General features: G+C 63.5%; 30 protein-coding genes and 1 riboswitch (1 of these 31 running past the window's edge). Of the genes, 14 read left to right on the forward strand and 16 right to left on the reverse strand.

Features of this window, described 5'->3' with window-relative positions; genetic code table 11:
• Positions 1-516: 516 nt before the first annotated feature.
• The gene (gene proA / locus CR254_RS13435) at positions 517-6,327 is read right to left on the reverse strand and encodes an anti-phage protein ProA (protein ID WP_097930845.1); all 5,811 of its coding nucleotides are present in this window, start codon (positions 6,325-6,327) and stop codon (positions 517-519) included.
• Between the two features lie 1,123 nt (positions 6,328-7,450).
• Here proA and CR254_RS13440 point away from each other — a divergent pair.
• From CR254_RS13440 to CR254_RS13450, 3 genes are read left to right on the forward strand one after another with little or no spacing between them, the layout of a single operon-like run.
• Complete coding sequence (locus CR254_RS13440; RefSeq protein ID WP_180955995.1) at positions 7,451-29,056, forward strand: leukotoxin LktA family filamentous adhesin; 21,606 nt, start codon at positions 7,451-7,453, stop codon at positions 29,054-29,056.
• Positions 29,057-29,071: 15 nt separating this feature from the next.
• Positions 29,072-30,613: a ShlB/FhaC/HecB family hemolysin secretion/activation protein gene (locus CR254_RS13445; RefSeq protein ID WP_097930849.1), complete on the forward strand. Its 1,542-nt coding sequence runs from the start codon at positions 29,072-29,074 to the stop codon at positions 30,611-30,613.
• On the forward strand, positions 30,610-31,074 hold the full coding sequence (locus CR254_RS13450) for an invasion associated locus B family protein (RefSeq protein WP_180955996.1): 465 nt from the start codon (positions 30,610-30,612) through the stop codon (positions 31,072-31,074). The genes CR254_RS13445 and CR254_RS13450 overlap by 4 nt, the downstream gene beginning before the upstream one ends.
• Here CR254_RS13450 and CR254_RS13455 read toward each other — a convergent pair.
• The 8 genes from CR254_RS13455 to CR254_RS13490 all read right to left on the reverse strand — a co-directional run bounded on the left by CR254_RS13455 (position 31,071) and on the right by CR254_RS13490 (position 37,436).
• Positions 31,071-32,108 (reverse strand): FecCD family ABC transporter permease, encoded by a 1,038-nt coding sequence (locus tag CR254_RS13455; RefSeq protein WP_097930852.1) that lies wholly within the window; start codon positions 32,106-32,108, stop codon positions 31,071-31,073. The genes CR254_RS13450 and CR254_RS13455 overlap by 4 nt on opposite strands.
• Positions 32,105-33,043, reverse strand: a complete 939-nt coding sequence (locus CR254_RS13460) for an ABC transporter substrate-binding protein (RefSeq protein WP_097930854.1) — start codon at positions 33,041-33,043, stop codon at positions 32,105-32,107. The genes CR254_RS13455 and CR254_RS13460 overlap by 4 nt, the downstream gene beginning before the upstream one ends.
• A gap of 16 nt (positions 33,044-33,059) precedes the next feature.
• A complete protein-coding gene (locus tag CR254_RS13465) occupies positions 33,060-33,833 on the reverse strand; it encodes an ABC transporter ATP-binding protein (protein ID WP_180955997.1) in 774 nt (257 codons plus the stop codon).
• Positions 33,830-34,072 (reverse strand): hypothetical protein, encoded by a 243-nt coding sequence (locus CR254_RS17935; protein ID WP_145996748.1) that lies wholly within the window; start codon positions 34,070-34,072, stop codon positions 33,830-33,832. The genes CR254_RS13465 and CR254_RS17935 overlap by 4 nt, the downstream gene beginning before the upstream one ends.
• Positions 34,073-34,177: 105 nt before the next feature.
• A riboswitch (cobalamin riboswitch) is annotated at positions 34,178-34,391 on the reverse strand.
• A gap of 101 nt (positions 34,392-34,492) precedes the next feature.
• Complete coding sequence (locus tag CR254_RS13475) at positions 34,493-35,230, reverse strand: amino acid ABC transporter ATP-binding protein (RefSeq protein ID WP_097930860.1); 738 nt, start codon at positions 35,228-35,230, stop codon at positions 34,493-34,495.
• A complete protein-coding gene (locus CR254_RS13480; RefSeq protein ID WP_245851644.1) occupies positions 35,196-35,894 on the reverse strand; it encodes an amino acid ABC transporter permease in 699 nt (232 codons plus the stop codon). Before CR254_RS13480 ends, CR254_RS13475 begins: the two co-directional genes overlap by 35 nt.
• A complete protein-coding gene (locus CR254_RS13485; RefSeq protein ID WP_097930862.1) occupies positions 35,894-36,571 on the reverse strand; it encodes an amino acid ABC transporter permease in 678 nt (225 codons plus the stop codon). Before CR254_RS13485 ends, CR254_RS13480 begins: the two co-directional genes overlap by 1 nt.
• Before the next feature lie 58 nt (positions 36,572-36,629).
• Positions 36,630-37,436, reverse strand: coding sequence for a transporter substrate-binding domain-containing protein (locus CR254_RS13490; RefSeq protein WP_097930864.1), 807 nt, complete (start codon positions 37,434-37,436; stop codon positions 36,630-36,632).
• A gap of 242 nt (positions 37,437-37,678) precedes the next feature.
• Between CR254_RS13490 and CR254_RS13495 the strand changes: the two genes are divergently transcribed.
• From CR254_RS13495 to gcvPB, 11 genes are all read left to right on the forward strand, one after another.
• On the forward strand, positions 37,679-39,145 hold the full coding sequence (locus tag CR254_RS13495; protein WP_097930866.1) for an aldo/keto reductase: 1,467 nt from the start codon (positions 37,679-37,681) through the stop codon (positions 39,143-39,145).
• A gap of 88 nt (positions 39,146-39,233) precedes the next feature.
• Positions 39,234-40,640, forward strand: coding sequence for a M20 family metallopeptidase (locus CR254_RS13500; protein WP_097931062.1), 1,407 nt, complete (start codon positions 39,234-39,236; stop codon positions 40,638-40,640).
• Between the two features lie 23 nt (positions 40,641-40,663).
• On the forward strand, positions 40,664-41,761 hold the full coding sequence (locus tag CR254_RS13505) for a M24 family metallopeptidase (protein ID WP_097930868.1): 1,098 nt from the start codon (positions 40,664-40,666) through the stop codon (positions 41,759-41,761).
• 49 nt (positions 41,762-41,810) lie between these two features.
• On the forward strand, positions 41,811-43,385 hold the full coding sequence (locus CR254_RS13510) for an ABC transporter substrate-binding protein (RefSeq protein ID WP_219618013.1): 1,575 nt from the start codon (positions 41,811-41,813) through the stop codon (positions 43,383-43,385).
• Between the two features lie 88 nt (positions 43,386-43,473).
• Positions 43,474-44,457 (forward strand): ABC transporter permease, encoded by a 984-nt coding sequence (locus CR254_RS13515; protein ID WP_097930872.1) that lies wholly within the window; start codon positions 43,474-43,476, stop codon positions 44,455-44,457.
• A gap of 49 nt (positions 44,458-44,506) precedes the next feature.
• Positions 44,507-45,412 (forward strand): ABC transporter permease, encoded by a 906-nt coding sequence (locus CR254_RS13520; RefSeq protein WP_425440284.1) that lies wholly within the window; start codon positions 44,507-44,509, stop codon positions 45,410-45,412.
• A gap of 9 nt (positions 45,413-45,421) precedes the next feature.
• Positions 45,422-46,408, forward strand: coding sequence for an ABC transporter ATP-binding protein (locus tag CR254_RS13525; RefSeq protein ID WP_097930876.1), 987 nt, complete (start codon positions 45,422-45,424; stop codon positions 46,406-46,408).
• Positions 46,405-47,361, forward strand: coding sequence for an ABC transporter ATP-binding protein (locus CR254_RS13530; RefSeq protein WP_097930878.1), 957 nt, complete (start codon positions 46,405-46,407; stop codon positions 47,359-47,361). Before CR254_RS13525 ends, CR254_RS13530 begins: the two co-directional genes overlap by 4 nt.
• A gap of 115 nt (positions 47,362-47,476) precedes the next feature.
• Positions 47,477-48,556, forward strand: coding sequence for an ATP-NAD kinase family protein (locus tag CR254_RS13535; protein ID WP_097930879.1), 1,080 nt, complete (start codon positions 47,477-47,479; stop codon positions 48,554-48,556).
• Between the two features lie 28 nt (positions 48,557-48,584).
• A complete protein-coding gene (gcvPA, locus tag CR254_RS13540; protein ID WP_219618014.1) occupies positions 48,585-49,973 on the forward strand; it encodes an aminomethyl-transferring glycine dehydrogenase subunit GcvPA in 1,389 nt (462 codons plus the stop codon).
• A complete protein-coding gene (gcvPB, locus tag CR254_RS13545) occupies positions 49,970-51,499 on the forward strand; it encodes an aminomethyl-transferring glycine dehydrogenase subunit GcvPB (RefSeq protein WP_097930881.1) in 1,530 nt (509 codons plus the stop codon). The genes gcvPA and gcvPB overlap by 4 nt, the downstream gene beginning before the upstream one ends.
• Before the next feature lie 98 nt (positions 51,500-51,597).
• Here the strand turns inward: gcvPB and CR254_RS13550 are convergent, their stop codons facing one another.
• The 7 genes in view from CR254_RS13550 to CR254_RS13580 are tightly spaced (at most 50 nt apart) and all read right to left on the reverse strand, a layout consistent with a single transcriptional unit that may run on beyond the window.
• A complete protein-coding gene (locus CR254_RS13550; RefSeq protein WP_097930883.1) occupies positions 51,598-52,311 on the reverse strand; it encodes an SDR family NAD(P)-dependent oxidoreductase in 714 nt (237 codons plus the stop codon).
• On the reverse strand, positions 52,311-53,093 hold the full coding sequence (locus CR254_RS13555) for an SDR family oxidoreductase (RefSeq protein WP_097930885.1): 783 nt from the start codon (positions 53,091-53,093) through the stop codon (positions 52,311-52,313). Before CR254_RS13555 ends, CR254_RS13550 begins: the two co-directional genes overlap by 1 nt.
• A 50-nt stretch (positions 53,094-53,143) precedes the next feature.
• On the reverse strand, positions 53,144-54,061 hold the full coding sequence (locus CR254_RS13560) for a dihydrodipicolinate synthase family protein (RefSeq protein ID WP_097930887.1): 918 nt from the start codon (positions 54,059-54,061) through the stop codon (positions 53,144-53,146).
• A 28-nt stretch (positions 54,062-54,089) separates the two neighbouring features.
• Positions 54,090-55,484 carry an aminotransferase gene (locus CR254_RS13565; RefSeq protein ID WP_097930889.1) on the reverse strand — a complete coding sequence of 465 codons (1,395 nt, stop codon included), beginning with the start codon at positions 55,482-55,484 and terminating at the stop codon, positions 54,090-54,092.
• 23 nt (positions 55,485-55,507) lie between these two features.
• Positions 55,508-56,617: an ABC transporter ATP-binding protein gene (locus CR254_RS13570; RefSeq protein WP_097930891.1), complete on the reverse strand. Its 1,110-nt coding sequence runs from the start codon at positions 56,615-56,617 to the stop codon at positions 55,508-55,510.
• 19 nt (positions 56,618-56,636) lie between these two features.
• Positions 56,637-57,470, reverse strand: coding sequence for a carbohydrate ABC transporter permease (locus tag CR254_RS13575; RefSeq protein ID WP_097930893.1), 834 nt, complete (start codon positions 57,468-57,470; stop codon positions 56,637-56,639).
• A 1-nt stretch (position 57,471) separates the two neighbouring features.
• Positions 57,472-57,671: the 3' end of a carbohydrate ABC transporter permease gene (locus tag CR254_RS13580; RefSeq protein WP_180955998.1), read on the reverse strand. It continues 715 nt past the right edge of the window; 200 of the gene's 915 nt are visible here — the last part of the coding sequence; its start codon lies beyond the right edge, outside the window; the stop codon is at positions 57,472-57,474.

Raw genomic sequence — 57,671 nt, forward strand, 5'->3', positions numbered from 1 at the left:
CGCCATTCAGCATTGGGCTGGAAAAGCCCAGTCGCTTTCGAGCGGAAGGTGGCCTAAACGAGCACCGGGGGCGGCACAAAAACGGGTCAGGTCCAGCCATTATAAGCAGCGAAAGTGAGGCGTTGCTTTTGTTGAGTTCCAGTCGACGATCCGTCGTTCGTTCGGCTGACTCAAGATACATCCGAAATTCTTCAAAATGAACACGAGGGAGCGGCGGTTGAGGCCTTGTTTCAGAATTTTGTTCCGTAACCATTGGCTATCTCCTGAGCCGTTGTCTCACCCCACACTAGAGGCGGCTTGAGGTGCCCCTAGATTTTAGACGGTTTTCTAGGTAATTTTGGAACCAAGGAGTGGATATGTCGCGAAGGTCAGGTTTCCGCGAGATGGTAATATCGATAATCCGGCTGAGGACGCAGCGCGAGGCGAAGGCGCGCGCCCAGATTCGGTTCGCGCTGCGTAATGCTACGCAAGTGCGAATCTAGGTGCAGGTCTGCGGCGTGGCTGAAACGGACGATGCTAAACGTCCAACCTAGACTGGGCCGCTGAGAGGACAACCTCCAGCTCGATCCGGCGCCTTTCTGCCAGACGAGACAGGCCGAGCCTGCGCGCAAGTGCGAGGACAGAGTCCTCGGCTTGTAGCAGTTCGGGCTCTGCTTGCAGCAGCCCGGCGATCTCGGCTACGGAGATTTCTGCGGGATCGCGGCCAGGTATGTCCCGCCAACGGATCATCGCTTCTGGTGTCGATGTCCACAGAAAGACCCCGCATGGTTCGACCATCCGCTCCAGTCCTGCGCTCGCCGCCTCGACGCGCGCGCGGATCCGGCCGCCGACGCGCTTCCAGCCATGGCGATCCGCGATCTGACGGGCGACAGCGTTGAGATGGACTGGCCCCTGCTTATTGACGATGCCCCGGATCATATCGCGCAAAGTCGTGTCGTAGGACGAGTCGTGGAAGGCCTCCGAATTTGGCTCGGGTCCGTCAGAGGGGGCTGGTTCGTCCCGTCGGTCCACTGTCAGCGGGGATTGCGAGGCCACTAGGTCGAACTTCGAGGTTGGTTCCTGCACGGCGTCTGGTGGAGTTTCGTCTCGTGCGTTTCCAGGCACTGGCGCTGTCGGCGGCGACAGCGGGGCAGGTTCGGACGGGACATCTTTCACGTCTTCGAGATCGACCTGCTCCATCTCGTCGTTGGCCTGCTCGCGGTCGAGCTTAAGTTGTGCCCTGAGGTCGGCGTCGATACGCTCAAGTACGTCACGGCGATGTAAGAACCACTCCGTCGACCAGATCCGCTCGATCCGCCAACCGAGCCCTTCGAGCACTGCTTGGCGCATCCGGTCGCGATCGCGCGCAGTGGGTGAGGAATGATAGGTGGCCCCATCGCACTCCACTCCAGCCAAGTACCTGCCCGCGCGGTCGGGATGCACGATGCCGAGGTCGATTCGGTAGCCCGACACGCCGATCTGCGTCCGGACCTCCCAACCGAGTGCCTCCAGCGCAGTTTTCACCTCAACCTCGAAGGGACTGTCCGCACCGCCAAGCGAGCCTGTGTCGGTCGCCGCCAGCGCATCAGGCCCACGCGCCGCGTAATCGAGAAAGTCGCGCAGGTCCCGCACGCCTTCGGCCTTGGTCCGCGTCACGTCGATGTCGTTCGCGTCGATGGAAGTGAAGACGTGCATCTCGCGCCGTGCGCGCGTCACTGCCACGTTCAGCCGTTTCTGGCCACCATTCTGGTTCATAGGTCCGAAGTTCATCGACAGCTTGCCGGCCGCGTCGCGTCCGAAAGTGGTCGAGAATACCATGACGTCGCGCTCGTCGCCCTGGATGTTTTCCAGGTTCTTCACAATGACCGGCTCCTCCCGCTCGTCAGAGAAGAACCATTCCAGTGAATCGTCCTGAGATCGGGCGCGGTCGAGATGATCGAGGATGCGCTGCTGCTGCTGGATATTGAATGTGACAACGCCGATCGTCTCGCGGTTCTCCTCGGGCTTTGCCAATTCCGCGCGCAGGCGATCCGTCACGAAATCTGCTACTTTATCTGCCTCCACCGGATTGGTGCGCGAGCCGCCGCGGTCGTAGACGCCCTCCACGCGGTGCAGCCGTACTGCCTCGCCCCAGGCCCGGGGTGCCGGGAAGGTGACGAGTCCACCGTCGTAGTAGCGCTGGTTCGAGAAGGCGATCAGCCCCTCGTCGCGGGACCTGTAATGGACGCGCAACACGTTCTGGGGCACGCCCGCCGCCACGGCCTCGTCCAGGATCGAGGCTTGGTCGCGTTCATAAAAGGCCAGTTCCTCATCATCTTCCTGCACGCGGTCGAAGCCACGGGAGGGCGGCATTTGTTTGGGATCACCAACGATGACCGATTGCCGCGCGCGGGCGATTGCACCGATCGCGTCCCAAGTCGTGATCTGCGAGGCCTCGTCGAAGAGCACGATGTCGAAACTCGCCTGTCCGGCAGGCAGATACTGCGCGACTGAGAGCGGCGACATCAGCACGCAGGGCGTGAGCTTCGTCGTGGTCGGGCCAAGCCGATCAAGCAGGCCGCGGATCGACTCCCGAGGGCGCTGCTGGCCCATCAGATCGCGAAGACGGCCTAGGGCGGAATTGCGCGCGACGTTTTCGGTTCCGGGCAGGCCGTGAGCAATGCGGCGACGGATGCTATCGGCGGCGAGATCGGCATGGCGCGCATCGAGTTCGCGGAAGACCTCGATGCGCTTCTGGTGCTTCCAGCCGATGAAGGTTCGAAGCGGATCCGCTGCGTCGATGGCGAGCGGTGTCCACCACACGGCATAGGCACAGTCGAAGGCGTCTTCGGCATCTTCGACGTCTCCCGCTTCCAACGCTTTACAGAGCGATGCGAGACCCCGCGATTCCGCTTGCGCCACGAGGCCGCGCCAATGCAGCCAGTCCTGAAGTCGGCGCGTATCGTGGCGTAGCTTGGGCAGCGCGTCGCGCAGGTCCACGAGATCAATGTCCACTGTGCGACCCGCGAGCCGCTCGAACCGGGCGCGGGCAGGGGCCATCGCGTCGAACGCCTCCACGAGCGCCTTCGCTTCCGCCCGTCCAGCTCCGGCAGCGGCCTCGACCGAAGCTGCGCGCGCCGCGACATTCGTTGCCGCCACCCGTCTGGCCACCGCATCGAGCGCGTCGGCATCCGTGTCACGCCCGCGCCAGTCGGGTAGCCCGGCCAGCCGGTGCTGGTGGAGGGTAGCGAGCCCGTCCTGCACCTCCTCGATATGCGTCAGGTCATGTGCCGGGTTCGCCTTTCCTTGCGCATAGGCCGAAAGCATACGGCGCACTGCGCCCTTGCGGAATACGGAGAGGGGCCAGATGCTCGCCTCTGCGCGGCGCCAGTCGGCGTCGATCTGCGCGACCGGAACGCGGGCCAGATCGCGGGCGGCATAGGGAACCGACAGACGGCCTTCGGCAGTATCGAGTTCGCGCAGCACCTCGCGCAGCGTCTCGGCCTGCACCTGTATCTCAGCAGGGTCGCGCCCGCTTAACGCCGCGCGATCCTCCTCCGCCTCTGAGAGGACCGCCCGCGCCAACGGCTCCAACATCGAGGGATCGGCACCTGCCATCTGCCCCACGGCTCTGGCCATTCTGGTCCGCGCGTCGATCGCCTTGCGCAGCAGATCCTCCAGCGCCGCGGCTGCCTCTGTAAGCTCGCGCGTCCAGGCGTTGGACCAGCCGCCTTCCGGCTCCTCGACCAGGCACAGGGCACCAGGGTCACGGACCCGCGGGGCGACTTCGCCTAACTCGCGAGTAAGGCGGCGGAGGCTCTCTCGGGTCTCCGCATCATGCGCGTCCATCCGATCCCAGGACAGTTGGATAGGGGCCTGGCGCGAGGCGAGCCCGATCGCTTCAAACACCGTCAGCCCGTTGCCGTGCCGATGGTGCAGCGCCTCGACATAATCGTTGAGGCGGTTGCGCTCCAATCCGAGCTCTTCGGAGACGCGTGCCCATTCCGCTTTGGCCTTTCCGTCCGAAGGGCGCTCCCACGCGCGGCCGAGCTGTCCGATGACATTCTTGCGCTCCGCCTTCGAGCTGTGGATTTCCAGCACCGCATCGCCCAGCCCGTAGGCTGTAAGCCGACGATGCACGACATCCAGCGCGGCGGCCTTCTCGGCGACGAAAAGGATCGTCTTTCCATGCGCGAGGCAATGCGCGATCAGGTTGGCGATGGTTTGGCTCTTGCCGGTGCCGGGCGGGCCGATCACGACCATATCGTGCCCTTCGACGGCCCCTGCGACAGCGGCCAGTTGCGAAGCGTCGGCCGGTAGCGGCGTGAACGTCTCGGCGGGCGGTAGCTTGGCCTCGACCTCCCGCGGGGTGGGCAGGCCCGAGGCGCCCTCGGGGACGAATGGATCGTCGGGTGTATCGATCAGGTGGGCGACGAGACGGTTTTCGCGTAACTGGTCGGTCCGCTCGACGAGGTCCTTCCACATCAGGTATTTCGCGAAGGAGAAGGTCGAGAGCGCCAAGTCCTCGACCACTTCGAAGCCAGGAACGTTGCGCACCACCTCTCGCATACGCCTGAAGATGCGTGGCACGTCCAGCCCAGCCTCGTCACGCGGCAGTTCGCCCTTGAGGTCGGGCGCTTCTATCCCCTGCTCCGCCAGTTTTTCGAGCAGGGTCAGGTTGAACCGGACCTCGTCGCCCTGATGGACCAGGGTGAAGGGCGACGAGGCGGAGGCCCGGCGCAGCGTAACCGGCACCAAAAGGAGTGGCGCGCGGTGATACTTGGTCGCAGTCTCGGACTGCTTCCAGCGCAAGAACCCGATTGCGAGGAAAAGCGTGTTGGTCCCACCCTCGGCAAGGTCGCTACGCGCCTTTCGATAAAGCGCGGTAAGGCGCTTGCGCATCAACTCGTTCGGCAGCGGGCTGCACAACTCGCCCCGGTCGAGCGCGTCGCGGATCACGCGCGCATCGATATCTTCTCCGGTTTCACGCCGGTACTGGTCAGGATCACGTCCTAAACGTGGGTTCTCGTCGGGTAAGCTAATCATCTTAAAGGCTTGCCCGTCGGTCAGCTCGTCCTCTAACCGTGGCACGTCGTGACAAGCGAGCATCAATGCGCCCTGCGTGTCGCGAAAATTCAGCAACCGATTGCGCAGCGACAGGTCGAGCAACTTTCGCTGCCACCGGTCGATGCGGCCCTGCGGAGTCGCAGGTGCGGTTTCCTCGATGGGATCGGGCGGCTCGAACCCCTCCGGCGGCAACAAATTATCGGATATGGCATGTGGATCGGCGGAAGCCGGAGCATCGTGTGTCTCGACTGCGCGACCGGTGCGGGCAAGCGGTCGGATCCCGGAAGAGCGGCAGCGGGCGATATCGACGGCCACACCAAAGAGATGTTCCCGCGCCTCGGCCAGTTGCGCCTGGCCTTCAGAAACGGCGGTGCGGAAAGTGCCGCGATTTCCGCCAGTAAGCAGAGTCGTCTCGAAGGGCAGGAACTCCCGCGCGACGATCGCCTTGCGCAGATCCGTAACATCCCAGGTTTCGGTCGTGCCGAACGTGCGCTTTACCAGCCATACGCCCGTGAAGGCATGTCCTTCGGTAAAGACGACGACCGGGTTGAGGCCCGATGCCTCAAGCGCGGCCGCGATCAGAAGCGCGGTATCGAGGCAGGTTGCCAGGCCTTCTTCTGCCAGCCGGGCGGGCGTGCGAACCTTCTGGCCGCGACGCTCAAAGGAGGCGGGCGGGACCGCATAGCGCAGGTCCATTCCCTCGACAGCCGACCAGATCGCAGCCGCGATGGCCCAGGCCCTGGCAGGATCTCCACTCTGGTAGCCGTCGAGGCCGGATGAAAGCCCCTGGCCCTTCATCGCGTCCGAAGCGGCACGCAAAATAGCGGCCACGCGCAGATCATTTGGTTGTACGAAAGCAGCGAGCAATTGACCCATCTCTCCGACGCCCCCCCACTCGTCCCGCGCCAACAGCTCGACCGGGGATTCGTAGATGAGGGGGGCGCGGCCATCCTCAAACTCGGCCGTGATCCGGAGCCTGCCATTCTCCGCTTCGTTTAAGGCATCGAAAAATGCACCATCCAACTTTGTCTCGAGGTCACGCGGGTTGATCGACGAGTTGGGAGCAATCGCTCTAAAGGACCATTCTCGCTCAACGGCGAAGGTAGGATGCAAGCCAAGGCGCAGCGTTCCAGCGGAAAGGCCTTCATCGCCTGAGTATAAAACGATATTTTGGAGCAGCGGGACGGCATTCTGTAAGGAGGCGTAGGTCAACCGCTTTGCATGGTCGACTGTCAGTCGAGGTTGAACAAGCTTGGGCGCATCTTCTTCGCTTTCGAGTGGGGCGGGTACATCAAGCGTCACGGGTAGATCCTTCTGTGCGCCGCTTTCACCGTTGCGACTTTTGGTGAAATTCTGCCTACTGAGGCTCGCAATGTGAAGCCCCTAAAAAATCGTACTGTATTAATGATTATTTGAATTTTTTGAGTATCCACAGCTACATTGGATGGTTTCCTTCAAGCAAGCTAAGAATTTGCGTAAGAAAAACGTGCATAGCGCCCCAAGGCTGAAAATAATGGAGTGCCGACAAAGGGTTGAAGCCACCACGCGAAATCATGGGAAAGGTTTTGGCGGATCCAGGAGATGTATAAAGGCCCAGAACATCGCAGTCGGCAAGACGGAGCGGAAGGTCGAGCAGCCCGGAAAGTTATCCCAGCAGATGAGGGAACATCGGCAATCGGCACCAACGGCAAGATGTTCGGCGTCCGCCGGACTGCCAGACGCGATGCGAAGGCCTTTCTCAACAACACCATTAAGCGGGCGGGCCTGCAATGTCCGGTGACAGTCATTACAAGATATCAGGCGTCAAAGGGGGCATCGACTACATCCGCAGGCTGTTCGACAGCGCGTAACCCACCGCGCGTCCCAGAGTGGATCCGTTGTAGCAGAATTAACGCAACGGTCCCCCAACAAGATACTTTGGAATAGTATAGGAAGCTCAATCGTGCCAAGCCGCGCCTTGACCTGCGGCTAGGGTTGTTCCGTGCGCGCGGCGTCTGGCGTAAATGCGGCCCAGCGGCGGGGGCCCAATCTGCATGAGGGGATTGGGCCGGCTAATCCCCTCAGCCTGCCGTGCGGGTTCAGGCGGTATTTTGCAGTATAGTATGGTTAAAACTGCCATTTGACGCGCACGTAACAGGTGAAAATCTGGAATTCTCGGTGATAGCGGCAGTGGGCTGGAATCCATCTGCCACAGATCACTGTGCCTGTAACATTGAGTGCGGACTGTAGTGCTTTGTACAGTTTTCAAGGGAAAATCTGTTAAACTATTCAATATGTAGCGAAATCGTGACCGCGTTATGCTAAGGCATTGCGGAAATATATAGTCTGCGCGGTCACGCAGGCATCAGCTTTGGGGGAAGTTATGAACGCATATTGTGGAACTTTGCGCGCGCGGTTGCGGGCGGGAACGGCGCAGCGGTGCGTTATGCTTGTTTCTATCGTGTCGGCGGGCGGGGCCGCGGCGCAGGATGTGGTGCCGGACGGGCTGACCAATACAGCCGTTACGGTGAACGGGTTGATCAGCGATGTGCGCACCGGCACCCTGTCGGGCGGGATCGGGATAAACTCGCTGCGGACGCTGAATGCCAGCGCGGGGCGGACGGTGAATGTGCATGTGCCCACCGGCGCGGATACCACCCTCAATATCGTGCGCGATCGGGCCAGCCGGATTGACGGGACGCTGAACTCCGTCATGGACGGGCAGATCGGCGGCACCATGATTATTGCCAACCCCAATGGCGTGATCGTTGGTGCGGGCGGGCGTGTGAATGCGGGCAGCTTGTCTGTGACGACGCCGACCGAGGCCTTTGTTGACGGGATCATCGGGCCGGATGGCGTGGTGGATGCGGCATCGCGGGATGCGCTGATCGCGGGCACGGCGCCGCTGGCGGATGCGGATATTGCGATTGACGGGCAGGTCAGCGTGGCGGCGCAGGCGCGGCTGCAAGCGGGGCGTGATGTGCTGATCGGGGGCACCACCGCCGTTGATGCGCGGGCGGCGCTGGTCGGGGCCTTTGCCAATACCGGGGGCAGCAATGTCTTGATCGAGGCTGGCCGCGACGTGGTGATCGGCGGGCAGGTGACGGCGCGGTCCGGCGATGCGGGCGGTGCGATCACCGTGCGGGCCGGTCGGGATGTCAGCGTTTCGGGCGCAGTGTATGCGCGCGGCGATAGCGGCGCGGATGCCGGCCAGATTGATGTTCTGGCACAGCGCGATGCGACCATTGCGGCGGGCGGTTCGGTTCTGGCCACGGCGACCGGTGCGGGTGCAGGCGGGGATGTGCATTTCTCGGGCTTGCACGCGGTGACGGTGGTTGGACAGGTCAGCGCGGCGGCGCAGGGCAGTGGCGCGCTGGGGTCGCTGCATATTGATCCGGTGGAACTGATCCTGAGCGAGGACCAGAACTTTGCCGGTCAGGATACGGTGTTGGAGGCGTCGGGCGCGATCTATGTGCGTGATGTCACGATCTCGACCCAGAACCTGTATGATGTGGCGGAGATCGACAATTATTCCGCCATTCTGTCTGGCGATTCCGGCGATCTGACCCTGCGCGCACCGATCATTGATTTCGCCGAGGGCGCGCGGATACGGGCCGAGGGCGGGCGGGGCTTTGGCTTTGCCACCTTCTATAATGGCGGCGCGGTGTTGATCGAGGCCGTGGCCGATCAGGTGCTGGACAGTGCCGGTATCGCGCAGGCCCATGCCGGAATTACCATCGGCAATCAGGTGCAGATCACCGGTGGCAGCGTGACGATCCGGGCGCAGGCAACAGCCGGTTTCGATATTACCAGCGTGCCGCAGGTCGATGCCTTCGCCAATCTGTCCGATGCCGATAGCGTGACGGATATTATCAACGATGCCGCCGCCTATCTGACCGGAGAGCTGGCCGCCGTGGGGGCGACGGTTCTGCCCGCTGTGGCAACTGCTTCGGCCAATATCACGTCCAACGCGGCGGAAATCCGTGCCGATCTGGGCGATGTCACGATCGAGGCGCTGGCCACCACCGATATCAACATCACGCCGGACGCGAATATGCTGTCGGTAATCGGCGTGCGCAGCGATACCGAGGCGACCGTTTCGCTGGGCAGTTCGGTGAACAATTACTACGATTTCGGTTTCTCGAATCCGCTGCCGCAACGCATCGGCGCGACCGGTGATGTGACCATTCGCGCCATCACGCAGGAGACGCAAAACCTGACCGCGCGGGCCGAGGGCATGATTGCCACGGCGGCGATTGTGTCGGACCGGCGTTCGGCGGCGCGGGTGACGCTGGACCCTGCATTCGGTCTGAGCGGCGAAATGGAGCCGTGGGTCGAGTTTGACAACGGCGCGCAGGTTCTGGCGCAGGCGCGGCATGATCTGGATTTCGACGCGGTGGCGGCAAATGGCGATGCGGCGGGGGTTGCCTTGGCCGGGATCGTTTCATTGAGCGACAGCGAGGCGATTGCGGCGGGCGCGTTCCGCACCGCTGCCCGTCTGGATGTCACGGCGGAAAACCTGTGGAGCCGCTACCACGCCGATGCGCAGGCCCATAGCGGCGATGCGGCGGACCTGACCGGCGCGGCACAGGCCGAGGATGCCAGCGCCGACGCGCAGGATGATTTGCGCAGCGGTGCCGCGGCGAGCGAGGAACTGTCCGAGCAGAACGGTGACAGCGCGGGTGATGTGGCATCGGGCGCGAATGTCACGGCGGGCTTTGTCCTGACGCTGCATGACGACACCACCGCCGCAGGTCTGGGCGGGGTGCAGCTGGGCGGGCCTGACTTTGCCAGCTATGGCACCTCGGGCGGCGGGATTTCCAACGTTTATGATTTCAGCGGGCAGGGTTCGCCGATCACGCTGACGGCGCGCACCTTGCTGGACGATGTGAACGTGACCGCGCTGGCCGATGCGCAATCGGCGGTGGGCGTCATGGTTGCGGGCACCCTGACCGAGTGGGGCATCGAGACGCTGGCGCAGGTCAGTGACCAGTCGGTCGAGACGGAGGGTACCATCACCGTCACCGCAGAAACGCTGTTTGGCGGCGCGGATCAGGACAGCCGGTTGGATGCGGCGCTGGATGCGATTGCGGCGGATGCGGATGGGGTCGATGCGGGCAGTGTCTTGCCCGATGTGGAAACTCTGCTGACCGATGGGCGCACCCGCTTTGCCGCCAATACCAGCGGCAGCGGCACGGCGGTTAGCGCCACGGTCGCGGCGGCGGTCACGCGGCTGGATCTGAACACGCAGGCCAATGTTGCGCGGGATGCCTATCTGAACGGGCCGTTCGGCTATGGCGACGGTGGTTATGACGGGGGCTACGATGGTGGCTATGACGGCGATTACGGTGGGGATTTCGAGGGCGGTTTAGGCGACGGCTTCGAGGGCGGTTTAGGCGATGGCTTCGGGGATGGTTTTGGTGACAGCACCGGTGGTGATTACGGCTATGGTACTGCCGCGATCCAGCAGCTCTCGGTCACTGCGCGCACTGCTGGCACCGTGGTTACGCAGGCAAATGACCCGACGGCCCTGACCGACGGCGCGGCGGTCGGCATTGGCGCGGGCGTTGCGGTCAGCGACGTGCACAGCGTGGTTTCTGCGGTGAACGAGGGGTCGGTTACCTCATTCGGAACAACAGTTGACGCGACCCAAGCGATGGAGATCGCAACGCTGGCCGGTGCTGGCGCGGGGGGCGGAGTGCTGGATCTGGCGGGGGCCTTTGCGTTGAGCCGCTATAGCGCGCAAACCTATGCGTGGCTGCTGCCCAATATCGGCGAGACGCGGTTTGATCCTGACATGCCGGTTGCGGATCGGCCCGATGCGGCGCTGCGGATCAACGCGCAGGATGGCACCGATCTGGTCACCGTTGCGGGCACGCTGAACGCGGCGGCGACGGTGGGGGTTGGGGCCTCGGCGGCGATCAACATTCTGGATCGGGATACGCGGGCGGCGCTTGGTAGCGTCTATGACCTCGATTACCGGCAGTACCCCTATTATGCGACCAGCTCGCCCTTGTTCGAGGTCGGCTTTGCGGAATCGCTCTATGCGGATGGATTGCAGATTTCGGCGCGGACCACTGGCGGTGTGATCGTGGCGGCTTCGGCCGGTCAGCGGCCCGAGGGGGCCAGCGATGGCGATACCCGCACGGCACCGGCGGCAGTGGGCGGCGTGGCGCTGGACGATCTGGAGGAGGAATCCGTTCAGACCGCCGAGGAGGATAACCCGACCGAGGGCGCGCGCGGTGGTTTCACCCTGTCCGGTGCCTATGCAACGACGCGCGGCAGCAGCAGAACCACGGCGACGCTGGGCCATAACGGGTTCTCGCAACTGGATGGTGTGCTGTCTGTCACGGCGCAGGACGCGGCGCAGGTATTGACCCTGACCGGTGCGGTTGTGCCGGGGGATGTGACGGTGGGCTTGGCCGGAGGCTTCGCGCAATCGGCGCTGAACCGGCAGGTGCAGACGGATTTGACGGGCGGGCAGTGGAACGCCGAGGGGGTCACGGCGCGGGCCCTGATCACCGGTCGCGATGTCACGATTGGCGGTGGTGCGGCGGGGGCCGGTGGCGGTGCGCTGAATCTGGCCGGAGCGTTCGCGCTGGGGTCCGGATCACGGGATGCGTTGCTGAGCATGGGCGCGATTACCCTGAATGCAGGTGCCGAAGCCGTGTTGCTGGAGGCCGCAGATCGCGGCACGGTCAACACGATTGCCGGCGCGGCCGAGGGCGCAGCGGCGAGCGACGGCGCGGTTGGCATTGGCGCGGCGGTTGCGCTGGACCGGTCCACGGCTGTGGCGCGGGTGGAAACCCATGATTACCTGCCGCTGCCGGTGGAATATGCTGTCGTGCCCTTTACGGCGGTTGCACTGGACGGGTCGGGCGTTTCGATTCTGGCCGATCAGGCGGTGACGCGGAATGTCACGGCACGCTCCACCGGCTATGCCAGCGGTGTGGCGGTGTCGGGTTCTGCGGCGATCCGCACGGGGGCCACGGCGGCGGAAATGGCGCTGGACGCGGATATGACCCTGCCCGCCGGTGCTACGATTCTGGCCAGTGCAACGGGTGACAGCATCGCGCAGGCGGGCAGTGTTTCGGGCGATGGGGCGGTCGGGCTGGGCGTGTCCTTTGCCCTGCAAGCCGAGGCCCGCAGCAGCGAAATCACCCTTGGCGCGATGGAAATCGGAACCTCGGCGCAGGCGGCAGGGGCGTTGGGGATCAGCGCGCTGACCTCCGGTGATCTGAGCGCGAAGGCCACGGCGGGGGTTCTGTCCCCCGAGCAGCAGCAGGAGCAGGAGGACGCGGCGCAGGCCGAGGAAGGTCTGTTCGCCTTTAACGGCGCTGTTGCGCTGGTCACGGCCAGCGATGATGCGCGGATTGTGGCGGCGCAGGATGGATTCGCCCAAACGCGGATCACGGCGGCTGCGGCGGTGCTGAACGCGGTGCAGGGGTCCAACCTGATTGCCAGCGGTGGCGGTGTTACCCAAGCAGGCGGCGGCATCGGTGCGGGGCTGGGTGTGGCGCTGGTCACGGGATCGGTCAGTGCGGAAATCGCGCTGCAATCGCTGCGCCTCGATACGACCGGAATGCTGACGCTGAACGCGCGCACGGCGGGTCAGGTTCGGGCGGATGCGGTGAACGGGGTCTCGCAGGGATTTGTGAATGTCGGGGTCAACGTGGCCGGTGGCACAACGCAGGCCAACGCCCGGATTCTGTTTGGCGACCAGTCCGCACAGCCCGATGATGGAGATCGGCTGAGCGGCGGCAATGTGGCCCTGTTGGCCGAGGTCGCGACGGGTCATCACGCCGATGCGAAATCCCTGCAACCCACCGGTGAGGATGGCACGGCGGCGGTTGTTGTCGGGCTGGCCGGTTATGCGGTGGATGCGGATAGCGAAATTACGCTAGGCGGCGGTGATATTCAGAGCACGGGCGCGGCCAGCATCATCGCCCGCACGCAGCCCACGGTTGCGGCGACATCGCTAGGCGCGGATAACCTGCGCCTCGATTTCGCAACGAATGAGGGCGAGGACGAGAGCGGCTTTAATCTGGGTCTGGCGGCGGCCCTGTCCGATCTGGATCTGGGCGCGACGGTCACGGTGAACACCACCGATATTGTGGCGACAGGGGCGCTGACCGGATTGGCGCAGGCGGATATTACCAGCTCCACCGCCGGTCGTGTCACGACGCGGGCGGATATGGTTGTGGGCGCGGGGTCGCGCGTGCTGGGTGGCTCGCTGAATCTGGACGCGACGGCTCGGTCAGGGGTCAAGGTGGACGGCACCACCGGTCAGACCAATTACGGCACCGAGGCCCGCAGCGATGCGCAGGGCAATGCCGATATGGTGGGCGATGCCGGTGATGCCGCGCGCGGGGATGAGGCAGAGCAGACGGCGTTTTCAGCTTCGATTTCGCCTGAATCCGCGCAATCGGGGGCTGCCCTGCGGGTGGACGGCGCGATTGTCGGTGCGGGAACGGGCAATGCGGCGCTGAATTCCGGTGCGACCACCGATATTATTCTGGGCGCAACCGATGCGCCGCTATCGGCGACCATCGCGATCAGTGAGGTCACGGCGGACACGATCATCACCGACAGCGCCATCGGGGCCAGCGGTGATTTGACCATCGGGGCGGATGCGGTGGAATCCCATCGCTTGACCGCGCGTGTCGGGGCGGGGGATGCCTCGGCCATTGATGCGGCTGCGGTGATCAGCGTGCGCCGCTCGCGGGCGGTGGTTCTGGTGGACAATGCCGCCGCGAATACCGGCCTGTTCGGCGATGATATCGACGTGGATGCCCGCACCACGCGCACCCTGCAATTCGACGCGGATGCGGTGGCGGGGGATGATACGTTTCTGGCCATGGCGGGCAATGTCGGCTTTGGCGAGGGGGTGACCTCTGCCGCGATTGGCGGGCTGGTGGCGAATAGCGACGGCTCGGCGGCGGGAATGCTGGATGTGGATGCGACGGCGACGACTTCGCTCAGCGTGCTGACCCGCGCCGCAGGGGGCCGCACCACGGCGGCGGCCGAGGATGGCGATGACGGCACAGGCGATGCGGGCGTTGGCGCGGAGCTGGTCGATCTGGGCGATGATGTGAACGAGGATGCCGATACCACCGGCGACGGGCAGGAGGGCAAGATCGCGGATGCCGCACGCTTGGCCGGTGCGGTCACGGTGCTGCGCCAGCGCGATGTCACCACGGCCACGTTGGGCGGGCAGGGCTATGATGCCACCGGCGCGCTGTCCACGATTGCGGCGGCGGATATCACGGCGGGGACGGTAAACCTGACGGCGCGCAATGCTGTGTCGGGGATGCAGGTGCGCACCAATGCGTTTCTGGGTGAGCGTGAGGCAGGCGACCCGAACGGTGTCGGGATTTCGGCGGCGGTCGGCTATCTGGCGCTGGATTTCGACACGCAGGCGGTGCTGGCCGAGGGCTCGCAGATTGTCGGTAACGCGGATATCGCCGCGATTGTGGAACTGGACCCGCAGGCAAATGCGGATCGCGCTGCGGCCCTGCGCGCGGTGGGTGCCGATGCGCAGGTCGAGGATAGTTTCGAGGTCACGCCGGGGAATGCGGCGCCCACGCTGAACACCGATATTGCGGCGGGCGATTGGTCCGTTTCGCAGGGCGCGGCGGCGGCGGGTGAGGATGTCAGCATCGGCATTGATGCGGGTATCCTGAACGTGGACCTGACCACCGTGGCGCGGATTGACGGCGCGGTGACGGGCGATGCGTCTGCTGCGGCGCAGGCCCTGCGCGGGTTGAGCCATGAGGTTGGCCGCGCGACCTATCTGGCCGGTCAGGACGGCGCGGGCGTTGGCATTGGCGGCGCGGTTGCGATCACCGCGTGGGACGAATTGACGCGGGCCGAAATTTCGCAGACCGCCAGCATCACCGGCACGGCCACGGCGCAGGCGGAGAGTGCTGTGCGGCGGGCAACCTTGGCCACGTCCAAGGGGGCGGCGACCTCGGTTGGCGTGAATGGCGCGCTGGCGATCCTGACCTCGGATCGCGCGGTGCAGGCGGTGGTGGACCCCCGCGCCGATCTGACCGGCGATGTGGTGGTGCGCGCAACGGATAGCAGCCAGACCGTGACCTCGGCCCTTGCGCAAAGCATCGGGGACGGTGTGACGATCGGGGCAAGCGCGGCGTTGGCGTTTGAGGATAGCGCGGTGCAGGCGGTCTTTGGCACGCTGACCCGCGACGGGATTGCGGGCACGGCCAGCTTTGACGCGATGATTACCGGTCTGGACATTCAGGCCAGCGATGCGGCGATCCGCATGACCTCCGCCGCGTCGGGCACGGGGCGTGAGGGTGATGACGGCAGCGCGGACGAGGATGACAAGTGGAAGGTCGGCAGCGTTCTGGGCACCGATCTGGAGGCCGAGGACGAGGAGGCCCTGTCCGGCCAGACCGAGGATGTCGGCGGTGCAGGGGAATCCGATTACGGGCTGGGCATTTCCGGTGCCTTCGCGCTGGATCTGGGCGACAGTCAGGTGCAGGCGCTGTCGCTGGCCACGGGTGGCGCGGCGGCGGGAACGGTGTCGATCAATGCGCTGGCCAGAGGGTTGGCGACAACGGCAACCGGTGCGCTGGTTCAGGGGGCCGATACGAACGGAATCGCGGGGGCTGCCTCGATCAACCTGCGCGATATGGAAGTGCGCGCCGATCTGACCGCCATGAATGGCAGCGGCTCCGATGCGATTACCGTGGCCAGCGATGCGCGCGGCACGGTTCGGGCGCTGGCGGCGGGGCAACAGGGGGAGTCCGACGCGACATTCCGCGTGGCGGGCAGTGTTGCGCTGAACCTTGGGCAGACGGACGCGGTAACCTCGCTGCATCAGGGCGACATTACGGGGGCGCGGGATCTGCGCTTAACCTCGCAGGTTGGCGGGGAAATCACCACGCTGGCAGGGGTGCGGCAGCAGGGTGGGGGCACCTCGGTCGGGGTCAGCTTTGCGCTGGATGAACATGATATTAGCGCGCTAACCACGATCAGCGGCACGGATGCGGCGCAGGTGCTGCTGAATGTCGATACGCTCAACGCCACCGCCACGGTGGACGCGGATCGCACGGCATCGGCGCAGACCAGCGCGCTGGCCGCGCCGGATGCAGAGGCAGGGGCCAGTGTTGCGGTCTCCGTCGGTCTGATCACGGCGGGAACCACAGGCGAAATCCGTCTGGACCATGCCGATGTGAACGCGGCCAATGGCGGGCAGATTGCCGCGCTTGGCGGTGGGCAGGTTGTGGCGCGGGCCATTCAACAGCAGGGCGGCGCGGGATCGCAGCCGCGTGTCGGCGGGGTTAGCGCGCTGATTACCGGATCGCGTGATCTGATGCTGAACGCGGATCGTGGCTATGTTCAGGTGGCGGCGGGCATGATGGAGCTGGGCGCGCGCGATAGTGGCGTGACGCGGGCGGATAGCCTCGCGCTCAGCAGCGGGCAGGGCACCGGCGTTTCGGTCAATGCGGCGCTGGTTCTGGCGCGGGGCAGCGTTTCCAGCACCATCGGCGGCGAGGTTGCGAGCGGCGACAATCCGGTCATGGCCCTGATCGCGGGTGAGGGCGCGACCCTGACTACGATGGCCGCAGATGACCGTGATTTCGAGGCCCGCAACGGCGCAATCGGTCTGAATCTGGGTGGCTCGCAGGTTGGTGTCGGATCGGCGGCGGTGATTTCCAGCCGCGATATTGCCGTGCGCAGCCGTGATATCCTGATCGTGGGCGATGGTGCGATTGCGCTGGATGCGCAGCGTACAGGGATGGATCGGGCGCAGGCGGCGCTGGGTGGGGTGAACGGCTCCGGCGTGGCGGTGAACGTCAACGGGGCCACCACGATTGCAGGTGGCTCTATCGTTGCGGCGGCGGATGGCACGCGCAGTTTCCTGTTTGGCGGGGTTCTGGATGTGGCCGCGCGCGATAGCGGCACGGTGGAAACGCGGATGCTGGACGTGGCGGTTTCGTCCTCGAACGCGATTGGCGCGCAGGTGTTGAGCACGATCCTGACCCGCGATGTGTCTGCTCGGATTGGTGATAGCACGACGCAGGGATCGGCCCTGACCGGCGGCACACGGGTTTCGGCCCATGCGGCGGCAGATCTGGGGGCGATTGCGGCCTCGGCCAATGTGGCGGCAAGTGTCGGGGTCAACGCGACCTACCGGATGCTGACCACGGACCGCGAGACCTCTGCCACGTTGGGCGGCATGTTGACGGGCACGAATGCGGCGGTCAGCGCCGTGCGGGCCGATGATCTGGATGCCACAACGGTGGATGTTGCGGTTAGTGGCGGCACCTCGGTCGGGGCGAAATTCACGCTGCTGCAACAGGGCGGCGGCACAACGGCGCTGTTCACGCCGGATGCAGGGTCCAGCCTGACCGGCGCGGCCAGCGTGACGGCCTTGGACGAGACGAGCGTGACGGCCAACAGCTTTGCACTGGCCGTGGCGTCGGGGGTTTCGGCCTTTGGCGAGGGGTTGGTTCTGGTGCTGGGCGGGCAGGGCAATACGCCTGATCCCGTGCGCACCGGCGATATGGCGCGGGCCGAGGAAGCGGAAGTTGACGCCCTGCAAGCAGCGGCGGAGGGCGCGGGGGATCGTGCCTTGGATGCCGCCACCGTGGACACCGATCCGCAGCCGGACGCGGCGCCGCTATCCGCCGGATTGGTTCTGGCGCAGGTTCAGGTACAGGGAGCGGGCGATATCGCGCTGGGGTCGCTATCGGTTAATGCGACGGCGGACACGGATGCGGTGCTGCGCTTGGGCGCGGCGGGTGTCAGTGGCGGAACTGCTGCGGGCGGCGTGGCGGGGATCGGTATTGCGCGGACCCGTGCCTTGGCCCGAATTGATAGCTCTGCGCTGGATGGAGTGCTGGATGTTGCCGGTGCGGTGACGGTGAACGCGCGCAATATCGGCGCGCTGGATGTCACGGCTATCGGTGTAGGTGTTGGCGGCGGTGTCGGGGCGACGGGCGGTTTTGCCATGGCGCTGGACCGGCGACGCACGGAAATTGAGCTGACCGAGGGCAGCATCGTTGCGGCCTCGATGCAGGCTACGGCGCAGACTGGTGGTGATGTCACCGCGCGCGGGTTGATCCTGTCGGCGGGTGGCACGGCGGGTGTCGGGGTTGGTGTGGCGTTGGCGCTGGATGATCGCGAAACGCTTGCCACGATTGACGGCACCGATATCACAACGACCGGTGGATCGCTGGCGGTGGAGAGCTTTGGCGGCGGCGATACGCTTGCACTTGCCACGGCGGCGGGTGTTGGCGGCACGGCGGGCGTTGCGTCCAGCGTGGCGATTGCGCGGCAGGCTGGCACGGTGCGCACGATTGCGGACGGGGCCGATTTGAGCGCGACGGGCGATATCCGTCTGGGCGCGGTGCAAGCGCAGGATAGCCGCATTGCGGGCAGCTCGCGCCCTAGTGTGACCGCGATCAGCGTGCCGATTGGCGCGGGCGGCACGGCGGGTGTGGCGGCGGGGATTGCCATTGCGCTAAAGGATGGCGTGACCGAGGCTTTGGTTCAGGGCGGCACCTTGCAGGCGGGCGATGATGTGGAGCTGCGCGCCCGTGCCGATGCGCAGATCAACGCGGTTGGCGTTGGTATTGCGGCGGGTGGCACGGCGGGCGTGACCGGCTCGGTCAGCGTTCTGCAACGCGATGACACGACCCGCGCCAGCATTCAGGGCGGGCAGGTGACGGCGCAGGATAGCGTGGTTGTCGAGGCCTTGGCCGAGACTGCCGCAGGCGCCTCCGGTGGGCAAATGGCCGAGGCAGGCACGCTGGATGCGGACCTGTCCAACGTGCAGATCGGTGTCGCGGCGGGCGGCACGGCGGGGGTCGGGGTTTCGGTTTCCGCTCCGGTCCTGCGCAATCGGGTCGAGGCGCTGATCGGCGCGGGGGCCAATGTGACCGCCCATGCCGTGACCGGTTTCGGTACGCAGGTGCGGCTGCGCGATATTGATCTGGCGGATGTGGATGAGGAACTGGACGCCCTGTCCCGCGTCACGCGGCGTGGTGTTTCGGTGGTGGCGGATAGCGCGATCTCGCACGGGTCTGTCGCTGCAACCGTTGCGGTTGGCGGACAGGCGGGCGTGGCCGCGCAGGTTGGCGTGACCAGTGTCGAGGATACGGTCATCGCGCGCATTGGCGACGAAACCGGACCGCGCACGCGGGTGATGAGCGGCGATGACATCACCGTGCAGGCGGCGGGCACGCTGGCCCTGCGCAACATTGCTGTTGCGGGCGGTGGCGGCGGTGCGGCGGGGGTCGGGGCGGCGTCCTCGACCATCGTGACGGCCCGTGAAATCATGGCGGAGGTTCTGCGCGGCGATCTGATTGCCGAGGGGCAGGTCGCGGTTCTGGCGCGGGGCGCGGACCGGATCACCAGCACGGATGTTGCGGCAGGGCTGGGTGGTTATGCCGGTGTGGCCGGTGCTGTGACGGTTGTTTCGGGTGAGAGCACGGTTCTGGCCCGCCTTGACCGGGCCGGTCTGTATGCGGATGACATTGAGGTCGAGGCACGACTGGACCGCGATATCTCCTTGCAAACCGCAGGAATTGGCGGGGCGATCGGGGCGGCTGTCGGCTCGGTTCTGGTGCTGGATGCGGTGGACAGCGCGCAGGTGGTGATTGTTGATGGCACCACCATGGATCATACGGTTTTGCAGGGCGAGCAGATTAACCTGAACGCGCATCTTGGCCTGAGCGCGGAGCTGGAGGTCGGCACGGTTCTGGCCGCGCTAGGCGGGGCGCATGGGGCGGTTGTGACCGGATTTGTCGATACGGTTTCTAGCGTCGATGTCGGCGATCACAGCCGTATCGGGACCAGCGCGCAGCAGGTCGGCGCGGTGGATATTCTGGCCTATCAGGATATCGGCCCCCGCGATGCGGCAAAGGGAATGGTACGCGGCGGGGCGCTGTCGCTGACAGGTGGATCGGTCGGCGGCACCGTTGCGATCCTGTCCAGCAATGCGGTGACTGAGGCTGTTCTGGGCGATGATGCGCAAATCCACGCCCGCGATACGGTGTCCCTGCGTGCGCTGACGGAACGTGATCTGGGCACCAGTGCCCATGCGCTGGCAGTCGGTATTGGTGGCACGATCAACTACATCACCGCGCGCACGCTGATTGGCGGCGGGGCGGATGGCGATGATCTGGACGATACGGCGGATGCGGGTCAGGCGCTGTCGGGGGATGATGGCTTGGCGCAGGGCGGCACCGATTACCTGCGCGCAGGGCAGACCGGCACGGCCGAGGCAGCCGAGGTTGCGGCGCGCCGCGATGCGGTCGGGCAAAAGCTGACCGGTCTTGGCGCGGCGGGCGCTGATCGCACCGTGGCGCAGGTTGGCACCGATGCGCAGATCGTGGCGCAGGGCGGTATCGTGGTTGCCGCGCAGGATACCACCACGACCACCACGGTTGCGGGCGGATTGGGCATTGCCGGTGGTCTGGCCGCAACGGCGGGTCATGCGGTGACCGATGTGAACACCGATGTTGTGGCGGAAATCGCGCGCGGCGCGTTGCTGCGATCCGGTGGTGATGTGCAGGTTGCTGCGCGCACGAGCGGCGGCGGCAGTAATGTCACCGGCTATGCCGGAACGGTTGGCCTGAACGCGGCGGTGGGCCTTGCCGTGGCGGATCTGGTTCAGAGCCGTGATGCAACGCTGATTATCAATGACGATGTGGTGGTTGAGGGCACGCGGATTGCGCTGGACGCGCAGGGCGCGAATGCCGCCGATGTGCGCGTTTCGGGCAGTGCGATTGCGGGCACCGCTGCGGCAACGGGGATGCAGGCGGGGATCGAGGATCGCAGCGCTGCTTCTGTACAGGTCGGTGCTGCATCCCTGACCGCGCAGGACCTGTCGATCAGCGGCGCGATAGCCGCCGCGCAACAGGTGCGTGTGGCGTCGAACGCGATTGCGCTGGGGGCGGCGGGGGCCTTGCTGAACGCGGAACTGTCGGATCGCAGCGCGGTTGGCGTGGCTCTGAATGGTACGCAGGTTGATGCGGCGCAGACGCAGATTACCGGTGCGATTTCGGGCAACCGGACGGCGCATGCTTCGGGTATTTCGGGGGCCGCCGCGATTGCGGGCGGGATCACGCGGGCCGATGTGGATGTGGCGCGGGTGCTGGATGTGCGCTCGGATGCGCAGGTTACCGTGGACGGCGGCGATCTGGGCCTGAGCGCGGCGAATAGCGGCGATGTGGCTGCCAGCGCGCTGGCCGGATCGGGTGCGTTGGGCGTGGCGGGGGCAGGCTCCATCGCGGTGGCGCGGGATGCGTCGCTGGTGGATGCAACGCTGGGCGGCGTGCTGGACCTGAGCGGTACGGCGGGCGTTTTGGCGCAGCAATCCGGTGCGATCACGGCGGATGCGGATAGCACGGCGATTGGCGGCTTTGGTTCCGGCGGGGCGGCGCAGGCGCAGGCAATTGCGGCGGGGCAGGTCACGACGTGGCTGGATGCCAGCGGTCAGGCGGCCATTGCGCGGGCGCAGGCCGAAACGGATCAGGATGTGGATGCCTCCGCGCAGGGGGATGGCGGCGGTGTGCTGGCGGTCAGCTTGACCGAGGCAGCGGTGGACGCGAGCTCCGCCACGCAGGTGGACCTGAGCAGTGGCGGTGATGTGCTGGTCGCGGGAACCTTGCAGGCGGGAACGGATCACGCGGTGCGCTATTCCGCGCTGGCCGATACGGCGCTGATCAGCGCAATCGGGCGGGCGGCGGCGTCATCCGATGCGGATGTGGCCACGCAAAGCGGGGTTACGGTTCTGGGCGGGGCGCAGATTGCCGCCGGAACCATTGATCTGGATGTGATCACGGCGCTGATCCGCAGCACCACCAGCACCCCCGATGCACGGGGCGGGTCGGGCGGCGGTGTCGGTTCAACGGGGATCGAGGCCGAGGCCGATCTGGCGCTGGACGGATATATCCGCATGGCCAATGGGGCGTTGCTGGAACAGACCAGCCGCTCGGGCGCGCTGGACATCAACGTAGCCTCGACCGCGCGGGCCAGCACGGCGACGGAGATCAGCACGGTTGAGGGCGCCAGCCTGCCGGTTGCGCGCAGTCGCACCGGTATCAGCAATGATGCGCTGTTTGAAATGGACAGCGGCAGCACCCTGAGCGCCGCCGGTGATATGGCGATTTCTGTCGGAACGCAGGGCGGGGCGGTGGCGGATGCCAGCGTCTATACCCTTGCCGCCGGATCGCGGATCACGGTGTCGGCGCAGTCGGATTATGATGCACAGGACCGGATCGCGCTGGCGGCTGGTTCGGCCATTCTGGGCCAGCAGGACATTACGCTGACCACAGGCCGCAGCACGGCAGGATTGCGCAGCGCGGAGGCGATTTCGCGGGCGGGCTATCGTTCGGACAGCTTTGTACCGCTGGACCGTGCGCCGGTTGCGATTTCGCGGGCGGATCTGACCTCGACCATCGTGACCGGTGGCTTGATCGAGGCGGGCGGCTCCGTCGGGTTGAGCACGCAGCGGGGCACTGCCTCGATCGGTGCTACGGCGCTTGGCAAAAACCTGTGGACCGAGAGCGCGGAGGGGATCATCAACTTCCTGGGTGATTTCATCGGCGCGGACGAGGTTGATCTGGACATTGTCGGCACGCAAACCCGTGCCCTGACCGAAAATACCGGCGTCACGGTGCCGGTGGGCGCGGTGATCCGGTCCGGTCTGGCGGCGGATATCGGCATTTATGTCAACGCGAATGGTGAGTTTACCGACGGGCCGAACGGGCCGGTTATCACCGATACCGACAACATCCCCGCCTATGTTCTGCGCCTGCGTGTGGCGCTGCTGCGCGATGTGGTTCTGGCCCCGCTGCGCCGCCAACGCGCCGCGTTCGAGGCCGATGGCAATACCGGTGCGGTCGCCCTGATGGACCTGCAAATCGCCGAAGTCACCGGCCAGTTCGAGGTTCTGGCCTCCGATCTGCCCGGCAATTTCGTGAACCTGCTGATGGTTGAGGATTTGCAGGTGGATGGCGCGGATATCACCGTTGATGGCGGTTATCTGACCGGCGGCGGCACCTTGGCCGCCAGCACCAATGCGGGTGTTCGGATCGACGCGGATGAGGACAACATGGCTGTCTTCCTCAACGATATTATCATTCCCGACCGCCCCGGCGCGGTTCTGCTGGACGGTGTGACCGTGCGCAGCAATGCGGGCGCGGCGGCGCTGAACGGGTTCGATGCCAGCGAGGCACGGGGCCGGATTACGACATCGGGTCTGTCCTCGTTCGGGTCGTCCTCGGCCGGATTGGCGACGCCTGACCTGACATTCGAGGCGGCGGGCACCGGATCGGGCGGGATTGATGTGGACGCGCAGGGCAGCATCTTTGCCTTTGGCGATCTGATCAACCGGTCCGGCGCGGTATCGCTGAACGCGACCAAGGGCAATATCCTGCTGCAAGGGAACCTGATCGCCGATAGCGCGCAGATCAGCGCGGCGCAGGGCAGTGTTCTGGTCGGCTTCGTTGACGGATTGCGCAATGCGGGCGGCGATGCGGCGGCACAGACGCGGGCCGAGCTGGAGCTGATCGAGGCCGCACGTGGTGGCGGTTTGACCGCGCTGATCACGCCCGACGATCTGGGGCAGGATACGCCGGGGATCATCGCCAATAACGTCTCGATCTACGGCACGTGGGTCAATGTGAATGCGCGGATCGAGGCGGGCCAGCCCGATGTGACGCTGGATATTTCCAGCTATGCGGACAGCTATATCGACAACATTCTGGTGAACCAGATGGGCGGCACGGGCCGCGCGCTGCTGCATGATCCGCTGGACGATACCGCGCCCTATACCGGCATCACCGGCAATCTGGCCGTGTGGTATGATGCGGATGCCGACCGTCTGGAAATCGAGCGTGCCGTGTCCAGTGGCGGGCAGGTGCGCATCGCGGGTCAGATTATCTCGACCGGCGGTGGCGAGATTTCGGTTCTCGATGGCTATTCGGATATCTCGATCAATTCGGACAGCGACAAGACGCTGCGCTTGGGCCAGATCGACACCGGCGGCGCCGATGGTGTGCGCGGCCGGATCGAGCTGATCGATACCCGCTTTGTGGTCAATGCCAATGCTACCGATGCGTTGAGCCGCTACCGTGTCACCACCTTTGAGGGAACCGGCGGCGATGATCCTGCCTTCCCGCTGGATCGCGATATCCTCGTCACGCAAAACGGGGTGGAGAGCGTTATCCCGGGCTATGGCGGGCCGCGCAGCACCCAGTACCAGATCGACGCCAATGGCGGTTTGATCCCCTATATCCAGTACGAGGTTGAAACCACGCGCCACCCCAACAACCCCGCCGATCTGGCCACCCGCGTGGTGGGCGATGCGCAGGTTGTGGATCAGGGCGCGGGTCTGTTCTATCGCTATAGCCGCACGGACGATGCCAGCATTGGCGCGGGCGGCGAGGTGCACAGCCACAGCTTCCGCGCCGATAGCCCGATTGATATCGAGCTGCGCGGTGAACGCTACGGCTCCATCGACATCAGCAATGGTGGGGATGTGGAGCTGGCGGGCCTTGTCCGCAGTGAGGGGGCGGGGATCGCCGTATCCTCGACCCATGGCAGCGTGACCGGTGTGACGGCGGATGCCTTGATCCGGGGCCGCAATATCGACCTGTCGGGCGATGGCATTGGCGGCGGTGGGTTGCAGGCGTTGCAAATCCATCAATCCTCGCTGGACCAATATGACAGCCTGTTCCCGTCCCTATCGCTCAGCGCGGATGCGGGCGCGGGGGATGTGCGGCTGGAATCGCGGGCGACGGGTCTGGTGCTGGGAACGGTGTCCGGCGACGTGGTCGAATTGCGCGCCAACGGGTCGATCATCAACGATCAGATCAGCAATGTGGTGACGCCGGATGTGCGTTCGCAAAACGGGCTGACGCTGATTTCGCGTGAGGGTGGCATCGGTAATCTGGTGGCGGATTTGCATATTGTCACCGGCGATGGCGTTCTGAATGCCAGTGCGCGCGATGATGTGCGGATGGACCATGCGCGCGGCACCGATGGTGACCAGACGCGCCTGTTGATCGGGCGGGTTGAAAGCCTGACCGGCGATGTCTGGATGCGGACCACCGGCACGATGGTCGATGCGAACGAGAATGACGTGACCGATATTTTTGCCGAGGAGGCCGCGCTAAAGGCATTCTGGCAGCAGATCGGCCTGATCGACGAAAACGGCAACACTAATGCGCAGCGCGTCGCAGTGGAGATTGAGGCAGAGAAAACCCGCCAAGTGCAGGCGCTTGCCTTCTATCTGGATGTCAGCGCGGTGCAGGGCGTCGCCTATGATGCCGGTTTCGATGGCGCGTTGAGCATGGCGGAGCAGCAAAGCCTGACCGATGCGGGCTTCACCCCCGATATGTTGGTCGCGGAACAGGCGCGCCGTGCCGCGCTCTATGCCGATGGCTACGCGATCCGGCAGGCAAATCCGGGTGCGCAACCTGACAGCTACACCCCCGTTCTGGACGCCGCGACCGTGGCGCGGATCGAGGAGACCTTCGGCCTCGATTTCGCCCGCGATCTGGATGTTGGTTTGCGCCGCGATTTCGTGGTTGCCGCCAGCGATACGGAGATAGAGGTCGAGCAGGCAAATATCGCCGCCGCCGGTGGCGTGCGTCTATGGGCGCAGCAGGTCGGTGAGGACAGCGTGCTGGGCACCGTCATCACAGACGAGAGCAGCAATTCCATCGGGCTTGGCACGATCTGGGACTTGCGCGGCGGTGCCGAAATCCCGCGCAGCCTGTTGATCGCGCTGGCCACAGCCGAGCGTGACGATATCGAGCGTGTCGGCGCCCCCATCAACGTGATCCGCATTCGCGGGCAGCAGGATCTGGACATTGATGCCGGTCTGAACCCTGACGGGTCGGTTTCCGGCGGTGTGTATATCGAGGCAGAGCGCGAGGATGGCGGCGATACGCTGGCCTTTGTCGGGTCCGAGGGCGACATGCTGGTCGAGCGGATCAGCGCCACCGGCAGCACGCGGATCAAGGTAGGCGGCGACGTGATTGGCCGCCTGCGCAGTGATGGCAATAGCGGCTCCGGCGCGACCCATGTGCGCGGCGCGAATGTGGTGATTGAGGCGGCGGGCGGCAGCATCGGATCGCTGGATCAGCAGATCGAGCTGGCAGGCCCTAATAACGCCCCGATCATTCTGGATGCACGGGCCACCGGCGATGTGCATATCGGGCGCAGGGCAGCGGGTGATCTACAGATTGCGTCCCTGCGCGCAGATACCGGCGTGGCGCGGATTGTGGCGGCGGGCGGTGATCTGACCGCCGCGCAAAATGCAGGCGACGGCACATTGCGTGCGGCGCAGGTCACGCTGAGCGCATCCGGTGATATTGGTGGCGGTTTGCGGATCGCGGCCAGTGATAGCAGCGCGCGCACTCGGATCGATGCAGGCGGCGCGATTGACCTGACGATCGAGGGCGACATGACCGCCGGTCGCATCACGGCGGGCGATGATTTGCGCCTGACCATCGAGGACGGGTCGCTGACCCTGTCGGGCGATACCGGATTTTCGGGCAGGCAGGTCGCGGCGGCAATCTCCACCCCCGGGGATGTGACGTTTATCGCGCAGGATGGTGCCATTCTGGATGCGGGCAATGACGGGCGCTATGGTGGCAATACCTTGGCCACGCAGGTCGTGGCGGATGTGGAGGGCGCGCAGCTCAACATCTTTACCGCCGGATTTGGCACGGCGGATAATGCGATTGAAACGCGGGTCAATGATATCTGGGGTCGGGCCAGCGGGATCGGGGCGAATATCCTGAACACCTCTGATCTGAGCATCAGCGGGTTGAGCGGTGGTGCGGATGCCGATGTGGTGATCGCGGTGGATGGCAGCCAGATCACGCTGGATCTGGTGGCGCAGACCGATGCGCGCAACCTGACCTATAGCGCCTATGATGTGGTGGTGCAGCGGATGCCGACCCATTCGGGCAACCTGTCGATCGAGGCTGCCAGTTTGCTGTCCATGCCCAGTACGCTGGACCTACGGGCGACGGGCGATCTGTCGTTGAGCGCGTGGACGCTGGACGTGGCAGATGCCACCGCGCCGCTGCAACTCTATGCCGCCGCTGATGGGCGGATCATTGGCGGGGGGACTGTCTCGCTGGATATTGGCAACAGCATCGCCGCCCGCGAAATTCGCGGTCGTGATGTGATCCTGAATGCGGGGCGCCAGATTGATAACGGCATGGGCTTTGGCGTGGATCAGGCGGCAACAGCGCAGGTACAGCGCGTGATTGCCAGCAATGATGCGACGCTGCGATCCACCTCGACCGGCACCTATACGCTGGTTCAGGCGGGGGGGATGGCCAGCATCATCACCCGCTCGAACGTGGACGGGGCCAGCCTGGACCTGGGCACAGTGCGCGCGGATGAGGTGGAGATCATCACAACCTCGCTGCTGGATGACCGGCTGGATGTGGATGCGGCGGTTCTGAGCGGGACGTTGGGCTTTACCCGCGCCGGTCAGCAGCTGGTGCTGGACGCCCCCGCGACGGAACTGCGCGGGTTGCGCATGGGCGGTGCCTTTGATGAGCTAGTGGTCAATGCCTATGATACGCAGGTGACGATCACGGATAGCGCCCTTGGCGAAACGCAGGCCGGTCGCCTGGTGCTGAATGCCAACAGCCTGATGGTGAACGGCACGCTGTCCGGTGCGGACCTGACGCTGAACGGCATCAACGGTGTGACCGTTGGCAGCACCGGCCGGATCGAGGGCTGGAGCGTGGACATCGCCGCCGGTGGTCCGCTGGGCGGTGATTACGCCGCGCGGCCCGCCGATATTATCGTCGAGGATGGCGGCGGGATTGTCGGCACCGCGCCCAATTCCGGTCTGGTCAGCCTGATCGCCACCAACCACATTCGCGCCACGGGGGTCGAGAGCCTGCGCGATGGTGCGGGCGATGCGATCATCGTGCGCGGGGTTTCGGTTGCGGGTGGTACGGATGGCAGCATTGACCTGACCGCAAATGGGCAGGGCGCATTGACCACGATTGAGGTCAAGGAAATCCAGTCGCGGGCCGAGGCCCCCCTGCGGACACAGCTAAACCGGCTGGATATACGCGCCGAGCGTGGCACCATTGCCGTGTTGGAAAGCGATACGTTGATATTGGAGCAGGCCGTTACCGATCTGGGCGATGTGGATATTGTCGCGGGCGGTGATCTGACCCTGCGCGGCAACGGGCAGGTGCAACCGACTGTCGCCAGCGGCGCGGGGGGGCATGTGATCCTGACTGCGCTTGGCAGCCTGTGGTCCGACACCACCAACGGCCCTGTCACCATCGCGACGGAGGAACTGCACCTGCGGGCGTTGACCGGCTCGATGGGGACGCTGGCGCAATCGCTGGATTTGGACCTGCTGACCCATACCGGATATCTGACCATGGCCGCACAGCGCCACATCGCCGCGCGCATTGGGGGCCGGATCGGGGAGATTGGCCTGCTCGCCTCGCAAAGCGGCGATGTCAATCTGCGCACGGATCAGCAGGTGCGGGTGGATGCCTTTGGCAGTGCGGGTCTGATCGATCTGAACGGGCCGGACCTGAGCAACGCCATACGGCGAGGGCAAGTGGACACGGTGCCGGTGAGCGATCCGGTGGTGGCCGAGCCGCTCTACCCCGTTTGGGTTCTATCCACCGAGGGGGCGCAGGATCAAAACGGCGTCGATCTATACGACCCCAGCGGGCAGGACCTGACCTTTACCGACTATATCCCGCCCGATACTGGCGGCGGTGATGGTGAGGGCGAAGGCGACGGTGGAGAAGGCGGCGGCGGCGATCAGCCCGATCCGATTGATGCGGAAACCCGCGACCGGATTGATGCTTTCCTCGCGCAGTTGGAGCGTAAGGGCGGCAGCCTGCGCGATATCTTCAGCCCCGGTCCGCTGATCTTCCAGAATGAAACGGATGAGCAGCAGCGCCAGCGCCGTGAGGAGCAACAGAAGAAAGACGATGCTGAAAACGAGGGCGGCGAAACCCCCTCGCGCAATACCAGCATCCTGTTGAATTTCCGCCTGCGCGGTTGAGGAGCATTTGAAGCTATGATGTATCGTTCTGCCGCTACGCTGGCCCTGATCTGCGCCGCCGATACCGCCCGTGCCCTGTGCGCGCCGGAACCGGGGGCGCAGATGCTCAGCCAGATTACCATCACCAACAGTTCCGGCGGGGGGCAGTCCGGCTATCTGTCGCCGGATGTGCTGTCGGAAATTGTGGTGCAGGGGCGCACAACCTGCCCCGCCACGGTCGCCGGATTGACCGCCATAGCCGAGGAAATCAACGCTGCCTATGACGCAGTCGGGGCGCGTCTGGCCTTTGCGCAGCCGATCACGCTGAACGGAACGGTGGGCGGGGTTGAGCTGGTGGAAATCACCTATGGTCAGGTGATCGTCACCCCCACCGCCGATACGGACCCCGATTACATCCTGCGCCGTGCCGGTGCGCGCGCGGGCGATCTGGCCGATCTGGAGGCCTTGCAGGCGCGGCTGGCAACCTTTCCCGAAACCGAGGATATTCGCGTCACGGCCGAGCTGGACCCCGGCGCGGCGGAGGGCACGACCGATCTGGCGTTAAGCGTGGAGGAGCCGGAGCCGTGGGTTTACGGCCTGACCCTCAGCAATGATGGCGCGCCAGAGGTTGGTGAATGGCGCGCGGGCGCCAGCATCACCCGCACCAGCCTGACGGGTCTGCGTGATCCGCTAACCATGTCGGTGCGCGGGGGGCAGGGAAACCGCTCGCTGTCGCTGGGCTATTCCCGCCCCGTTGGCGATGATGGCACGCGCATTTCGGGCGGGCTGTCGGTGGAGCGGAATGCCTTTGTCAACGCAACCGCACCGATTGATGATCTGGTGAACCGGACGCAAACGCTGACGCTGGGCGTCTCGCATCCGTTGCGCGCGGGGGATGAGGGCAGCGATATTCTGGAGGCGGGTTTGGTGGTGACGCGCGAACGCTCGGACCTGCTGGGCGTTTCGATTACCGAGCAGGACGTGGCCGAGCTGTCACTGGGCAGCAGCCATGTTTGGCGCGTGGCGGGGGAATCCGTTACCGCGCTCAGCCATCGGATCGGGTTTGCGCGGCTGGATGACGGGGTGGTTGGCGCGACCGATGATATTATCCGCTGGTCCGGCACCGCCCTGCATGCCCGCCTGCTGAACGAGGATTGGAGCCTGACGGGGCAATTCAACTGGCAATTCTCCAACGGGCCGGTCGCCGCCGCGCAACGGTTCAGCGTGGCCGGTGCGCAGGCCGTGCGCGGATATCCCGCCAGCGAGAGCGGCAGCGATGCCGGTTATTCCCTGCGGGTGGAGCTGTCGCGCGACATTCCCCTGACGGACGGGCCGGACCTGAGCGGTTTCGCTTTTATCGATGCGGGCCGCAGTTGGGACCGTGTAACGGGGGGCGGATCGGTGGCGAATGACCCGCTATATTCCGCCGGATTTGGCGTGGTGATCGGGGTGCCCTTGGCGGCAGACGGGCCGCGGATGGATATGCGCATCACCGCCGCGATCCCGCTGCGCGAGACGGCAACCTTTACCGATAATGGCGATGTGGAATTGCTGGTCGCGGCGGGGGTCAGCTTTTGATCCGGCTGCTGGCCCTGCTGTTGCTGGTCGGTCCTGCGGCGGCGGAGGAAGTCGCCCGCCACCGCGATTGGTCGCTGGATTGCCGTGCCGTGGCGCAGGGGGAAACCTCATGCGTTTTGGCGCAACGCTTGGTCGCGCCCGGGGATGACGCCGAGATCGCGCAGATTGTCCTGCGCCGGAATGCGGGCGGCACGGCGTTGGTCCTGCGGGTGCCAACGGGGGTGAACCTGACGCAGAACGCGGCGTATCGCGTGGATGGTGGCGCGGGAATGCCCCTGCGCTGGACCGCCTGCGATGCGCAATATTGTTTGGCCGTCGCGCCGTTGAGCGATGGGCAGCTGGACGGCTTGCGCGGGGGGATCACCGCCACCTTTGGCTATCAGCCCTTGGCGGCGGATCAGGCGGTGCTGTTCGATGCGTCCCTGTTGGGGATCAGCGCGGGGTTGGCCGCGCTGGACTAAGCCTTGCGCCGCAGCAGCCAGATAAAGAACGCGCCGCCGATCAGGCCGGTGACGATGCCGATGGGAATATCCTCGGGCGCCATCAGCGTGCGCGCGGCGATATCCGCCCAGATCAGGAAAATCGCGCCCACAAGCGCCGAGGCAGGCAGCACCCGCGCATAATCGCCCCCGACCATCATCCGCACGATATGCGGGATCATCAGGCCGACAAATCCGATAATGCCCGAAAACGCCACCATCACACCGGTCAGCAGCGCCCCGACGATAAAGACAGCCAGCCGGAACCGTGCCACCGGAATGCCCAGCGTGGACGCCGTCTCATCCCCGATGGTCATCGCGTTCAGCCGTCCGGCATTCATCATAAACCACGCCGCACAGCCCAGCAGGATCACCGCCGGATAGATCAACTGGTCCCATTGCGCCAATCCCAGCCCGCCCAGCATCCAGAACACCACCGTATGCGCGGCCCGTGGATCGCCCAGGAAAATCAGCACGTTGGCGCAGGACATGACGATAAAGGACACCGCAACACCGGCCAGAACCAGCCGGTCGGCGCTGGTCGCCTGCGCAAAGCTGGACACGCTGAGCACCAGAAACGTCGCCCCCAGCGCGCCCAGAAATGCCATTAGCGGCACCGTCAGCAGCCCCAGAAACAACCCCGTATGCAGCAGCGCGAGGATCGCGCCGAACGCGCCACCGGCGGAAATGCCCAGCAGATGCGGATCGGCCAGCGGGTTGCGCGTGACCGATTGCAGGCTGGCCCCGACCAGCGCCAGACCCGCCCCCACCATCGCCGCGAGCAGCGCACGCGGCAGGCGGATTTGCCAGACGATGGCCTGTTGGCCCGTGGACCAATCCGGCGTGACCAGTGCGGGGGACAGGTGGTGCGCCATGATCCCCCACACCGTTTGCAGCGGCACCACGACCGCGCCCACGCTAACCGCGACGCAGATCGACAGGCCCAGCAGCGCCAGACCTGTGATCATCACCGATGGTACGATAATTTTGCGCCGTGTGGCGGGGGGGATGCTCATTGTTGCCAGAAGGCCTCGGCCAGGGTTCGCACGGCCTGAATGTTACGCGGGCCGGGGGTTGCCTCGACATATTCCAGCACGACAAAGCGGTCATTCTGCACGGCGGACATATTCGCAAAGGCGGGGTTTTCCATCATGAAGGCGCGCTTCTGTTCCGCAGTCACATCGCCGTAATTGATGATGACGATGATTTCCGGATCACGCTCTACCACGGCCTCCCAACTGACGGTGGCCCAGCTTTTCTCGAAATCGTCCATGATATTCACACCGCCCGCCGCCGCGATCAGCGCGTTTGGCATGGCATAACGACCGGCGGTAAAGGGGGTATCCTCGCCGCTATCATAGACAAAGGCCCGCGGCGCATCGCCATCGGTGGGCAGTTCCTCAAGGATCGCCGCCAGTTCCGCACGGTAGCCCGCAACCAGAGTTTCCGCCCGATCCGACACGTCGAAAATCGTGCCGAGATTCAGCAGGTCGGTATACATATCCTCCATGCTGGCAACGGGTTTATCCATGATATGTGCGCAGCTTTCATATAGCTCGTACACATCGATGCCAAAGGGTTGCAGGGTTTCGGGCGTTACCTCGCCCCCCACGCGCATGCCGTAATTCCAACCGGCGAAATAGAAATCGGCACCGGCGCCCAGCAGCACCTCCTTGGACGGATAACGCTCGGCCAGCTCGGGCAGTTCGCCCACGCCTGCGCGCATTTCGGCGTCTAGCTTGTTCCAGCCATTGATGCCGGTATAGCCGACCATGTGATCGGTCAGGTCCAGCACCAGCATCATTTCCGTCAGGTTCACGTCATTGGACACGGCGGCCTGTGGCACGGCGTCGAATGTGACCTGCCGGTTGCAGCTCTCCACCGTGACCGGATGGGCCAGCGCGGGGGTGGCCAGTGCCAGCAGGGACAGGGTGGTCAGAGTCGTTTTCATGCGTGAATTCCGGTTCTTACAGGTGAAAGGTCAGGTGCGCGTCGCCGCTGGGATGTAGGTGTTGCCGCTGTGCGCGCACGCCAAAGGATCGGGCGATCATTTCCTCGGTCAGGACGTGATCGGGGGGGCCGAAGGTCAGCATCTCGCCCTTGGACAGGACCAGCACATCATCAGCATGGGTCGCGGCCAGATTGATGTCATGCAGGCTGGTGACGATGGTGGTGCCTAGCCCCTTGATAAGGATCAGAACTTCGAGCTGGTGGCGGATATCCAGATGGTTTGTCGGCTCGTCCAGCACCAGCAGGCGCGGCTGTTGCGCCAATGCGCGCGCGACCATAACCCGCTGACGTTCGCCCCCCGACAGGGTGCCGAACATCCGGTCCGCGAAATCAGCCAAGTTCAATTGCGCCAAGGCATCCATCACGATGGTCGCATCCCGCGCGCCCCCGCTGGCAAAGGCGGACAGGTGCGGTGTGCGGCCCAGAGCCACAATCTCACGCACGGTCAGGGCGAAATCGGTGGGTTGCTCCTGCAAAACCACAGCTATATTGCGCGCCACGTCGCGCGCCGACATGGTCCAGATATCGCGATCATCCAGCAGAACCTGCCCCGTATCGGGCCGCAAAAACCGGTAGAGCAGCCGCAGCAGCGTGGATTTGCCCGCGCCGTTGGCCCCGACAATCCCCAGAATGCGGCCCGCGCCCACCTCGAACGAGGTCGGGTGCAGCACCGGCAGATCCTGTTTCGGACCCCAGCTCAGATCCTGTACGCGCAGTGCGGCGGCGGTCAATGGACGGTTCCCGCACTGGCCTGCCAGACCGGCGGCCCGACATGATAGCGCAGACTGCATTCATGGCCGTCGCAATCCGTCATGACCTGCCCCGAGATTTCAAAGTCAGCCGCCAACACGCCATCCGCCACATTCAGCGCCGCGTGCAAATGCGCGGTCAGATTGCGGGCGGCACGACATTGCGTGCACGGATGTCGGCACGATGTGTGAACGGTAATTTTGTGTTTGGTTCGGTCCATGCAGCCCTCCGTGGCGCAGCGGGGCGAGAAGGGAAGCATATATTTGCGCAGGCGCGGTGCCTGTAGAAACCATCATGACCTCCTGTCCGGACGCCCCGCCCGGGTCGAGTTTCAACGATGATGGCAGGTCTCCTGACTTGTGGGTCAATGCTGTCCCGATCCTTCCCGGCCGGTTGGCCAGTGGGTTGTTCGGGGTCGCTCGCCACTCACAGTTGCGGGGGCAGTCACGGATTCGGTGCCGTTTGGCGCGTCCTCACCGTATTCCCTTTTCATTCCTTCGCCCTAACGGACGTCAGAAACCATCGCAGGTACGTTTGCGCGGCGCAGCAGTTTGGGTCAAGGGTAAATTATGTAATAAGATAACATTTTGGCGCGCGCCCGAATGAGAGAGCGCGCGCCAACAGGGATAGGTCGGCGGTATTATCCGCGTAGCACTTTGCCGAAAAAGTCGCGGGCGCGCTCGCTGTCCGGTGCATCGAAGATTTTGGCCGGGGGGGCGGCCTCGATCACTTTGCCCTGATCCATGAACACCACCTTTGACGAGACCTCGCGCACGAAGGCCATTTCGTGGCTGACCAGCAGCATGGTCATCCCCTCGGCCGCCAAACGACGCACTGCGTCCAGCACCTCGTTTACCAGTTCGGGGTCCAGTGCCGATGTTACCTCGTCCAGCAACAGGATTTCGGGGCGCAGGGCCAGCGCGCGGGCAATGGCGACGCGCTGTTGTTGGCCACCGGACAACTCATCGGGATAGGCGTGAGCCTTGTGCGCCATGCCGACCAGATCGAGCAGGTCCATCGCCTCGGCCTCGACCTCCTGCCGTTTGCGGCCCTTTACCCGACGGGGGGCGAGGGTGACGTTGCCCAGAACGCTCATATTCTGGAACAGGTTATATTGCTGGAACACGATCGCCATGCGGTCGCGGGCGGCGCGCACCGATCGGGACGAGCGGTAGTCGATCGAGGTTCCGTCCACCTCGATCCCGCCGCCGGTCACAGGGGTCAGCCCGACCAGCGTGCGCAGCACCGTTGATTTGCCCGAACCTGACGGCCCGACAAGTGACACCACCTCACCCCGATCCACGTCGAAGCTGATGCCATGCAAAACGTCGAGGCTGCCGTATTTAGCGTGGATTCCGTTTACCGCGAGGTGTGGCAAGGCGTTTCTCCAGATGTTGGCCCAGCATGCTGAGCGGGAAGGACATGGCGAAGTAGCAAAGCGCGATGGTGCCAAAGACCAGCGCGCCGGAATAACCCTGATTGTTCAACTCTTTGCCGCGGAACGTTAATTCGAATACGCCGATCTGGCTGACCAGTGCGGTATCCTTGATAAACGACACGGCAAAGGCGATGGCAGGCGGCACGATCACCGGCCATGCCTGCGGCAGAACGCACAGATACATGGTCTGCAAACGGCTGAGGTTCATGGCCTGCGCCGCCTCGATCTGCGTATAGGGCACGCTGTCGATACCGCCGCGAATGATGTCGGCAGTATAGGCAATTGCGTAGATACAGATCGAGATCACAGCGATGGTAAACAGCGACACATCCGTCGCGATGGTCTGGATGAAAAACAGCACCAGATAGATCACTACCAGAAACGGAATGCGGCGGAACACCTCGACATAGGCGATGCAGGTCACGCGCAGCGGCAGCGCCCACAGACCCGGCGTGGTGCGCAGATAGACCAGCACCAGCGCCAATCCGAACCCGATCAGACATCCCATCAGGGTCATGGACAGGGTCAGACCGGCAGATTGCGCCAGCAGCACCAGATTCTTGGCACTGAAAAACTCCGGCATTTGCGATAGAATACGCTCCATCAGAAGATCCTCGCTTTGACGCGGAACGCCCACCGGCCCAGGAGGGCAAGGCCAATCGACGCGATAAAGGTCAACACCACATACATCAGGGCGGCGACGGTGAAGTATTCCAGCCAGCGATAGTTGACCGTGGACAGGTTGATCGCCTGACCTGTCAGTTCATCCACGCCGATCAGCGCGCCGACGGACGTGCCCATGACCAGAATAACGATGAAGAAATTGGCCAGCGCCGGATAGATCGATTTGGCGATATGGGGCACGACGATATAGCGGATGCGCTGGGGCAGGGACATGCCCATCGTCTCGCCTGCTTCCATCTCTGCCTGTCGCACGGACAGAAAACCGGCGCGCAGGATCATGGTGAGGTAGGCGCCCGCATTCAGCGTCAGGCCGATCAGCACGCAGGCCTCGTTCGACCAGCGGATGCCGAATTCCGGCAGCGCGAAATACAGGAAGTATATCTGGATCAGCGCAGGCGTGTTGGTGATGAAGATAACGTAGATATTCACCAGCCAGCGCAGCGGCGCAGGGCCGTAGGAGCGGATTGCCGCGCCCACCAGCCCGATCAGGCAACCGGCGGTAAAGGCAAAGACGCCAAGTTGCAGCGTCAACCATGCGCCCTCGAGCAGCACATCGAAATTGCGCCAGACGACGTTGAACTGAAAGTTGTAATTCATGTGACCTGCCCGTTGGGGAGGGCGCGCACGGTTGCGCGCGCCCTGTTATTGCGTGGGATCAGAACCAGGGGGTGACGGGAACTTCGCGCAGCATCGGCGCGCCGTAGTTTTCCTCCCAAACGGTGGCGATGGTGCCGCCGCTGTTCAGATCGTACAGGATGATGTTCAGCACTTCGGTCAGGTCATCATTGCCCTGACTGACGCCCAATGCGCAGTAGGCCACGAAGATAGGCTCGGGCAGAACGCGCCAGTTCACCGCGTCGTAATTTTCGGTGAAGCCCATGAAGAAATCGACGTTTTCAACGATCGCATCGGCACGGCCCTGTGCAACCATGCGCACGGTGTCGGCGATGGAATCGACCAGCTCGGTTTCCGTTTCGGGCATGTTTTCCTCAGCCCAGCCAACGGTCCAGTTGCCGCGCATATTGGCCAGCGTGATGCCGTCGCGGTTGAAATCTTCCCAAGTGTCGCCCTCGACCGCGTCGGTGGTCAGAACGGCCAGAACCTCGGTGTGCAGGGGCGCGGTGAAGTCGATCAGCTTGGCCCGTTCGGAATTGCGGGTCAGCGCGCCCATGGACACGTCGATGCGGTCCGAGACCAGAAACGGCACGCGCTGTGCGGTTTCGGTTGGCACCCACTCTACCTCAACGCCCAGACGCTCGGCGATCATGGTGCCGATATCGATGTCGAAGCCTTCCCACTCACCATCATCATTGCGGGTGCTCATATTCGGGAAGTTGGGGTTGATGCCGATGCGGATTGTGCCGGCGGACAGGATGTCCTCCAGCGGTTTTGCCTGCGCGGTTGTAAGCGCGGTCAGGCTGAGGGCGAGTGCTGCGGCACCTGCGATAATCCAGTTGTTCATGGTCCTACTCCTGTCGGATTCCGGTACAAGAGGCGGGAGGCCACTCTGTCCGGATTTGTTCGTTATGCGCACAAATGTACGAAATAACTGTGTGACGCAGATTGCAATGCGTCAACAATTTTTTCGAAATTATGCGGAAAACTGTCACATAGCCTATCTGCACGCCGTGCGAATCCTGTGTTGACGGGGGGTGATGGCTTCGCCACTCTCTCCAAATCGAACAACTGTACGAAAGTAGCCAGATGACCCAGCCCCTCGACCAGATCACCCTGCCATCCGGCCTATCGTTGTCGCGCATCGTCACCGGCCTGTGGCAAATGGCCGATCAGGAACGGGATGGCCGCGCCGTCGATCTGGACCAGATGGCCGAGGCCCTGGCCGGTTATGCGCGTGAGGGGTTCACCACCTTTGACATGGCGGATCATTACGGCAGCGCGGAAATCGTGGCGGGTCGTGCGGCAAAGATTCTGGCGGCGGAGGGCGGACCCACCCCGACCATCCTGACCAAGTGGTGCCCCGCCCCCGGCCCGATGGATGCAGGCACCGTGCGCAAGGGTGTCGAAACCGCGCTGGAGCGGCTGGACACGGATTGCGTGGACGTCATGCAGTTCCATTGGTGGCAGTACCAGTCGCCCGAATATCTGGATGCGTTGACGGAACTGATGAAGCTGCGGCAGGAGGGTCTGATCGGGCATATCGGCCTGACCAATTTCGACGCCGCGCATCTGCGCATGGTGCTGAAGCAGGGCATCGAGATTGCGACGAACCAGGTTTGCTTCTCCGTCCTTGATCGACGGGGCGCGGGTGAGCTGACATCGGTGGCGGCGGAGCATGGCGTCGGCCTGCTGGGATTTGGCACATTATGCGGCGGCTACCTGTCTGACCGGTCACTGGGCCAGCCGAAACCGGCCGAGATTACCGACTGGAGCCGTATGAAATATATGCGTTTTGTCGAGGCAGCAGGCGGATGGGACCGGTTTCAGGGCCTGCTGGGAACACTGGCGGAGGTTGGCAAACGGCATGGTGCCTCGATCTCGAACGTGGCCAGCCGCTGGGTGCTGGATCAGCCCGCAACGGCAGGGGTTATCGTGGGGGTGCGGCTGGGTGAAAACAGCCATCGCGACGATAACCGCCGCTTGCTGGATCTGGAATTCACCGAGGAGGATCGCGCCCGGATCGCCGAGGCGACGGCCAAGATGGATTCGATCCCCGGCGATTGCGGCGATGAATATCGTAAGCCTCCGTTCCTGACGGCCTCGGGTGATCTGAGCGACCATCTGGAGGCGCTGCCCCCTGTCATGACATCGCGCCCCGTGCCCGCCCGGCCCGCGCGGACCTTGGCGGAGAGCGGGTCCATCTGGGAGGAGAAGGCCGGTTTTGCCCGCGCGATCCGCAAGGGGAACCGCATTCTGGTCAGCGGCACCACCGCAACCGATCCCCATGGCGGCACGGTTTGCGCAGGTGATGCGCAGGGGCAGGCGGTCTATATTCTGGACAAGATTACCGGCGCACTGTCCACATTGGGCGGCCAGATCGAGGACGTGATGCGCACCAGAATCTACCTGACGGATGAGTCCGATTGGCAGGCGGTTTCGGCGGTGCATGAACGCTATTTCGGGGATATCCGGCCCGCAAATACGCTGATTGTGGTGGCCAAACTGATCGGTGATTACGCGGTGGAGATCGAGGTAGAGGCAGAGCTGGACTGATCCGGCGTATCATTCCGCACTGTGCTTGACACTCCGCGTCATATGCGAACACATGTTCGCATTGATTGCGTCACAAATGGAATTTGATATGTCCAACGAAAACCCCCTCTGGCCGCTGGTCGATGCCAAGAAGCAGGACTTTTTCGCCTTGGCCGACCGTGTGTGGGACACGCCGGAGCTGCTTTATAAGGAGCACCGCTCCGCCGCCGCGCACCGCGAAATGTTGCAGGCTCAGGGGTTCCGCATCACCGATAATGTTGCGGGAATCGAAACCGCCATGATGGGTGAGGCGGGCGAGGGCGGTCCCGTGATCGCAATTCTGGGCGAGTATGATGCGCTGCCCGGTTTGAGCCAGAAGGCAGGCGTTGCCGAACCCGACGCGGTTGAGGCAGGCGGCAGCGGCCATGGCTGTGGTCACAACCTGCTGGGGTCCGGCGCATTGCTGGCGGCCACGGCGGTCAAGGACTGGTTGGCGGCGAACGGCCTGCCCGGGCGTGTCCGCTATTACGGATGCCCGGCTGAGGAGGGCGGCGCGGCCAAAACATTCATGGTGCGCGACGGCGTGTTCGACGATGTGGATGCGGCGCTGTCATGGCATCCGTTCAACTTTAACGGCATCCTGCCGCCGCTGACGCTGGCCGTGGCGATGGTCGATTTCCACTTCAAGGGCCGCACCGCCCATGCCGCCGTTGCCCCGCATCTGGGTCGCAGCGCGCTGGACGCGGTGGAGCTGATGAATGTGGGCGTAAACTATCTGCGCGAACATGTGCCGCAGGACAGTCGTATCCATTATGCCGTGACCAATTCGGGCGGTATCGCCCCCAATGTTGTGCAGGAAAACGCCACTGTGCGCTATTCTGTCCGCTCGCTGAAGCGGCAGGACATGCAGTCGCTGGTGGAGCGTGTGACCAATGTTGCCCGTGGTGCGGCGATGATGACAGATACGACGGTGACTGTCGATTTCATCTCTGCCATGTCAGAAATGCTGGACAATCCGCCGCTATACAAACTGCTGCAAAGTCATATGGAGGCCGCTGGCCCCGCGCAGATGGACGCCACCGATCTGGCCTTTGCCAAGGATATTCAGGCCACGGTGGGCGCGGAATCGATCGACGCGGCCTATCAGGCATCGGGTGTGCAGCCCAGCGATGCGGTGATGCATGATGGCGTTATCCCTTATGAAACGCGGGGCGTGCCGATGCTTGGCTCGACCGATCTGGGTGATATCAGCTGGAAGGTTCCCTTTGCCCAGTTGACCGGAGCGACCATGGCAATTGGCACCACGTTGCACACATGGCAAACTACGGCGCAGGGTAAGTCACCCGCCGCGCATAAGGCGATGGCGCAGGTGTCCAAGGCGCTGGCCGGTGCGGCGGCGGAATTGCTGACCAAACCGCAGGTTCTGGCCGAGGCAAAGGCCGATTTCCGCGAGCGTACCGCCCGCACACCCTATCAAAGCCCACTGACCCCCGACGCCAAACCGCGCGTCGCGTGAGGAAGTCAAATGAGGAATATAAGATGAGCCGTACTCAACACAGACTTTCCGCGATCCGCGCCGCAATGGCCAAACAGGGTGTCGGGCTGGTGGCGCTTGGCCCCGGTGCGCATATGCATTGGGTGCTGGACTGGCACCCCCACCCCGATGAGCGTTTGACCATTCTGGCCATCGGGCAGGACAGCGCGCATTTCATCGTGCCCTCGGTCAATGCCACACAGGCGGAGGCGCATTCGGGAATGCCGCTGCTGACATGGCGTGACGAAGACGGGCCGCGTGGCGCGTTGCTGGCGCTAAAGGAGGTGATCGGTGACGTCAGCGCGGTTGTGCTGGACGAAACCATGCGGACCGATTTCTCGCTGCCGATTCTGGATGTGTTTACGGGGGCGAAGCCCGCCTTTGCCGACGGATTGGTCGGTGATCTGCGGATGCTCAAGGATCATGCGGAACTGGACGCCCTGCGCACCAGTGCCGCCGTGGCCGATCGGGCGATGCAGGCCGGACTGAACGCGCTGCGCCCCGGTTTGACCGAATTGCAGGCCGCGCAGGTGATCCGCGACCAGTTCGCGGAACAGGGTGCTGCCATCGCCTTTACCCTATGCGCCAGCGGGCCGAACGGGGCATTTCCACATCATTCAACCGGCGACCGTGTCCTACAGGATGACGACGCGGTGATGTTCGATATCGGTGCGGGCTATGGCGGGTATCCCAGCGATATGACCCGCATGGCCATTCTGGGCGACGGGCCCGAGGGCTATGCCGAGATCCACGATATTGTGGAGCGCGCATGGCAGGCCGCCGCAGATGCGGCGCGCCCCGGTGTTGCCGCGCATGTGGTCGATGATGCCGCGCGGCAGGTTATTACCGATGCGGGCTATGGCGAATATTTCGTCCACCGTACCGGTCACGGCATGGGGTTGGAAGTTCACGAACCGCCCTATCTTACCTCCTCCTCCGAAACCGTGCTGCGTGAGGGCATGGTCTTTTCCATCGAGCCGGGGATCTACATTCCGGGTCGCTTTGGAATACGGTTGGAGGATATCGTTATCCTGCGCGCAGAGGGGGTCGAGGTTCTGTCCTCGCTGCCGCGACAGGTCCACCGATCGAACCGCAAGGTCTGATTCAACGAGGTCCGAAAATCGGACCCGCAACCGAAACAACAGGGAATTGATGATGAAACATCTTCTTCTGGCCGCGACGGCCATGACGCTGACGATGGGTGCGGCGCAGGCGGAAACGCTGCGTTGGGCCCGTTCGGGTGACGCATTGACGCTGGACCCCCACGCGCAGAACGAGGGCCCGACGCTGGCCATGATGCAGCAGATGATGGAACCGCTGGTTCTGCGTAACCCTGCGGGTGAGCTGGAGGGTGCGCTGGCGACAAGCTGGACCGTGAACCCCGAGAACCCCGATATCTGGACCTTCACCCTGCGCGAAGGCGTGACATTCCATGACGGTGCTGCCTTTACCGCCGAGGATGTTGTTTTCTCGATGGAACGTGCGCTGAGCGAGAACAGCGACATGAAGGGCCTGATCTCCTCCGTTGCATCGGTTGAGGCGAATGGCGATTACGAGGTTATCGTCACCACCAAGGGCCCGAACCCGCTGCTGCCCGCATCGCTGCCCAACATCCTGATGATCGACAAGGACTGGGCCGAGGCGAACAGCACCGTGGATGTGCAGGATGTTGAGGGCGGCGAGGAAACCTTTGCCTCGCAAAACGTCAACGGCACCGGTCCCTATATGCTGGTCAGCCGTGAGGCCGACGTAAAGACAGAGATGACCCGCTTTGACGGCTATTGGGGCATTGATGAATTCCCGATGGCCTATTCGGATATCGTCTATACGCCGATCCAGAACCCGTCGACGCGCATCGCGGCGCTGCTGTCGGGTGAGGTGGACTTCATTCAGGACGTGCCGGTGCAGGATTTGCAGCGGGTTGAGGATTCCGACGAGCTGAAAATCATGTCGTCGCCGCAAAACCGCGTCATCTTCTTTGGCATGAATGTCAGTGACGAGTTGGTTAACGGCAACCCCGAGGGCGGCAACCCGCTGGCCGATGTGCGTGTGCGTCAGGCGATGAACATGGCGCTGAACCGCGATGCAATCCGTCAGGTCGTAATGCGGGGCCAGTCGATTCCTGCGGGGGTTATCATGCCTCCATTCGTCAGCGGCTGGACCGAGGAGCTGAACACCGTTCCCGCCACCGATCTGGACGCGGCGCGTGCGCTGATGGCCGAAGCAGGCTGGACGGACGGGTTCTCGATCCAGCTGGATTGCCCGAATGACCGCTATGTGAACGACGAGGCGATTTGTCAGGCCACTGTCGGCATGATGGCGCAGATCGGCATCACCGTGAACCTGAACGCGCAGCCAAAGGCGCAGCACTTCCCCGTTGTGAACGGTCTGGAGTCGGATTTCTACATGATGGGCTGGGGCGTTCCGTCCTATGACAGCGAGTATATCTTCAACTTCCTGTACCACACCAAGGGCGATCTGTACGGCACATGGAACGGCACCCGCTATTCCAACCCGCAGATTGACGAGATGACACAGGCCATCGCAGCCGAGGTCGATCTGGAGGCACGCGACGCCACCATCGCGCAGATGTGGGATATCGTTAAGGAGGACGTCGTCTATCTGCCGGTACACCACCAGATGCTGAACTGGGCCATGCGCAACGAGGTCGGTGCGGCCGTCGATGCGGATGATCAGGTCAAGGTGAAGTATTTCACCATCGACTGAGTCTAGCCTACTGTTGTGCGGCGGGGGCGTTCCCTGCCGCACAATCCATACCAAACGGCCCGCGCGCCCCTGACCGGAAATTCACCCGATGCTCGCCTACATCATCCGCCGCGTCGCGCAATCAATACTGGTTTTGCTGATCACAGGCTTTGTCGCCTTTTCCATGTTCAGTTTCGTGGGCGATCCTATTGAAAACATGCTGGGGCAGGAACGCACGCAGGCCGATGTGGATCGGTTGCGCGGGCAGCTTGGCCTCGACCAACCCTTTGTTGTGCAATACGGCAAATTCCTGCAACAGGCCGCGCAGGGCAATTTCGGGCTGAGCTATCGTCAGGGGCGTGAGGTTTCCGCCATTCTGGCGGAGCGCCTGCCCGCGACGCTGGAGCTTGCCTTTGTCTCGGGCCTGCTGGCGCTGGGGGGCGGGATCGGATTCGGTATCCTGACCGCGATCCGGAAACGGGGGTTTAGCTCCAACGCGATTATGACCCTGTCACTGGTCGGCGTGTCACTACCGACATTCCTGATAGGTATCTTGCTGATCTTTCTGTTCTCGGTCGAGCTGGGCTGGCTGCCGTCCTTCGGGCGGGGTGAGGTTGTCGATCTGGGCTGGTGGACCACCGGTTTTCTGACCGTCAGCGGGCTAAAGGCGCTGGTGCTGCCTGCCATCACATTGGGCCTGTACCAGATGACGTTGATTATGCGGTTGGTGCGCACCGAAATGCTGGAGGTTCTGCGCATGGACTATATCCGCTTTGCTCGTGCGCGCGGGTTGCGTGAGCGGTCCATCAACTTCCGTCATGCGCTGCGCAATACGCTGGTGCCGGTGATTACGATTACCGGTCTGCAATTGGGCAGCATCATCGCCTTTGCCATTATTACCGAGACGGTTTTCCAGTGGCCCGGTGTCGGGTTGCTGTTCATCAACGCGGTGCAATTCGTCGATATTCCGGTGATGGCCGCCTATCTGATGATGATCTCGGTGATGTTTGTCGGCATCAACCTGATCGTCGATCTGCTGTATTTCGCCATTGATCCGCGCCTGCGCGTCGATGGTAAGTCCGGAGGGCACTGAAATGTCCGATCCCCAAAACCCTGCTGAAACCCGCCCCGCGCCCGGCCGGATGGCCCGCGCATGGCAGAGCGATCTGGCCTATTCGTTCCGCCATTCGCCGGTGGCGATGATCTCGGCCCTGGTGGTGGCGGTTCTGGTGCTGTCAGCGGTGTTCGCGCCGTGGATCGCGCCGCACAATCCGTTCGATCCCGGTTCGCTGAACCTGATGAACGGGTTCACACCGCCCGGTGCTCCGAATGCCTTTACCGGTGATACGTTCCTGTTGGGCACGGATGATCAGGGGCGGGATGTGTTCTCTACCATTCTGTACGGTATGCGGATTTCGCTGTTCGTCGGCTTCTCGGCGGTGCTGCTGGCCATGGTGATCGGTGTCGTTCTGGGGCTGCTGGCGGGATATCTGGGTGGCTGGGTGGAATCCGTCATCATGCGGACCGCTGATATTCAGCTGACCTTTCCGGCCATTCTGGTCGCGATGTTGATCTTTGGCGTGGCCAAGGGGATTACGCCGCCGGAATATCGGGACCAGATGGCGATTTACGTGCTGATCCTTGCAATCGGCCTGTCCGATTGGGTGCAGTTTGCCCGCGTTGTGCGGGGTGCCACGCTGGTCGAGAAAAACCGCGATTACGTGCAGGCAGCGCGGCTGGTCGGGCGGCGTCCGTTCTCGATCATGATCCGCCACATCCTGCCCAATGCCCTGAACGCGGTGCTGGTGATCGCGACGATCAGTCTGGCGCTGGCGATTATTGCGGAGGCGACGCTGTCCTTTCTGGGCGTAGGTGCGCCGCCGACCAAGCCGTCACTGGGCACGCTGATCCGCATCGGGCAGGGCTATATGTTCTCGGGCGAGTGGTGGATTCTGCTGTTTCCGGCGCTGACGCTGCTAGCGCTGGCGCTGTCGATCAACCTGCTGGGGGATTGGCTGCGCGATGCGCTCAACCCCCGCCTGCGCTGAGGAAGTCCAATGACCCAGCCTGTATTATCTGTCCGCGATCTGGTCGTGGAAATCCCCACCCGCCACGGCATTTTGCGCCCTGTGGACGGGGTTAGCTATGACATCGCCGCCGGTGAAATTCTGGGCGTTGTGGGGGAATCGGGTGCCGGTAAATCCATGACCGGCAATGCTGTTATCGGCCTGCTGGACCGCCCCGCGCGCATCGTGTCGGGTCAGGTTTTGCTAAAGGGTGAGCCGATCCATCACCTGAAGGGGGCCGCCTTGCGCAAGCTGCGGGGCCGCCGGATGGGGATGATCTTTCAGGACCCGCTGACCTCTCTGAACCCGCTGCTGACGGTGGGCGACCAGTTGACGGAAACGATTCTGGAGCATCTGGACCTGTCGGTTAAGCAAGCGCGGGAGCGTGCAATCGCCGCCTTGGACGAGGTCGGCATTCCCGCCGCACGACAGCGGATCGACAGCTATCCCCATGAATTTTCCGGCGGCATGCGCCAGCGGGTCGTGATCGCACTGGCCCTTTGTGCCGAACCCGAACTGATTATCGCGGATGAACCGACGACGGCGCTGGACGTTTCGGTGCAGGCGCAAATCATCGCCCTGTTGCGGCGGTTATGTCGTGAGCGGGGCGTGGCGGTGATGCTGGTAACGCACGATATGGGCGTGATTGCCGAGGCAGCGGACCGCGTGGCGGTGATGTATGCCGGACGCTTGGCCGAACTTGGACCGGTGCGCGATGTGGTCACGCAGGCGCGGCACCCCTATACGGCGGGGCTGATGGCCTCGACCCCCGTGGCGTCGCAGGGCCAGAAACGGCTGCGCCAAATCCCCGGTGCGATGCCGCGACTGGATGCGGTGCCTGCTGGCTGTGCGTTCAATCCACGATGTGAGCGGGCGCAATCGCGCTGCGCACAGGCGCCAGGTCCCACGCTGCAAACCTGTGATGACCGCGCCGCGTGCTGGTTTCCGATCACCCACGAACAGGAGGCCGCGATATGAGCGCGCTGATTCAGGTCGAAAACCTCATCCGCGATTTCGATGTGTCAAAACCGTGGCTGAACCGCGTCATCGAACGCGTGCCCAAGGCGAAGCTGCGCGCGGTTGCCGATGTCAGCTTCGAGATTCAGGAGCGCTCGGTCTATGCGTTGGTGGGGGAAAGTGGTTCGGGCAAATCCACCATTGGCCGCATCATTGCAGGGCTGGTTGGCGCCAGCGAGGGGCGCGTGGTGATTGACGGCGTTGATATCGCCGAGCAGGGCAGCGCCGATGCTGTGCGCTCTGAACTACAGATGATTTTTCAGGACCCCTATGCCTCGCTGAATCCACGGTGGAAGGTGCGCGACATCATCGCGGAACCTGTCGCCGTGCGTGGCGGGCAGATCAAGGGGCTGGCCGAGCGGCTGTTGCAGCAGGTGGGCCTGTCGGCGTCCGATGCGGGCAAGTTTCCGCATGAATTTTCCGGCGGGCAGCGGCAGCGGATTTGCATTGCGCGCGCGCTTGCCTCGAACCCCAAGATTATCATTTGCGATGAGCCGACATCGGCCTTGGACGTGTCCGTGCAATCGCAAGTGCTGAACCTGATGACCGATCTGCGTGAGGAGATGGGCCTGACCTATCTGTTCATCAGCCACGACCTGACCGTGGTGCGTCACATGGCGGACCGGATCGGGGTGCTGTATCTGGGATCGCTGGTTGAGGAGGCGCCGCGCGACCGTTTGTTCGATGCGCCCAAACATCCCTATACCCGAATGCTGTTCGACGCCGCCCCGCGCATGGATGCATTCGGACGTGAGGTTGAACCGCCCAAGGGTGAAATCCCCGACGCCATCAACCCGCCCCCCGGCTGCCCCTATCACCCCCGCTGCCCGCTGGCGACGCAGGTGTGCAAGGAACAGCATCCCGCGCCGCGGATGATCGGGGAAACGCGGGTGCGCTGCCACCACGCTGAATAGGGCCGTTCGCGGACGAGTGTTCGATTTTTCACGCTAAAGGACTTGCTTGCGTGATGAAAAGTCGTCAACAATTCGTTATGCGAACAAAAGTACGAAAAATGAATTGTAGCGCCGCATGACTCGGCTGGGCCTGATCGTCAATCCGGTCGCAGGGCTGGGCGGCGCAATGGCGCGCAAGGGCAGTGACGAGCCGGATATGGTGCAGCGCGCCGCTTTGGCTGGTCGCGACCTTGTGTCCCCTGTGCGGGCGGCGCGGGCGCTGCGGGCGTTTCAGGCCCTCAGCGATGCGCCGGTTCTATGTGGCGTGGTGCGGCCAGATGGTTCGCCTGACATGCCATTGCTATCGGGCGCATACGGCACCGCGCAGGATACCCGTGATGTGGTGCGCGACATGCAGGGGCAGGTTGATCTGATCCTGTTTGCAGGTGGCGACGGCACGGCCCGCGATATTTGTGCCGCTAATGCGGGCGGTATTCCCGTTCTGGGCATCCCGTCGGGGGTAAAGATGCATTCCGGCGTTTTTGCCCGCTCTCCCGAACGGGCGGGGCAGATGGCGGCGCGGTTTCTATCTGATACAGCGCAACGGACCGAGGCGGTCGAGATCCTCGATATTGATGAGGAGGCGCGCCGCGCAGGGCGGCTTTCCGCGCGGCTATACACCGTGGCGCGCACGCCGCTGGACAGTTCCGGCGCGCGCCAGAACCCCAAGGCAGGCGGCACCGATCCCGTCGGGGAAATGGACGCCACCCTTGCCAGTTATGCCCGCCGGATGCGCGACGATACGCTGTATATTCTGGGACCGGGCATGACCATGGCGGCGCTGAAACAGCGGCTGGGTGGTGGCACTTTGCTGGGCGTCGACTTGGCGCAGTGTGGCCAGATCATCGCACGGGATGTGGATGAGGATGCGCTGCTGAGTGCCATTGCAGGGCGGAATGTCCGCATCGGGCTGACGGTTGTGGGCGGGCAGGGCTTCGTTCTGGGACGCGGCAATCAGCAAATCTCGGCACGGGTGCTGCGCAATGCGGGTCTGCCGCCCATCGACGTGATTTGCGGGGCGGACAAGCTGGCCGCGCTGCATCCGCAAGAATTGACCATCGACACCGGTGATCCCGCGCTGGACGCGGAAATGGCCGGATACTGGCCCGTGATGACCGGCCCCGCACGGCATCAGGTGATGAAGGTGGTCCCGTGACCCAAAGAATAATCGACAGGAGAATGACATGACCAAGCCACATCCATGGATGGCAAATTCCGGCGGTGACGCGAAGCAGCAAATGCTGGCCGCTGTCGGTGCGCAGGATGTCGAGGCGCTGTTCGTACAGGTGCCTGCGGACCACCGGATGCAACGCCCGCTGGATCTGCCGCCGCAATTGGCATCGGAGGTCGCGCTGTCGCGGCATCTGGATGATCTGATGGCGAAAAACGAAACCTGCGCTGACAACCTGTCCTTTCTGGGCGCGGGTGCATGGCCGCATTACGTGCCTGCGATCTGTGATGAGGTTGTGGGCCGCTATGAATGGCAAACCTCGGTTTTCGGCGCACCGACCTCGGATCACGGGCGCAATCAGGCGTGGTTTGAATTTACCAGCCAGATCGGGGCCTTGGTTGAAATGGATTTCGTCGGCCTGCCGGTTTATTCATGGGGCTGCGCCATCGGCCATTCCGTGCGCATGGCCAGCCGCATCACCGGCCGCAAGCGGGTGCTGATCCCCGCGATCATGGATCCGGAGCGCCTGTCGGTGCTGGAAAACTATTGCGCGCCCACAGAAATGGAGCGGCATATCGAGATTGTGACCGTCGCCATTGGCGCGGATGGCTGCATTGACCGCGATGATCTGCGGGCAAAGGCGGATGACAGCATCGCCGCGATCTATTTCGAAACGCCCTCCTATCACGGTGTGATTGAGGGGAACCCCGCCGAGCTGTGCCAGATTGCCCGCGATGCAGGTGCGGAGGCAATTGTTGGTGTGGACCCGCTATCGCTGGGCTTGCTGGAGGCCCCCGGTGCCTATGGCGCGACCATCGCCGTTGGCCCGACGCAACCGCTGGGCGTGCATATGTATGCGGGCGGCGGGGTTGGCGGCTTTATCGCCAGTCCGGACGAGGAGAAATATGCGCGGGAATATAACACGCTGAACGTCTCGATCTCGCAAACGCGGCAGCAGGGCGAGTTCGGATTCGGCCTGACGCTGTTCCATCAATCGTCCTATGGCATGCGGGACGAGGGCAAGGACTGGACCGGCAACTCCGTCTATCTGTGGTCGCTGGCCAATGCCGCCTATATGGCCGCGATGGGGCCAGAGGGCTTTGCCGAGATTGGACGCCTGATCATGGCGCGGGCCGGTTCTGCGGCGCAGGCGATCAATGCGCTGGACGGTGCAAGCGTCGATCTGTCCCGCCCGATTTTCAAGGAATTCGTGGTGCAGTTCGCGGATCACGATGTCGCCACCATCAACGACGCCCTGCGGCAGCGCGGCATCTTTGGCGGTAAGGACATCACCGGCGAGGCTGGCATTACCGGTGCCGCCGCCCTGTTCTGCGTTACCGAAACCCACACGCCCGATGATATCGACCGACTTGTCACCGCATTGAAGGAGGTGCTGGCATGACCGCTCCGATCAAAGATTACCTGAAGCGTTCCACCGGTTTCCACGCTGCCCGCTGGGCCGAGCCTGTGGTCTGCGAAATGACCGGCACCGGACGGCGCGGCATTGTGTTTGACGACGCCCCCGCGCCGACGCTGCCCGGCACCGCGATGCGTAAGGTGGCGCCCGCCCTGCCCGAAATCACCGAGCATGACGCGCTGCGCCACTATCTGCACCTCAGCCAGATGACGATGGGCATGATGGGCGTGTCGCTGTTCGGCACCTGCACGATGAAATACAACCCGCGTATTGGTGAGCGTGCGGCGCTGGAGCATCTGCGCAATCTGCACCCGTTGCAGGATGCCTCGACCTTGCAGGGGGTGTTGGAGCTATACGATAACTTCAGCGATTTTCTGTGCGAAGTGTCCGGCATGGACCAGTTCGTGTTTCAGGCGGGTGGCGGCGCGGATGCGGCCTATACCCATGCCTGCGTTACCCGCGCCTATCACGCCAGTCGCGGCGAGTTACAGCAGCGTGACCAGATCATCACGACGATCCAGACGCATCCCTGCTCCCCCGCCACGGCCAACACCGCCGGGTTCGAGGTCATTACCCTGACGCTGGAGGAAAACGGCTATCCCTCGCTGGAGCAGTTGAAATCCGTCGTCGGCCCGCGCACGGCGGCGCTGATGGTGAACAATCCTGACGATATGGGCATCTACAATCCCGACATTAAGGAATGGGTGCGCATCGTGCATGAGGCAGGTGGCCTGTGCTTCTACGATCATGCCAACTTCAACGGTGTGATGAGCCGCCTGCGCGCGCGTGAGCTGGGCTTCGATGCGTGTATGTACATGCTGCACAAGACCTTTGGCGCGCCAAAGGGCGGCGGTGGTCCCGCTGTCGGTGCCTATGGTTGTGCCGAACATCTGGTGCCGTTCCTGCCCTCGCCATTGGTGGTCAAGGATGGTGACAGCTACCGGCTGGACGATGATCGCCCTGACAGTATCGGGCGGGTGCGTGAATTCTGGGGGAATGCACCGCAAGTGCTCAAGGCATATGCGTGGGCGCGCGCCATGGGGGCCGAGGGCCTGCGCGAGGCGGCGGATATCTCCGTCTTGTCCAACAACTACATGGATAAACGGCTGGGAGAAGTGCGCGGCGTGACCCGCTCCAACCCCGATATCACCGTGCCCCGCATGGAGATGACGCGCCATTCGGTCGAGAAGGTAACGCAGGATACCGGCATCACCATCTTCGAGATCTCGATCCGCATGACCGATTTCGGCATAGATGCCCTGTGGTTGAGCCATGAGCCGTGGCTGGTCGCGGAACCCTTCACGCCTGAGGCAGGGGAGCTGTGGTCCAAGGAGGATATCGACTACTGGATCGACGTGTTCGAGCACGTCGTGACGGAGGCCTATGAAAACCCCGAGATCGTTCGCACCGCCCCGCATAACGCGCCGATCCACCAGTTGACGACCGCGCTGGATGAGCCGGACCAGTGGGCGACAACATGGCGTGCTTATCAGCGCAAGCATGTGAGCTGACCACTGCGGGGGCGGTGCGCCGCCCCCATGCCGCAGATACAAAAACGCCGCCGTCAGGATGTCCCGACGGCGGCGTTTCTTTTGGTATGTGGCGTGGTTCAGATCGTGCTTTCCAATCTCGTATTCGCGACGATTTCCGGCACGCTGGCCTGATTGGGCAGGCTCAACACCAGCGACACGATTTGCGCCACATCGTCGGGCTGCAAGCGTTCTGCCTTGGGCGTGACGCCGGGGATGCCGTCGATCATGTCGGTATCAATCGCACCGGGGCAGATCGCGGTGCCGCGCAAACCTTCGTCCCATCCGGCAAAGCGGACGGCATGGCTCATCGCGAGCAGCGACTGTTTGGTCATCACATAGCCCAGCGAGGTCGAAGCATCGCGATACCGTTTCGCATCGGTCGAGGCGATGTTGACCACGCGGCCATGGCCCGATGCCTTCAGATGCGGCAGGGCGGCACGGATCAGGCGAAAGGGTGCCTTGACGTTGATGCGCCACAGATCGTCCAGATCGCTTTCCTCGCCGCGCGTGAAATCGACCATGCGCAAAATACCCGCATTGTTGATCAACGCATCGGGCGCGCCCATTTGCGCAACGGTTTGGTCCACCCAGTCCTGCGCGCTGTCCACATCATCCGCATCGAAACGGAACGCGCACAGCCGCTCGGCAGGCACATCAGCAAAGGCATCCCGCACCGCCTGCACATTGCGCGCGCCGACGGAAACGCGGTGCCCGTCGGCCAGGCAGCGGCGCACGATCGCCGCCCCCAGACCGCGCGCACCGCCCGATACCATGACCAGACGCGGCGTCATCAGAACAGCCCCTGATAAACGCCACCATCATTGATGATGTTCTGACCCACGATAAAGCCCGCCTGCGCCGAGGACAGGAACGCCACCAGATCACCGCATTCCGATGGATCGGCAAAACGGCCCGCGGGCACGCTTTGCACACGGTTTTCCACGATAGCCTCATATGTGGTGTTTCCGCGCTTTGCGTGGTTGTGCAGGTTGGTGTGCAGCGCGTCGGTGTCAAAGAAGCCGGGGCAAACGGTGTTGATGGTGACGTTGTCGCGAACCGTTTCCTTGACCAGGGACGCAATCGCGCCGGACAGCGCCAGACGGGCGGAGTGGCTGTGCGCGAAATGCGGCTGGGGAAACTTGATAAAGCTGACGGAGATATTGACCACGCGGCCGAATTTGCGTTCGCGCATACCGGGCAGAACGCCGGTAATCATCTCCAGCGAGGAATAGAAATGCACGTCGAACCACTGGTCCCAATCGGCGCGGGTCCAGTCCTCGTATTCACCGGGGATCTGGCGCACGCCGGGATTGGCGACGAGGATATCAACCTCACCCCCCTTGGCGAGGATCTCCTCACGCCCCTCAACCGTGTTGTAATCGGTGGCGACGGTGGTGACGGAAACGCCGGTTGCCTCACGAATTTCCTCAGCTGTGGCCTCCAATGCGTCGGCGGAGCGCGCGTTCAGCACCAGATCCACGCCCTCCTTTGCGAGAGAGAACGCACATGCGCGGCCCAGGCCCCGACTGGCGGCACTGACAATGGCGCGGCGGCCCTTTAATCCGAGTTCCATGAAAATAGTCCTTCTATAAATTCCAGGGCAGGCGGCAAACCGCCCGCAATTTACGCAGCCGTTTCAACGGCCCGCAGAATTTGATCCAACCCGACATGCAATCCGTCCAGCGCAGGACCGTCCAGCGGTTGCAGCGGGGCACGCGGGGCACCGCCACCGGGCAAGCTTAGGTAATCCATCGCCGCCTTCGTCGCGGGATACAATGTGCGACTGTCCGAGATGAACAGTTTCGTCAGTTCCTGCGCACGCTCCTGCACGGCCCATGCGGCATCAACCTTGCCCTGTTTAACCAGCGTCCAGATATCCAGAACATCGGTCCAGACATTGGGGAAGCAGTCAATCAAGCCGTCACAACCGGCCAGAACCGCAGGCACACCGATGGTCGAGGACGGGCCGCAGAACACCATGATCCGGTCGCCAACCTTGGTCAGGGTGCGGTGGAAGTTCAGCCAGTTGCCCGAGCTTTCCTTGATCGCCACAACCATGTCCAGATCGGCCAAAGTGTCCACAATCTCTGGCGTTAGGGCGTTTCCGGCATTGCCCGGGATGTTGTACAGCATGATCGGCAGCGGCGCGTCTTCGTTTACCGTGCGGAAATGCGCGATAATCTCCGCATCCGACAGGTGGGCGAAATAGGGGGGCAGCACCAGCGCGGCGTCGCATCCCTCGGCGGCGGCATCCTTTAGCGCGGCCTTCACATCCTCGGGGGTGATACCTGCGGCGCCAACGATCGCGGTGCCGTTTTCGCCAACGGCCGCGCGGGTGGTTCTATAGATGGCGCGGCGTTCCTCGGGGCGCAGGCTCCAGAACTCACCGGTGCATCCTGCCGCGACCACGCCAGTGGCCCCGGCCTGCATCATGCGCTGAATGTTTGCGCGTAATCCGTCATGGTCCACGTCACCGCTGGCGGTAAACGGAGTTGTGACGGCCGGCATCGCGCCGGTCCATGAAATATCATTTCTATCCAATGCTCTATCCTCCGATTATTGGTTTTGTTTATTGCGGCGCAAGCGCATTTTCAGCGCGCAAGGCGTCATGGACGGTTCCTGCTGCCTTGCGCACCGTGGACACGGCGAGGTCGATTTCCTCATGCGTGACGGTAAAGGGTGGTGAGAACGAAATCGCGTCGCCATTTGGCAGGGCGCGGCAGATAACTCCGTCCTCCAATGCGGCGCGCACGATGCGGGGGCCAACACCGGCGGCGGGGTCGAATTTCTGCCAGCTATCGCCATGTGGTTTTGCAAATTCGACGGCGGCCATCAGGCCACAGCCGCGGGTTTCGGCGGTGATTGGCAGATCTGCAAAGGCCTTTTTCAGGCTGGCATTCATGTAGTCGCCCATCTCACCGGCACGTGTGACGAGGTTTTCCTCCTCCACGATGTCCAGATTGGCCAGCGCGGCCGCCGCCGTAACGGGATGCGCGGTATAGGTGTAGCCATGACCGAACGCGCCGTATTTGGCGCTGCCCTCGCAGATCACGCTCCATACCTTTTCCCCAACCAGCACGGCGGAGAGCGGGGCGTAGCCGGAGGTGATGCCCTTTGCCACCGACATCAGGTCAGGCTTCATGTTCATGCGGTCACTGCCGAACCACGTTCCCAGACGGCCAAAGCCGCAGATAACCTCATCCGCGATCAGCAAAACGTCGTGGCGGTCCAGAACCTGCTGCATGGCGGGGAAGTAGCCCTCGGGCGGGACAATCACGCCGCCAGCACCCATGACGGGTTCCGCGATAAAGGCGGCGACGGTGTCCGGTCCCTCTGCCACGATCAGGTCGTCCAGTTCCTGCGCCATACGGGCGGTGAAGGCGGCGTCATCCTCGCCTGCATTGCGGGTCCACAGGTTATGGGGCGCGCTAACGTGGCGGATCATCGGCAGCGGCAGGTCAAAACCGGCATGCAACCCGGGCAGACCGGTCAGGCCCGCCGACATCACCGTTACACCGTGATAGCCACGGTCGCGGGCGATGATCTTCTTTTTCTGCGGCATGTCGCGCAGGTTGTTGTAATACCAGACAATCTTGGCCTGCGTATCGTTTGCATCGGACCCGGATGCGCCAAAGAAGACCTTGGAGAAACCCTCCGGTGCCTTGGAGATCACACGCTCCGCCAGGATCGCGGCGGGTTCTGTCGCCATGGAGCTGAAGCCATGGAAATAGGACAATTGCCGCGCCTGATCGGCCAGTGCATCGGCAATGCGTTCGCGGCCATAGCCGACATTGACGCACCACAAACCGGCCATCGCGTCGAGGTAGCGTTTGCCTGCATCGTCGGTGATCCAGCATCCCTCGGCGCTGCGGGCCATCATTGTGGCACCGCTTTGCTGGTGGTTCTGCGCGACGGAGAAGGGGTGGAAGACATAGCGTCGGTCGAGATCATGAATATCGCTCATGTCCGGCCTCCTTTCGGTTTCTATCAAGCGGATTGCGACAGGGTCGCGGCAACGGGAATGTCCAGATTCAGGCGGGCACCGTTTTCGGTCGCCTCGAACAGGTGAATACCTGCGGGGTCAAATCGCAGGATGACGGGTTGGCCCACGGACAGCTTTCGCCCCGCCTCGACCCGCGACATGATCCGCGCGCCGTCAGGCAGTTCCAGTGTCACGATGGTTTCATGGCCGGTATTTTCGGCCAGACGCACGGTGGCGGGCAGGCCGTCACCACTGTCATGGATGCCGACAAATTCGGGCCGCACCCCCATAACCGCAGGGCCGTCGACCAGCGAGGCGGCAAATGCCTCACGCTTGATCGGCTGGCGATGGCTGTTCACGACAAAGGTCGCGCCCTGCACCGTGCCCTCGATCTGGTTCATGGGCGGGGTGCCGATGAAACCGGCGACAAAGCGGTTGGCGGGGCGGTTATAAACCGCGTCCGGCGTATCGAATTGCTGCACCCGTCCGCCATGCATCACCACGATGCGATCGGCCATGGTCATCGCCTCTAGCTGATCGTGGGTCACATAAACCATGGTTTTACCAAGGCGACGGTGCAGCTCGATCAGCTCCGCACGCATATAGCTGCGCAGCTTTGCATCCAGATTGGACAGCGGTTCGTCCAACAGGAACACCCGTGGTTCACGGACCAGCGCACGACCCAGCGCAACACGTTGTTGCTGCCCGCCCGATAGCTGCTTTGGCTTGCGGTTCAGCAGCGGTTCCAGTTGCAGCAGTTCGGCGGCGCGGCGCACGGCCTCATCCCGCTCGGGCTTTTTCAGGCCGCGTTTTTTCAGCGGATAGGCGATATTCTCGCCCACCGTCATGTGCGGGTACAGGGCGTAGGACTGGAACACCATTGCGATGTCCCGCTTGCCCGGTGCCAGATCGTTGACGACCCGCCCGCCGATCGAGATGTCGCCCGAGGTTGGAAATTCCAACCCCGCCAACATGCGCAGGGTGGTGGATTTGCCACAGCCCGACGGGCCGAGCAGCGCGACAAATTCGCCGTCATGGATTTCCAGATCAAGGCTTTCCAGCGCGGTGAAATCGCCGAAGCTCTTGCGTACATTCGTAAAACTTACATTGGCCACGGGATGGCTCCTTATATCGTCAGCCCTTGACGCCGCCGGCACCGAAGCCGCTGGTCAGATAGCTTTGCAAAAAGGCGAATACGACGATCAGCGGCACGCTCATCATCACGGAGGCGGCCATCAGCAGCGACCACTCGATATTGAACGCCGAGATCAGCATGGTCATCACACCGGTCGTCAGCGGCGCCACGGATTCCGAATTCACCAGAACCAGCGCGTACAGATATTCGTTCCACGACAGGATAAAGGTGAACAACGCGGTCGAAATGATCCCCGGCAGCAATTGCGGAAAGATCACATCCTTGAACGCGCCCAGACGGCTGGCCCCGTCGACCAGAGCGGCGTTTTCCAGATCATCCGGAATCCCCTCCATGAACGAGCGCAGCAGCCACAGCGCATAGGGCAGCGCAAAGGTGGTATGCGCCAGAATCAGGCTGAACAGGGTGTTTGAAATCCCCAGATTCACCATCATCAGGTAAAGCGGAATGATCAGCACAACCGAGGGCAGCAGATAGGTGAACAACACCAGCATCGCCAATGTCTCACGCCCGCGGAACCGGAACCGCACCAGACTATAGGCGCCCAGCGTGCCCAGCCCGACCACGAAGATCGTCGTGGACGTGGCCAGCACCACGGAGTTGCGGAAAAACGTCAGGAACGGCGTTTCGGTCAGCAGGCGCCAGTAATGTTCAAACGTAACCGTTTCGGGCACCCATGTAGGCGGAATGCGAAACAGCTCTGTCTGCGGCTTTAGCGAGGTAACGATCATCCACAGCAGCGGGAAGGAGATCAGCAAAACCAGCGACCATGTCACCAGATTGAGGATCAGCGGGCGGAGCATCTTGGATTTCATCTCAGCTCTCCTCTTTCGTGCGGCGGATGTACAGGATCATGAAGACCAGCATCACCAGCATCATGCCCACGGAATAGGCTGCGGCCTGGCCCATGCGGTTCAGGCTGAAGGCCTCCTGATAAACCAGCAAAGATAGCGTCTGCGTCGAGGTGACAGGACCACCGCCGGTCAGCAGGTACAGCAGGTCGAATTCCTTGAAAT

This window comes from Pontivivens marinum (genome assembly GCF_900231835.1).
Classification (GTDB): domain Bacteria; phylum Pseudomonadota; class Alphaproteobacteria; order Rhodobacterales; family Rhodobacteraceae; genus Pontivivens; species Pontivivens marinum.

Bases quoted from the DNA above. Each gene is read 5' to 3' on its own strand.
- CR254_RS13440 (WP_180955995.1), top strand. From the start codon at position 7,451: ATGCTTGTTTCTATCGTGTCGGCGGGCGGGGCCGCGGCGCAGGATGTG.
- CR254_RS13445 (WP_097930849.1), top strand. From the start codon at position 29,072: ATGATGTATCGTTCTGCCGCTACGCTGGCCCTGATCTGCGCCGCCGAT.
- CR254_RS13455 (WP_097930852.1), bottom strand. From the start codon at position 32,108: ATGAGCATCCCCCCCGCCACACGGCGCAAAATTATCGTACCATCGGTG.
- CR254_RS13460 (WP_097930854.1), bottom strand. From the start codon at position 33,043: ATGAAAACGACTCTGACCACCCTGTCCCTGCTGGCACTGGCCACCCCC.
- CR254_RS17935 (WP_145996748.1), bottom strand. From the start codon at position 34,072: ATGGACCGAACCAAACACAAAATTACCGTTCACACATCGTGCCGACAT.
- CR254_RS13480 (WP_245851644.1), bottom strand. From the start codon at position 35,894: ATGGAGCGTATTCTATCGCAAATGCCGGAGTTTTTCAGTGCCAAGAAT.
- CR254_RS13485 (WP_097930862.1), bottom strand. From the start codon at position 36,571: ATGAATTACAACTTTCAGTTCAACGTCGTCTGGCGCAATTTCGATGTG.
- CR254_RS13490 (WP_097930864.1), bottom strand. From the start codon at position 37,436: ATGAACAACTGGATTATCGCAGGTGCCGCAGCACTCGCCCTCAGCCTG.
- CR254_RS13495 (WP_097930866.1), top strand. From the start codon at position 37,679: ATGACCCAGCCCCTCGACCAGATCACCCTGCCATCCGGCCTATCGTTG.
- CR254_RS13500 (WP_097931062.1), top strand. From the start codon at position 39,234: ATGTCCAACGAAAACCCCCTCTGGCCGCTGGTCGATGCCAAGAAGCAG.
- CR254_RS13505 (WP_097930868.1), top strand. From the start codon at position 40,664: ATGAGCCGTACTCAACACAGACTTTCCGCGATCCGCGCCGCAATGGCC.
- CR254_RS13510 (WP_219618013.1), top strand. From the start codon at position 41,811: ATGATGAAACATCTTCTTCTGGCCGCGACGGCCATGACGCTGACGATG.
- CR254_RS13515 (WP_097930872.1), top strand. From the start codon at position 43,474: ATGCTCGCCTACATCATCCGCCGCGTCGCGCAATCAATACTGGTTTTG.
- CR254_RS13520 (WP_425440284.1), top strand. From the start codon at position 44,507: ATGGCCCGCGCATGGCAGAGCGATCTGGCCTATTCGTTCCGCCATTCG.
- CR254_RS13525 (WP_097930876.1), top strand. From the start codon at position 45,422: ATGACCCAGCCTGTATTATCTGTCCGCGATCTGGTCGTGGAAATCCCC.
- CR254_RS13530 (WP_097930878.1), top strand. From the start codon at position 46,405: ATGAGCGCGCTGATTCAGGTCGAAAACCTCATCCGCGATTTCGATGTG.
- CR254_RS13535 (WP_097930879.1), top strand. From the start codon at position 47,477: ATGACTCGGCTGGGCCTGATCGTCAATCCGGTCGCAGGGCTGGGCGGC.
- gcvPA (WP_219618014.1), top strand. From the start codon at position 48,585: ATGACCAAGCCACATCCATGGATGGCAAATTCCGGCGGTGACGCGAAG.
- gcvPB (WP_097930881.1), top strand. From the start codon at position 49,970: ATGACCGCTCCGATCAAAGATTACCTGAAGCGTTCCACCGGTTTCCAC.
- CR254_RS13550 (WP_097930883.1), bottom strand. From the start codon at position 52,311: ATGACGCCGCGTCTGGTCATGGTATCGGGCGGTGCGCGCGGTCTGGGG.
- CR254_RS13555 (WP_097930885.1), bottom strand. From the start codon at position 53,093: ATGGAACTCGGATTAAAGGGCCGCCGCGCCATTGTCAGTGCCGCCAGT.
- CR254_RS13565 (WP_097930889.1), bottom strand. From the start codon at position 55,484: ATGAGCGATATTCATGATCTCGACCGACGCTATGTCTTCCACCCCTTC.
- CR254_RS13575 (WP_097930893.1), bottom strand. From the start codon at position 57,470: ATGAAATCCAAGATGCTCCGCCCGCTGATCCTCAATCTGGTGACATGG.